The 57,671-nt window shown below is 56.0% G+C and carries 39 protein-coding genes and 3 tRNA genes (2 of these 42 cut by a window edge); 23 read left to right on the forward strand and 19 right to left on the reverse strand.

The window, feature by feature from the left end; translation table 11 throughout:
- Positions 1–1,963 carry the 5' portion of a carboxy terminal-processing peptidase gene (locus O3C79_RS08115; protein ID WP_494385525.1) on the reverse strand. The gene continues 125 nt to the left of window position 1, outside the view, so 1,963 of the gene's 2,088 nt are visible here — the first part of the coding sequence; it begins with the start codon at positions 1,961–1,963; its stop codon lies off the left edge, out of view.
- Between the two features lie 184 nt (positions 1,964–2,147).
- Between O3C79_RS08115 and O3C79_RS08120 the strand changes: the two genes are divergently transcribed.
- Together O3C79_RS08120 and O3C79_RS08125 are read left to right on the forward strand one after the other, a co-directional pair.
- Positions 2,148–2,672, forward strand: coding sequence for an FKBP-type peptidyl-prolyl cis-trans isomerase (locus tag O3C79_RS08120; RefSeq protein WP_417533218.1), 525 nt, complete (start codon positions 2,148–2,150; stop codon positions 2,670–2,672).
- Positions 2,672–3,976: a M18 family aminopeptidase gene (locus tag O3C79_RS08125; protein WP_010323386.1), complete on the forward strand. Its 1,305-nt coding sequence runs from the start codon at positions 2,672–2,674 to the stop codon at positions 3,974–3,976. The genes O3C79_RS08120 and O3C79_RS08125 overlap by 1 nt, the downstream gene beginning before the upstream one ends.
- Here the strand turns inward: O3C79_RS08125 and O3C79_RS08130 are convergent.
- From O3C79_RS08130 to O3C79_RS08155, 6 genes are all read right to left on the reverse strand, one after another.
- Positions 3,967–4,362, reverse strand: a complete 396-nt coding sequence (locus O3C79_RS08130; RefSeq protein WP_494385526.1) for a DUF3429 domain-containing protein — start codon at positions 4,360–4,362, stop codon at positions 3,967–3,969. The two genes, O3C79_RS08125 and O3C79_RS08130, sit on opposite strands and share 10 nt — an antisense overlap.
- Positions 4,359–4,523, reverse strand: coding sequence for a DUF2256 domain-containing protein (locus O3C79_RS08135; protein ID WP_494385527.1), 165 nt, complete (start codon positions 4,521–4,523; stop codon positions 4,359–4,361). Before O3C79_RS08135 ends, O3C79_RS08130 begins: the two co-directional genes overlap by 4 nt.
- Before the next feature lie 20 nt (positions 4,524–4,543).
- Complete coding sequence (locus O3C79_RS08140) at positions 4,544–6,052, reverse strand: FAD-binding domain-containing protein (protein WP_494385528.1); 1,509 nt, start codon at positions 6,050–6,052, stop codon at positions 4,544–4,546.
- Between the two features lie 70 nt (positions 6,053–6,122).
- On the reverse strand, positions 6,123–8,747 hold the full coding sequence (locus O3C79_RS08145) for an ATP-binding protein (protein ID WP_494385529.1): 2,625 nt from the start codon (positions 8,745–8,747) through the stop codon (positions 6,123–6,125).
- Complete coding sequence (locus tag O3C79_RS08150) at positions 8,747–9,799, reverse strand: response regulator (RefSeq protein WP_010323391.1); 1,053 nt, start codon at positions 9,797–9,799, stop codon at positions 8,747–8,749. Before O3C79_RS08150 ends, O3C79_RS08145 begins: the two co-directional genes overlap by 1 nt.
- A 115-nt stretch (positions 9,800–9,914) precedes the next feature.
- Positions 9,915–10,856, reverse strand: coding sequence for a sodium-dependent bicarbonate transport family permease (locus O3C79_RS08155; protein ID WP_010323392.1), 942 nt, complete (start codon positions 10,854–10,856; stop codon positions 9,915–9,917).
- Between the two features lie 112 nt (positions 10,857–10,968).
- Here O3C79_RS08155 and O3C79_RS08160 point away from each other — a divergent pair, with 112 nt between their 5' ends.
- Entirely contained in the window at positions 10,969–11,931 is a 963-nt protein-coding gene (locus O3C79_RS08160; RefSeq protein ID WP_010323393.1) for a LysR family transcriptional regulator, read from the forward strand.
- On the opposite strand, the gene O3C79_RS08165 is transcribed toward O3C79_RS08160, so the two are convergent.
- The 3 genes from O3C79_RS08165 to O3C79_RS08175 form a co-directional block, all read right to left on the reverse strand.
- Positions 11,903–12,283, reverse strand: a complete 381-nt coding sequence (locus O3C79_RS08165; RefSeq protein WP_494385530.1) for a rhodanese-like domain-containing protein — start codon at positions 12,281–12,283, stop codon at positions 11,903–11,905. The two genes, O3C79_RS08160 and O3C79_RS08165, sit on opposite strands and share 29 nt — an antisense overlap.
- 89 nt (positions 12,284–12,372) lie before the next feature.
- The gene (locus O3C79_RS08170; protein ID WP_494385531.1) at positions 12,373–13,146 is read right to left on the reverse strand and encodes an ABC transporter ATP-binding protein; all 774 of its coding nucleotides are present in this window, start codon (positions 13,144–13,146) and stop codon (positions 12,373–12,375) included.
- Positions 13,139–14,398 carry a glycosyltransferase gene (locus O3C79_RS08175; protein ID WP_010323396.1) on the reverse strand — a complete coding sequence of 420 codons (1,260 nt, stop codon included), beginning with the start codon at positions 14,396–14,398 and terminating at the stop codon, positions 13,139–13,141. Before O3C79_RS08175 ends, O3C79_RS08170 begins: the two co-directional genes overlap by 8 nt.
- 273 nt (positions 14,399–14,671) lie before the next feature.
- On the opposite strand from O3C79_RS08175, the gene O3C79_RS08180 reads away from it, so the two are divergent.
- A complete protein-coding gene (locus O3C79_RS08180; protein ID WP_494385532.1) occupies positions 14,672–14,881 on the forward strand; it encodes a hypothetical protein in 210 nt (69 codons plus the stop codon).
- A 121-nt stretch (positions 14,882–15,002) separates the two neighbouring features.
- On the opposite strand, the gene O3C79_RS08185 is transcribed toward O3C79_RS08180, so the two are convergent.
- Together O3C79_RS08185 and O3C79_RS08190 are read right to left on the reverse strand one after the other, a co-directional pair.
- A complete protein-coding gene (locus tag O3C79_RS08185; RefSeq protein WP_010323398.1) occupies positions 15,003–15,497 on the reverse strand; it encodes a hypothetical protein in 495 nt (164 codons plus the stop codon).
- A 207-nt stretch (positions 15,498–15,704) separates the two neighbouring features.
- Complete coding sequence (locus tag O3C79_RS08190; RefSeq protein WP_010323865.1) at positions 15,705–16,622, reverse strand: LysR family transcriptional regulator; 918 nt, start codon at positions 16,620–16,622, stop codon at positions 15,705–15,707.
- A 148-nt stretch (positions 16,623–16,770) separates the two neighbouring features.
- Between O3C79_RS08190 and O3C79_RS08195 the strand changes: the two genes are divergently transcribed.
- Positions 16,771–16,992 (forward strand): DUF1127 domain-containing protein, encoded by a 222-nt coding sequence (locus O3C79_RS08195; protein WP_158217773.1) that lies wholly within the window; start codon positions 16,771–16,773, stop codon positions 16,990–16,992.
- A gap of 85 nt (positions 16,993–17,077) precedes the next feature.
- Here O3C79_RS08195 and O3C79_RS08200 read toward each other — a convergent pair.
- The 3 genes from O3C79_RS08200 to O3C79_RS08210 all read right to left on the reverse strand — a co-directional run bounded on the left by O3C79_RS08200 (position 17,078) and on the right by O3C79_RS08210 (position 17,344).
- Positions 17,078–17,154 (reverse strand) — tRNA-Pro (locus O3C79_RS08200).
- Between the two features lie 9 nt (positions 17,155–17,163).
- A tRNA-Asn gene (locus O3C79_RS08205) sits at positions 17,164–17,239 on the reverse strand.
- 29 nt (positions 17,240–17,268) lie between these two features.
- A tRNA-Asn gene (locus O3C79_RS08210) sits at positions 17,269–17,344 on the reverse strand.
- A gap of 368 nt (positions 17,345–17,712) precedes the next feature.
- Between O3C79_RS08210 and O3C79_RS08215 the strand changes: the two genes are divergently transcribed.
- Genes O3C79_RS08215 through O3C79_RS08225 form a run of 3 tightly spaced genes read left to right on the forward strand, consistent with a single transcriptional unit; the run spans position 17,713 to position 23,401 of the window.
- The gene (locus O3C79_RS08215; RefSeq protein ID WP_237708655.1) at positions 17,713–19,032 is read left to right on the forward strand and encodes a Wadjet anti-phage system protein JetA family protein; all 1,320 of its coding nucleotides are present in this window, start codon (positions 17,713–17,715) and stop codon (positions 19,030–19,032) included.
- Positions 19,032–19,988, forward strand: a complete 957-nt coding sequence (locus O3C79_RS08220) for a DUF4194 domain-containing protein (protein ID WP_494385533.1) — start codon at positions 19,032–19,034, stop codon at positions 19,986–19,988. The genes O3C79_RS08215 and O3C79_RS08220 overlap by 1 nt, the downstream gene beginning before the upstream one ends.
- Positions 19,985–23,401 (forward strand): SbcC/MukB-like Walker B domain-containing protein, encoded by a 3,417-nt coding sequence (locus tag O3C79_RS08225; protein WP_494385534.1) that lies wholly within the window; start codon positions 19,985–19,987, stop codon positions 23,399–23,401. Before O3C79_RS08220 ends, O3C79_RS08225 begins: the two co-directional genes overlap by 4 nt.
- Before the next feature lie 2 nt (positions 23,402–23,403).
- Here the strand turns inward: O3C79_RS08225 and O3C79_RS08230 are convergent, their stop codons facing one another.
- The gene (locus O3C79_RS08230) at positions 23,404–24,063 is read right to left on the reverse strand and encodes a hypothetical protein (protein ID WP_494385535.1); all 660 of its coding nucleotides are present in this window, start codon (positions 24,061–24,063) and stop codon (positions 23,404–23,406) included.
- 118 nt (positions 24,064–24,181) lie between these two features.
- Between O3C79_RS08230 and O3C79_RS08235 the strand changes: the two genes are divergently transcribed.
- Entirely contained in the window at positions 24,182–25,492 is a 1,311-nt protein-coding gene (locus O3C79_RS08235; RefSeq protein ID WP_494385536.1) for a DUF3422 family protein, read from the forward strand.
- Between the two features lie 13 nt (positions 25,493–25,505).
- Entirely contained in the window at positions 25,506–25,826 is a 321-nt protein-coding gene (locus O3C79_RS08240) for a BolA family protein (protein ID WP_010323872.1), read from the forward strand.
- Positions 25,827–26,033: 207 nt separating this feature from the next.
- On the opposite strand, the gene aroA is transcribed toward O3C79_RS08240, so the two are convergent.
- Complete coding sequence (gene aroA, locus O3C79_RS08245; RefSeq protein ID WP_494385537.1) at positions 26,034–27,314, reverse strand: 3-phosphoshikimate 1-carboxyvinyltransferase; 1,281 nt, start codon at positions 27,312–27,314, stop codon at positions 26,034–26,036.
- Between the two features lie 83 nt (positions 27,315–27,397).
- Positions 27,398–27,919 (reverse strand): methylated-DNA--[protein]-cysteine S-methyltransferase, encoded by a 522-nt coding sequence (locus O3C79_RS08250; RefSeq protein WP_494385538.1) that lies wholly within the window; start codon positions 27,917–27,919, stop codon positions 27,398–27,400.
- A 105-nt stretch (positions 27,920–28,024) separates the two neighbouring features.
- Here O3C79_RS08250 and O3C79_RS08255 point away from each other — a divergent pair, with 105 nt between their 5' ends.
- The 4 genes from O3C79_RS08255 (at position 28,025) to O3C79_RS08270 (ending at position 31,878) form a co-directional block, all read left to right on the forward strand.
- Entirely contained in the window at positions 28,025–28,264 is a 240-nt protein-coding gene (locus tag O3C79_RS08255; protein WP_010323875.1) for an HP1242/YdcH family protein, read from the forward strand.
- A 203-nt stretch (positions 28,265–28,467) separates the two neighbouring features.
- Positions 28,468–30,261 carry an ABC transporter ATP-binding protein gene (locus tag O3C79_RS08260; protein ID WP_083703028.1) on the forward strand — a complete coding sequence of 598 codons (1,794 nt, stop codon included), beginning with the start codon at positions 28,468–28,470 and terminating at the stop codon, positions 30,259–30,261.
- A gap of 17 nt (positions 30,262–30,278) precedes the next feature.
- The gene (locus tag O3C79_RS08265) at positions 30,279–31,394 is read left to right on the forward strand and encodes a phospholipase D-like domain-containing protein (protein ID WP_494385539.1); all 1,116 of its coding nucleotides are present in this window, start codon (positions 30,279–30,281) and stop codon (positions 31,392–31,394) included.
- Between the two features lie 10 nt (positions 31,395–31,404).
- Complete coding sequence (locus O3C79_RS08270; RefSeq protein ID WP_494385540.1) at positions 31,405–31,878, forward strand: outer membrane lipoprotein; 474 nt, start codon at positions 31,405–31,407, stop codon at positions 31,876–31,878.
- 47 nt (positions 31,879–31,925) lie between these two features.
- On the opposite strand, the gene O3C79_RS08275 is transcribed toward O3C79_RS08270, so the two are convergent.
- On the reverse strand, positions 31,926–32,504 hold the full coding sequence (locus tag O3C79_RS08275) for a YecA/YgfB family protein (protein WP_494385541.1): 579 nt from the start codon (positions 32,502–32,504) through the stop codon (positions 31,926–31,928).
- Between the two features lie 109 nt (positions 32,505–32,613).
- Here O3C79_RS08275 and recQ point away from each other — a divergent pair, with 109 nt between their 5' ends.
- From recQ to O3C79_RS08320, 9 genes are all read left to right on the forward strand, one after another.
- Positions 32,614–34,749, forward strand: a complete 2,136-nt coding sequence (gene recQ, locus O3C79_RS08280) for a DNA helicase RecQ (RefSeq protein ID WP_494385542.1) — start codon at positions 32,614–32,616, stop codon at positions 34,747–34,749.
- Entirely contained in the window at positions 34,746–35,171 is a 426-nt protein-coding gene (locus tag O3C79_RS08285; RefSeq protein WP_494385543.1) for a YqaA family protein, read from the forward strand. Before recQ ends, O3C79_RS08285 begins: the two co-directional genes overlap by 4 nt.
- 22 nt (positions 35,172–35,193) lie before the next feature.
- Entirely contained in the window at positions 35,194–35,988 is a 795-nt protein-coding gene (locus tag O3C79_RS08290; RefSeq protein ID WP_494385544.1) for a hypothetical protein, read from the forward strand.
- A 307-nt stretch (positions 35,989–36,295) separates the two neighbouring features.
- Positions 36,296–37,627, forward strand: a complete 1,332-nt coding sequence (locus O3C79_RS08295; protein WP_494385545.1) for a KamA family radical SAM protein — start codon at positions 36,296–36,298, stop codon at positions 37,625–37,627.
- Between the two features lie 116 nt (positions 37,628–37,743).
- Positions 37,744–38,325, forward strand: a complete 582-nt coding sequence (locus tag O3C79_RS08300; RefSeq protein ID WP_494385546.1) for a PhnA domain-containing protein — start codon at positions 37,744–37,746, stop codon at positions 38,323–38,325.
- A gap of 727 nt (positions 38,326–39,052) precedes the next feature.
- On the forward strand, positions 39,053–53,368 hold the full coding sequence (locus O3C79_RS08305) for an LEPR-XLL domain-containing protein (RefSeq protein ID WP_494385547.1): 14,316 nt from the start codon (positions 39,053–39,055) through the stop codon (positions 53,366–53,368).
- A 246-nt stretch (positions 53,369–53,614) separates the two neighbouring features.
- Positions 53,615–53,965 carry a DUF3467 domain-containing protein gene (locus tag O3C79_RS08310; protein WP_076462711.1) on the forward strand — a complete coding sequence of 117 codons (351 nt, stop codon included), beginning with the start codon at positions 53,615–53,617 and terminating at the stop codon, positions 53,963–53,965.
- A gap of 13 nt (positions 53,966–53,978) precedes the next feature.
- Entirely contained in the window at positions 53,979–55,820 is a 1,842-nt protein-coding gene (locus O3C79_RS08315; protein WP_494385548.1) for a GAF domain-containing protein, read from the forward strand.
- Between the two features lie 17 nt (positions 55,821–55,837).
- Positions 55,838–57,671 carry the 5' portion of a site-2 protease family protein gene (locus O3C79_RS08320; protein WP_494385549.1) on the forward strand. Its footprint extends 314 nt past the window's final position, so 1,834 of the gene's 2,148 nt are visible here — the first part of the coding sequence; it begins with the start codon at positions 55,838–55,840; its stop codon lies off the right edge, out of view.

The raw sequence follows: 57,671 nt of genomic DNA on the forward strand, positions 1-57,671 counted from the left end.
GTCGACCCTGTTCATCCTTGGGCAGGTCATCGTCGGCCTGATTCAGGTCGCTGACAACCGGCAGGCCAAGGCCTTTGCGGCGTTCGTTCTCGACACTGAGCATCCAGGCTTCATTTTCTTCCTTCTCGCTGCGCAGCATTTGCTCGCTCAGGGTGACCAGATCGTCAGCCTTACGGTCACGGAAGTGCTCTACCTGCTTGCGCATGAAAACAAAGTCGGGCGCATCGGCGGTGCGGGCTTCATGGCGTTGCAGCAGGGCTTTCATGAACGGACTCAGGCTTGGGAAGCGGCCATGACGTACCGGGCGCACCTTGTCCCAGGGCAGGGCCTTGTCCAGCGAGCTTTCGCCAATATCTTCCACGGAAAACAGCGACGGGAAGGTGATGTCCGGCTCTACGCCGCGATGCTGGGTGCTGTCGCCCGAGATACGATAGAACTTGGCATGGGTCAGCTTGACCTGGCCGTGGTCAATCGGCTGCAGGGTCTGCACCGTACCCTTGCCGAAGGTACGGTTGCCGACAATGATGCCGCGGTTGTAATCCTGGATGGCACCGGCAAAGATTTCCGACGCCGATGCGCTCAAGCGGTTCACCATTACCGCCATGGGGCCGTTCCAGACCACTTTGGGATCAAAGTCGCCCAGAATGTCGACGCGACCGGAGGCGTCGCGGATCTGGACTGTGGGGCCGCGCTGGATAAACAGGCCGATCAACTCGTTGGCTTCACGCAGGGAGCCGCCACCGTTATTACGCAGGTCGACGATCAGGCCATCAATGTCTTCTTCACGCAGTTCGTGGATCAGCTTTTCCACATCACGGGTGGTGCTTTTGTAGTTCGGATCACCGTTCTGCAAGGCGGCAAAGTCGATGTAGAAGGTCGGCACCTCAATCACGCCCAACTTGTAGGGCTTGCCGTCACGCTCCACTTCAAGAATACGCTTGCGGGCTGCCTGTTCTTCCAGCTTGACCTTGTTGCGGGTGATCTCAATCACCTTGCGGGTCTGACGGTCAACGGCATCGGCGGGGATGATTTCCAGTCTTACTATGCTGTCTTTGGGGCCGCGTATTTTGCTGACCACGTCATCCAGACGCATGCCGACCACGTCTTCAATCTCGCCTTCTTTGCCCTGGCCAACCCCGACAATCACGTCGGCCGGTTGCAGCTGACCTGCCTTGTCGGCAGGGCCGGCCGGAACCAGACGCACGACCTTGGTCTGGTCATTTTCCGCCTGTAGGACAGCGCCAATGCCTTCCAGTGACAGGCTCATATTGATCTGGAAGTTTTCGGAGCCGCGCGGCGAGTAGTACTGGGTATGGGGGTCGAATTCATGGGTCAGTGCATTGACGAAGCTTTCAAAGACATCGTCGTTCTTGGCCTGCTCCATACGCTTGAGCTGATTGGTGTAGCGCTTGCGCAGAATCTCTCGGGCCTCATCGACCGTTTTGTCAGCGAGCTTCAGGCTGAGTACGGCGCTTTTGAGGCGTTTGCGCCAGAGCTCATCCAGGTCTTCCGTGCTGGTTGCCCAAGGCGCTTCTTCGCGATTGGTGTTGAGGTGTTCTTCGCGGCTGAAGTCCCACTCACGCGTGTCCAGCTGACTCAGGATGTAGTCCAGTCGCTCGCTGCGGCGCTGCTGGTAGCGATTGAAAATGGTGAAGGCAGCCTGGGTCTGACCGTCCAGAATCTGGTCATCCAGTTCACTGCGATACTGTTCAAACTCTTCGATATCACTGGCCAGGAAAAAGCTTCGTTCCGGGTCCAGCGAGGCCAGATACTGATCAAGAACGGCACTGGACAGCTGGTCGTTGAAGTCGACCTCACTGTAGTGACCTTCCTGCAGTGCACTGACAACATCCATCAGGGTTTGACTGTGCACCGGTTCCGGCGACAGCGTGGCAAGGGCCGCATTCGCCTGTAATGAAACAACCAGTGACAGGGCGGCGGCTGAATGAAAAAGCTTGGACATGGGGCGCAGATCTCCGATCGTGTGGCTGGAGCAAACCGATACGTCAGGCTCCCTGTGTCGTCATCGGTAAGTATTGGGACAGAGCTCCACGCGTTGAGTTCCGTCAGCTACAGCCATCTGAGTGTAGTCATCGCACAAGGTAATGTAAAATCACCCACTTACAGCGATTACGGAGTTATCACGGATGCAGATCTGCAAAACAATCCTGGTTGTTCTGACCAGTGTCAGTGTGCTGGCCGGATGTGGCCCGGACCCGGAACAGGAAAAGCGTCAGCGTGAACTGCTGGAGCAGGCGTTGAACGATGATACCCGCAAGGCCGGTGACGCCTATCTGGCGGAAAATGCCAAGCGTGCCGAAGTGAGCGTACTGGATAGCGGTTTGCAGATTGAACATCTGGTGAAAGGGGAGGGCGAGAGCCCCACAGCAGCGGATACGGTGCTGGTGCACTATGAAGGGCGCCTTGTCGATGGGCATGTTTTCGACAGTTCCTATGAGCGTGACAAGCCAGCGCGTTTCCCGCTTAAGCAGGTCGTACGCGGATTTCGTCAAGGGCTGATCAAAATGCATGAGGGCGGCACTGCCATGCTGTATATGCCACCCGAGCTGGCTTACGGTGCAACCAGTCCGTCACCGGATATTCCGGCCAACTCATCGTTGATTTTCAAGGTTGAACTGATTGAAGTCCTGGCCAATGAGGAGACTGAATAATGAATACGCTGATCTCAATGGATGCCTTCAATGCCGGGCTGAAATCCTTTCTGGATAGCGCGCCTACGCCGTTTCATGCGGTTGAAGCCATGTCCGAGCGGCTGCGAATGGCCGGTTTTACCGAGCTGAATGAAGCCGATGACTGGGCGCTGGAAGCGGGCAAGGGCTACTACACCTGCCGCAATGGCTCCTCTATCATTGCCTGGCGTCAACCCGCTGCCGAAGCCGCTCTGGAACAGGGCTGGCGTCTGGTCGGTGCACATACCGACTCACCCTGCCTGAAGGTCAAGCCCAGCCCGGAACTGCACCGCCAGGGCTATTTTCAGTTGGGCGTTGAAGTCTACGGCGGGGTGCTGCTGAACCCCTGGTTTGACCGTGATTTGTCTCTGGCCGGCCGGATCAGTTACCGCGATAACACTGGCCGTATCTGCAGTGAGTTGATCGACTTTGCCCAGCCCGTGGCTGTATTGCCCAGCCTGGCGATACATCTGGACCGTGAAGCGAACTCCAGCCGCAGTATCAATGCCCAGACCTACCTGCCGGTGGTGATGGGGCAAACGGATGAAAAACCGGATTTTCGTCTCCTGCTCAAGGAGCGACTGGCCGCACAGGGCGTCGTGGATGTGGATACAGTGCTGGATTACGAGCTCTGCTTCTACGATACCCAGGGGGCTGCAACGGTCGGCTTGAACGAGGAGTTTTTGGCGTCTGCGCGTCTGGATAATTTGCTCAGTTGTTACATCGGCCTGCAGGCGCTGATCGATACCGAAGAAGTCTCTGCAGGGCAGGTGCTGGTATGTAACGACCATGAAGAAGTGGGCAGCATGAGTGCCTGCGGTGCTCAGGGCCCCATGCTGAGTCAGTGGCTAGAGCGAGTGATGCCGGATTCAGACCAGCGCAACCGTTCACTGGCGCGCTCCATGCTGATCTCGGCAGATAACGCCCATGGTGTGCACCCCAACTTCAGTGATAAACACGATGGCAATCATGGCCCCTTGCTCAACGCCGGCCCGGTCATCAAGATTAACGCCAACCAGCGTTATGCCAGCAACAGCGAGACCAGTGCCCTGTTCCGTCATCTCGCGGAGGCGGCTGAGGTGCCGGTGCAGAGCTTTGTTGTGCGCACTGATATGGCTTGCGGCAGCACCATCGGACCGATCACCGCCGCCGAGCTGGGGGTAAAGACCCTGGATATTGGTGTGCCCCAGTTTGGCATGCACTCTATCCGGGAGCTGGCCGGCAGTCAGGATGCCCACGGTCTATACAAGGTACTCCAGGGCTTCATGCTGACTGATCAGGTCTGAATCAGCCAAATCAGATGACAGATCACCACTACCGCCGTCAATTGCAATCGCAGGCGGCGGTAGTCCGGTTGATCCAGCTGGGTACGGTCCCACAGCCACCAGATCAGATAGCTCCCGATCAGCAGGATCAGTGCCCCACTCATTGGCAGCAGCAGCGCCATCCAGCCCAGCAAGCTGGGTAGCATGCACAGGCACAAACGCGTGGGGTTGCTCCATTGCGGTTTGCTGAGTGCTACGCCCCAGTGTATCCCGCCCAGAAACGACAAAATAATGGCACTGTAGGTGCTGAAGGCAACGGCTGTCAGGGGGGATAGCTCCTTGCCAAGTGTCAGGCCAATAAAGGGGATCAAACCGGCATATCCCAGCCAGTATGCGGTACGAATCATGATGCCGAATCTCCTTTGGGCTGCCGCATACTGCGACAGCGCTGCGAACAATAGCGAACTTCCTCCCAGCATCGAGCCCATTTGCGCCGCCAGCTGAACGGGCGCTGGCACGCCGGGCATATTTTTTCGGGGAGATCGCCTTTGCGTTTCATACGGGGCATTGCTGGTTCCAGATGTGTGTTCAATCCCAGAGATTCATTTGCGGGCCTTGAGCCTTTGCGGGGGCCATTTGCCTGCGTTTGGCGGTGCGCCCTTTGGTGCCTTTGCTGCGCTTGCGGCTTCCCAATTGCACATAAACATCCCGGCTGAGTTCCTTGAATCGAGGGTGGTGGTGAATACTGGCGATTTTCTGTTTGGCGCTGCGTGCTGAAAGGCTCAGGTCCACCAGTGGGGTGGGGTATTGGCTGTGCTTGAGCAGACGGGGCTCGTGCAGCGCCGATAAGGGGGCATCGGCCAGTTCTGGTACCCAGCGGCGAATAAACTGTCCTTCGGGGTCAAGGTCCAGCCCCTGCTTGAGCGGGTTGTAGACCCGAAGCGCGTTGATGCCGGTGGTACCGGATTGCATCTGAATCTGTGACCAGTGAATACCGGGCTCATAATCGATAAAGGTACGTGCCAGTATCTGGCCGCTTTCCTGCCAGGGTAGCCAAAGCTGGTAGCTGGCCACCGAGGTGAGCATGGCGCGCATGCGGAAATTGATCCAGCCACGGCTGTTGAGGGCTCGCATACAGGCATCTACAAAGGGCCAGCCGGTCATGCCGCTCGCCCAGCGCTCAAGCCTCTCCGTATCATGCTGCCTATCCAGCTCGGCAAATAGCGGATGGATCGGCGCCCACTCCAGATCGGGGCGGTCTTCCAGCTTTTGCATGAAATGGCAGTGCCAGTACAGCCGGCTGATAAAACTGCGCAATGATCGCTTCCAGGCCGCTGTCTGTGCATGCTCCAGAGCCTGCAGGGCGGTCTGGTAAACTTCCCGCACTGATAGACTGCCCCAGCACAGGTGGGGCGACAGGCGGGAGCAGGCTGCATAAGCAGTGTTGGGGCTGGACATGGCAAAGCGGTAATCACGTCCGCGGCTGCTCAAAAAACTGTTCAGGCAACGAAGCCCTGCTTCACGACCGCCCGGTTGCTGCTTACAGGGTTGAAAACCGGTTCCGGGCGGTATTGAGGGCAAGTGTTCATTGGCCGGTAAAGGTTCAACGGCCCGTAGGGCTGGCACCGGCAAGGCAGGTGCTTGCATGCGCTGATCCCACTGGTCTGCCCAGTGGTCACGGTTGCGCAAACGCCTGACGACACCGTTCTGGGGGCGTTCGGTCCAGGCAATGCCGTTTTCACGGCACCAGCGCGCCACATTTCGGTCACGCTGATAGGTCCAGTCATTGCCGGTTTCTTCATGAGACCAGAGGTGGAAGTGGCCGAAGATGTTTTTCAGCTCGGCCAGCGCCTGGTCGATATCGACGACACGGATCAGCAGTGCCAGCCCCTGTTGGGCCAGTGCCTGCTGCAGGTCGAGAAGACTGTCGTGACAGAATTGCCAGTGGCGAACGGAATGGTCGGGTTGTTGCCAGTAGCCGGGTTCAACAATGAACAGCGGCAACACCGGGCCATGCTGAGCAGCCTCCGTCAGTGCCGGATGGTCATGCAGGCGAAGGTCGCGCTTGAACCAGACAATATTTACCTGAGATTTCATGCATCAGAATACGCATGGAGTGCTAAAGGCAGTTCACTTCGAAATGCCTTATCAGGCACTTGGTGGGCACCTAATCACGATAATTGCGGTGCAGGTTCTGGGAGCAGAAGTGCAGCAGTTTCAATTCCAGTGCTGGCAGTTCAGTTACCAGCTCCGCAAACTGGTCCTGAGCCTTGTTCAGTTGGCGTGAGCGGGTGTGGTGTTCAATATTCTCCAGCTGGTGGGCCAGTTGCTGGCATTGCAGGGAGCGCGCGCTGCCTTTGAGACGATGGGCCGCAGCCGCAGCCTTGTCGAAGTTCTCCTGCTGTAGCGCCTGTTCAACCAGATCAAGTTCCTTGTGCAGGCTTTGGGCAAACTCGTGAATCAGCAGAATGGCATTGTCGACGCTACCAAGGTCCGAAATCAGGGTGTCAGGGTCAAAATCCAGGTTTTCGTCTGCCCCATCATCGGGCGTAAAGTGATTCTCGGTCGGGAGAAAAGCAGCGGCCAGTGTACGGCCAATCACCTGTTGCAGCTTGCTCAGTCGCACAGGTTTCGTCAGGTAGTTATCCATACCGGCGGCCAGGCATTTTTCGCGGTCACCGGCCAGGGCATCGGCCGTAACGGCGATAATGGGAATCTCTGCCTGGGGGCCTGACAGCTGGCGAATGGCCCGTGTCGTGTCCAGACCATCCAGGTTGGGCATGTGGACATCCATCAACACCAGATCAAATGATTGGCCTGAATTCAGTGCTTCAAGTACCTCAAGGCCATCCTCGCAAAGGTGATACTCGGCGCCCGCGCGTTCCATTAGCACTTCCATCATTTTGCGGTTAACCGGATTATCTTCTGCAATCAGAATGTTGAGGCCCTCTGTAATCGATGTGGCGTCATCATCTGTTGGCTCGTACGCGTCAGGTGAGGGGGCAGGAAGCAGGTCAGGTCGATAGATGGCCGTCAGGGTGTTGATCAGTGCCAGTGGTGAAAGAGGGTGGGGCAGTTGTGCGCTGACAGGGATAAACAGCTCGGCCAGGTCGCGATTACTGAATACGATAATTTCTCCCTGTTCCGATTGCTGCTGAATCCAGCTGCGCAGGCTGTCATTATCGATCGGGAAGCGTTCATCATCGACCAGCAGCAGGTTGTATTCACCCGCCGTTTCATCCTCCAGTAGCGGCTTGAAGTGGCAGTCGATACTGGACACATGGGATGACAAGAGTGTGGCCAGATAGTGAAAGAGTTGATGTGAGTTGGTGACGCAGAGTACCCGGCAATTGTGCAGTGGCAGAATCTCTAGTTGGCTACCCAGCGTTGCGCTTCCGTGTCGTTGCAGGGGAAGGGACAGGGTGAATCTGGAACCTTCGCGATGACGACTGACGACATCGATGGAGCCGAGCATCGCCTTCGCCAGATGCTGACTGATGGCCAGGCCCAATCCTGTACCCTGATATTCACGGGTAGATGAATGGTCGACCTGTCTGAACGCGTTAAAAATGATGGGCAGGTTGCTTTCGGCGATACCGATACCCGTATCTTCCACAACGAGCTGTAGGCCCTGATAGTGTTCAGCATCATCCAACCAGGGGTGAATGCTGACGGTGACATGACCCTCGTGGGTGAACTTGACCGCATTGCTGACCAGGTTGTGCATGATCTGGCGCAAGCGGTTTGGATCTCCCAGCACCTCCAGGGGCGTTTCGGGAGCGGGCGTAAAATACAGGTGTATGCCCTTGGCGCCCGGCGTGGCGTGTGCCAGGTGAACAACGCTGTGCAGCTGCTGGCAAAGGTTGACCGGTTTGCTCTCCAGGTGCAGTTTGCCTGCTTCTATCTTGGAAAAATCGAGTACGTCATTGATCAGGCTAAGCAGGGTGTCAGCGGCATTTTCTGCGGTCAGCAGGTAGTCACGCTGGACGGCCGACAGTGACTCGGTGCTGCCCAATGAGTCGAGCATGCCAACCACGGCGTTCAAAGGGGTGCGAATTTCATGGCTCATGGTGGCCAGGAAGTCGCTTTTGATCTGATTGGCTTCTTCAGCGTCTTGCAGCGCTGCCAGCATGCGATGACTGGCACTTTGTTGGGCGCGTTCGATGCGAAAGGCATGCATGATGGCCGTTATCGTGTTCGTCAGTGGTTCCAGCCAGTCCACAAATTCATCGGTATAGGGTGTCGGACCGTTGGCAAGCCCGAACATGCCCAGTGTTTCTCCATGGAAGGTTAGCGGGATGCCGATGAAACTGAGAATTTCCGGGTGCCCCTTCGGTGTGATCCGTGGGCGTAACTCACAATGGTTATTAATCACCACTTCACCGGAGGTGAGGGTCTGGCCAAACAGGTTGTCGAGCTGATGAAAGTCGATGCCCTGCTCGATATTGTTGTCGTAGAGGGCTTTTGAGTCCCTGTCCCAGCTCAGGTTGCTGATGGCGTAGCAGCGCATGAATGGTTTGCCTTCGGCATCTTCCATTCGCTCGCCAATGAGGCCAATAGGTGACCCGGTAAGGGTCTTCAGTGTTTCCAGCAGCTCGCCAAAGCGTCGCTTGGGGTCCTTGTGCAGAAGGAAGTTACTGTTCACCCGAGAGACCGCAGACAGGACCTGCTGTTGGCGTTGGGTTTGTTTCAGGTGCTGGCGTGTTCTCAACAGGGCAAACCCGGTCGATGCGGCGGCGACAACGCTGGTTGCAAGCACGACCAGAGTTTCCCAGGGTTGCCAGTCAAACATCAGCTGACCCCTATCTGGTTTTGCAGGTAATCGACATACTGGCGGTCCTTACCATTGATGTGGCGGTGCCAGGCCTCCAGTAATTGCTGGTGCGCCTTCTGCAGATGCTCGACTCGGTTAGGCAGCTGGCTGAACACCTTGCCTGTCAGCATCTGTGTGCGTTGCAAAATTAAACCGTGTTCTGCCTGATGAGCGGAAAGGGGTTGATAGCCATGTTCGCGCTGGTGCAGGTACTCCTGCTGGAAAAGGTCCGAGCTGAGCTGTTCCAGTTGCTTGATCTGTGTCTGCAGCGCCTCTGGCTCTTCCGTGCCGAGCACATCACCAATCTTGTACAGCATCTGCAGAATCTCGTGGATGCTGTCATGTTTGTAGTGCAGGAAGCTGTCTTTCATGCCGGCAGGCAGAAGCTTATCGGCCGCTGCCTCCAGCACGGCTTGCTGGCTCAGATCCGGGGGGGCGTCATTCTTACACGGGGTTAACGGTTTAGTCTCTGTAGACTGCCTGGTTTGAGGCTTGGCGTCAGTCTCTGTATCGGTTGGCGCCATGCCAGCAGCAGACTCTTGCAAAGGCTGATTTTGACTGGCTTTAGATGTGGCAGTATTGACTCGTATCTCGGTGGAAATACCGCGATAGGTATCAGGGTCTGCCAACTGGATAGCGCGGTGCAGTGCGGCCTGGATCTTTTCCGCAAGTACGGCGGCATTGAGAGGCTTGCTGAGAAAGCCCTGACAGTCCAGCCCGACTGCCTTCATTACATTGTGTCGATAGTTATAGTCGCTGACGACCAGCACGCAGAGGTCTCGTGGGGTGTTGTCGATATCACCGCAGCGAATGGCCTGTAGCAGTTCCAGCCCGTTACCCGGCTGCATATCGATATCGGTCAGCACCAGGTTAATATCGCCCCGTTCAGCCAGGCGCTTCATCGCATCCTGGCCGGACAGGGCAGAGAAAATCCACTTGCAGCCAAGCTGCTCCAGGATCTTGCGGTAAAACTCGTTAATGATGGGCTGGTCGTCGACGACCAGTACAGCCAACTCGGAGATGTGTTCCATCGTCACCTTCCGGGAGTCCAAGCGGGGATTCCTCAAGCATTGCATAAGGAATCCCGCTTGTATATTGATCCTGGTGGTGTGTGTCGATGGTGGTTTAACTCCGTCTCATCAGTGCTCAGGAAAGAGCCTGGATCAACTGGTGATACAGCGGGATACCGACAATGACATTGAACGGGAAGGTGAACCCGAGTGATGCCAGCATGGCCAGTCCGATATTGGCCTGCGGGATGGCGGCCCTGATGGCGGCTGGTGCAGCAATATAGGATGCACTCGCAGTAAGGCTGGCCAGTACCAGAGTTGTTCCGACCGGCAGCTCAAGCAGCAGGCCGGCAGCAATGCCGAAACAGGCCAGCAGGCTTGGCGCGACCGTGGCAAAAGCCAGCAGACGCCAGTGCTGCCAGGGAATGGGACGCAGGGTTTCGGCGGCCACCAGGCCCATCTCCAGCAGGAAGAGTGCCAGAACCGCTTTGAAGGCACCGGTAAACAGGTCTGTGACCGGGGCACCGTTCATGGGGCCATACAGGTAACCGATGAGTACGCCCCCAGCCAGTAGAATAACGCCACGGTTGGTTAGCGTTTCATGCAGCAGGCTCAGGCGTGAGTGAGCGATTTCCTTATCCGGATTGAAATGGCGAAACAGGGCGAGGCCGACCATGATGGCGGGCAGCTCCAGCAGGACTAGGTAGAGGGTGACTTCGGGGCCGGTGATCAGTTGGTGGCTTTCTGCGTAGGCCAGAGCAACAGCGAAGGTGCCGGCACTGACCGAGCCATAGTGGGCACTGATACTGGCGCTGTCGGCAAGTGACAGGTTAACCAGCTTGCGCAGGAGCGGAAACAGCAACAGGGGAATTATGGCACCCAGTGACATCACCAGCAGCAGTTCAGGAACCAGCGCCGGAGTCAGGTTGCCGTGGAGCCCCATACCTCCCTTGAGGCCGATGGTCAGCATCAGCAACAGGCTGAGCGTGTCGTAAGCGGCTTTGGGAATATTAAGGTCTGACTTGACCAGGCCTGCGACCACGCCCAGCAAGAAAAACATCACCACGATATCCGGCATGAAATGTCCTCTCTGATTGATTTAAGCGGCACGGATTGTGCTTGTGATGAGGCATTGTTGCTAATTAATTATTGATGCATTATTCATAGATAATTATCTATGGAGAGTGCCTGTGAACCTGCGACATCTCACGTTTCGTCTTCTGGAGGTCTATGTCACGGTGGTCAGAACAGGCTCCGTGACCGCTGCGGCACGGCAGCTGCACTTGACGCAGCCAACAGTGTCACAGCAGCTGAAACGCCTGGCTGAGACCGTCGGCGAGCCGCTGTTTTCATCAGTATCAGGCACGACCGAGCTGACGGATGCCGGTCGGGAGCTGTACCGCACCGCCCTGGACGTGACCGGGCGTTTTGAGGACTTTCAGGATTATCTGGCCGAGCTTCAAGGCGGTCATCGCGGGCGTTTCAGCATTGCGCTGGTGAACACTGCGCAATATGTGCTGCCCAGATTGCTGGGGCCGTACAGTCAGGCATTTCCAGACGTGGACATGACGGTGCATATTGGCAACCGTCAGCAGCTGCTGGAACGGTTTGAGCGCCAGATGGATGATATCTATGTCTTCAGTCATCCCCCGTCTTCAGCGCAGGTGATGGCAGCGCGGTTTTTGCGCAACCCGCTGGTCATGATTGCGCCCGAGACTCACCCGCTTGCACAGGGAAGCAGTATTCCCATTGATGCCTTGCTGAATGAGCGTCTGTTACAGCGTGAGCCAGGGTCTGCAACACGTATGCTGTTTGAAAGCTGGTTGCAGGGGCGTGGATTGCAATGGTCAAAAGGGCTGCAGATGGCGAGTAACGAGGCGATTCGAGTGGGCGTAGCGTCTGGGATGGGGGTGGCCGTGGTGTCGGCTCATGTGTTGCCGACAGCTCACCCGGGTATTTGTGTGCTGCCCGTTTCCGGTTTTCCGATCGAAAGTCATTGGCATTTCATCATTCGCCGTGACAGGCGGCTGCCGCATGCCGGGGAGGGCTTTCTGGGGTTTGCGGCCGAGGCACTGGAGCAGTGCCTGCCGGCCGAATATATCTGCAATGAAGTGGCCGGGCTACTTAGTCAAAATCAGGCAGTGAAGGCTTAACCAGGGGCTTGTTCGCTTCCTGCCAGGCTTCAATACCGCCGGTGATCGAGACCACGTGCAGGTAGCCCATCTCGGCCAGGCTCTTGGCGCTTAGAGCAGCACGCCCGCTGTTCTTGCAGTACAGAACAATATTGAGATCGCGAGATGTCAGTGCTTCGTCGTTGCTGAATTTGAACTCCAGAAGGCCGCGAGGAATATTGATAGCGCCGGTAATATGGCCGTTATGGTATTCCTCCGGTTCCCGTACATCGACCACCAGGTCGGCGTTTTGAATGGCGGAATCGGCATTATCAACACTGACTTCGGTGATGTCTTGTTTGGCGGCGGCAACCAGATCGTGGGCGGTTTTCATTCTGAGTGTCCTGCTTGAAGAATAAAAACACCATCGTAAAAGGTTTTATATTAGAAATTCAACATATAAAGCCAAAGAGGTTGATCTCTTTACTCATGCCATACGCGGTACCAGCCATTGCGCTCGGTAACGGCAAGCTCTGTACTGTAAAGCGAGGAGAGATTGGCGCCGGTTAATACCTCAGCCTTGGGGCCGTCAGCCAGGATTTTTCCATTCTTCAGCAGGACGACACGTTCGATCTCAGGAATGATTTCGTCAATGTGGTGGGTCGCGATCAGCATGGAACCGCCGGCCTGGCAAAAAGAGCGCATCAATTGCAGCATCTGAACACTGGCGCCCATATCCAGACCACTGGCCGGTTCGTCCAGAATCAGAGCATCGGGCTCATGTACCAGTGCGCGGGCCAGCAACAGGCGTCGCTTTTGGCCGGTGGAGAGGCGTTGGTACATCTGTTCTGCCTGCTCAGCCATGCCGACGGTTTCCAGCAGGCGTTGAGCGGTCTCGATCTGCTGAGGCTCCGGTTGAAGGTGGTCATGGCGACCAATGCTGCCGAAGAACCCGGACACCACGACATCCAAGGCCCGTGTATAGGGTGTGTAGTCGTCCTGCAGGTCGGCTGATACCAGCCCGAGCTGGCTCCGCAGCTCCCAAATGGGCGCGCGTTCGCTGCCGTACAGGCGCACGAAGCTATCGGGTTTAACAACCGGGTAAAGTTCGCGGCAGATCAGTTTGAGCAGAGTACTTTTACCGGCGCCATTGGGGCCGAGCAAGGCAACTTTTTCACCGGCTTTGATCTGCAGAGAAAAGTTTTCCAGCACTCTGGTTTGCTGGCGAAAAACGGTTACATCCTGGATCTCAATCATTCGGGGGCTCTCGTCGGTTTTTGGCTTCTATCCACTGGGCCATGTATTGGGTGCTCTTCATGCTGTGGTGACGCAGCATGGCACCAGTGAAGTTGCTGAGCCGATGGGCGTTCAGGTTGGCTTTAATGGCGGTTAACCGCTGAATCAGGGCAGCTGCATGCTGTTCAAAACTGAAACGCTGTCGGTAGAGGTCGAAGCCCTGCTGTTGGCAGTCTGCCCAGGTTGAGGCGTCCTGGTACAACTGAACGGCTTGCTCAACAAAGTGTTCGGGGCTGTCTGCAACCAGCTGTGGCCAGGAGCTTTCGCCGGCCATGCCCTCAGCGCCCACGCTTGTTGTGACTGAAGGCGTGCCTGCGGCCAGGGCGTCGACCAGTTTGCCTTTCAGCCCTGCACCAAACCTCAGGGGGGCCAGGTTAACCCTCGCGCTTCGTATCACCTCTTGGGCATCTTCCGCCCAGCCTTTTACCAGAAACCCCTGTGCCGGGTTGTGTAGCTGTGTTGCCTTGGGGGGCGGGTAGGCCCCATAGACATGCAGTTCGGCTTCGGGCAGTCGCTTGCGCAGCATGGGCCACAGCTGTTGCTTCAGCCAGAGTACGGCATCCCAGTTGGGAGCATGGCGGAAGTTGCCAATGACCACAAAGTGATGGCGCTGCTCCCGCTGGGGCAAGAGCGATATCTGAGCATCTGTAAGCGCTGGCAACATGAACGGACAGTCGTGCAGCAACTGAGGCGCGACGTTGAACCGCCGTTGCAATAGTTCTATCTCGGCTGGCGATATCATCAAACTGAGGTCGCTGCGCAGGATGGCGGCAACTTCACGTTTGGCATGTTCACTGAATAGCAGCTTGTCGCTTGCCTCCAGGGCGACAAGGCCGGTCTGCTTGAACTGCTGATGACGGGCATGGCGCAGGCAGGAGAGGTCTTCGGTATCCAGAACACGGAGAGCTTCAGGGCAATGCTTTTCCACGCGCCAGGCAAACTGCTCTTCCATCATGAAACGGTCAAACATGACGATATCTGGCTGAAGCTGACGAATATAGTCATCAAAACTGGCGCAGTTCAGTCTGATCGTAACCTCTTCGATGCCGCGTGCTGGCAAATCCGTACGGTGAATACTTTTCTCTGCTGGGCTGGCATAGATAACGCGCCAGTCCTGCTGGCGAAAGGTGTCCAGCAGAGACAGCATGCGGTATCCGGCTGCGCTGGAGGCCGGTTCTGGCCACACATAACCGATAACAAGGACGGTCAACATCGAGAGGCGGTGTTCCTGAGCAGTGTGTTAGGGGCCTGAATGGTAACCCGATCCGCTTTTGCGCGACAGCGAGTCAGTACGCCTTGAGGTGGCTTGAGAGGGGTGAGGGTGGGGTGAGTCTGTTGAATTAGAGTTTAGTTTTTCTCATCTATCAGTTAAAGATTGATCGTTTGATGCACAGGCAATAGGACTTTAATCTAACACCTTTCCTGACGAAGACCCGATTGGGCTGCAGGAAACAAATCGATAAAGTGGACGAAATGAGGTGTTGAAATGAGTAATTCTAACGAAAGCCTGAGCACTGTTGAACTGGCGCGTCTGAGCGGTGTAGATGATGTTGTCGCCCTCGCCAAAATCGAACGTGCCGAGCATATTGCTGAGATGCTGAATGCCGCAGGTAGCTGGATCAAGCAGGTTGTTGTTTCTGCTGCAGGCAGTGTAAGCCACGCTGTACACAACGTCTTTACCCGTCACGCACACTGACGGGTAAAGGCTGTTGTCGAACGGGTAAAGAACGATCCTTCAAGCAAACGCGTCTTACCATCCCGCCTGGTATTATTCTCGCCGCCTTTTCTGGCTTTATATCTGTACTTAAACGTCAGGATCAATCGATACGTGACAGGTACAAACTGCGTTCAGCGCAGGTTTCCTTTTGATTCAATACCTGCCCCACCTGTGGGTACAAACCGTCCGGTAACTCTTCGACTCGCGTGGCCGATACCGCCTGATGTTCTGTCTGATGCAGATACACCGGTGGCAATGTCAGCAGAGTGATATAGGTGTCGCCCTGAAAGTCCTGGCTGACAAAACGCGCACCGTTGAGGCTGGTCAGGTTGCTATCGTCTATTTCCAGTTCACCGCTAAAACAGGCTGGAGCAACGGGCCTGCCGGCTGCGGTGGGTTCAAACAGGTCTGTGGGGTCTGCACCCGCCAGAAGCTGTTTAAGCAGCTCTTCTTCTGACTCTGAGCTCTCTGAGGCGAACTCGGCCTGTGGTTCCACTGAAGAGGAGTCACTGATGAGGTCGATAAGTGTACTTGTGCCCATCACCAACAGGTACATGGAGGCAATGGCTGCGATCAGATATTTGACAGGGGCCATGCGAATCACGCTCAAACTGAGAGTTGAAAAAAAGCGCGAGTGTGTGATCGGTCATCCGAGATCAGGCGCACCTGCGCAGCCACTAACAAAGTTAATCTAGCACAATCAGGCTAACGTTTGTTTGAAAGTTGTTTGTTTTGTGTACGGTGGGAAGCTGGTGGGGTGCCGGCTAAAGTCTCAATAAAGCGTGATTCAATAGTGGTGTGTTTATGTGATGAGAGCATCTCCCGCCGCTTCAGTAACCTGCTCCTGCTGCCAGAGTTTCCGAGTGGTTTCGATAAGGGCGGCCAGGGCCGGTTCGTACTGACGTTGTTTATGCAGCACAAGATTCATCGAAATTTCGGGCACCTGGCCTTCCCAGATCACTCCATAACCTTCATTGCTGGCGCGCTCGGCATCGGCAGCCTTAACCAGTGACAGGCCTGCGTTGGCGCGAATCAATGCTCTGATTGCATCTTCATTATCACACCATACGATTTCTGACGGTGGCTGTTCGCCGGTATCGAAAAGCTGTTCAAACAGCAGGAAGAATGGACAGTTTGGGGTGGTGTAGACCCAGGGTAATCGCGCCAGCTCTGACAGGCTTTTGCCATGTATGCGATCTGCCCAGTCACTGGGGCCGATGACACGCATTTCCACGTTGGCCAGTGGGTAATGCACCATGTCATCCGCACGGCAGGGGCCAAACATGAAGCCAGCATCCAGTTGGTCGTTACGCAATTCACGAATAACCGTCGCGCTGCTGCTCTGCAGAAAATGAGATACCAAAGCCGGATACTGCCGTGATATTGAGTGATACAGCTCGCCGAGACGCAGAAAGTCATAATCGGTATGCATACCAATGCGCAACTCCCCAACCAGCTCGTTTTGCAGAGATTGAGCCTGGCGTTTCATCTGTTCGGCGGCATCCAGCGTCACCCGTGCCTGTTGGTAGAGCTTGCGACCCGCGGGTGTCAGCAGCATGCCTTTGGAGCTGCGAATAAACAGTTGGATGCCGAGCCCCTCTTCGAGCGCTTTGATTTGGCCACTAATGGCCGGTTGGCTGGTGAAGAGTGCCTCGGATGCTCGGGTCAGGTTTCCCTCATCCGCGACTTTGACAAAGGTCTTCAGCTGATAGAGTTCCATCGTTTCTCCAGGTTCGCAGGCTGGGTTTATTAAACCACAGCTTCTCCTTATGGGGTCATCGGAATCTCTGAAGACTGCCTTTCGAAAATACGATTGGATGCAACGGGGGCGCCGCCTTAGCCTGATATCACATCTTTTGGAGGGTAACATGATGAAATCAGTGGTGATGGCGCAGGCGCCGAAACAGCAAAGGGTATTTTCAGGTTTTAAAGTGCAGTGGGCACGGCTATGCAGGCTTGTAAGGCTTTGGTATCAGCGGGATCGTCAGCGTCATGCGCTGGCAAGTCTGTCAGACTCGGTGCTGAAAGATATCGGGCTTAGTAGAAGTGAAGCCTTGCGGGAGTACGACAAACCGTTTTGGCGTGAATAGGCACAACGCCAAGGATGGCAAGATTCAACAGCTAAAAACTTGGAGTTTGAATCAGGGAAGTACAAGAACAGGGAGGGTGAGAAAATGGTCGGAGCAGAGGGATTCGAACCCCCGACCCTCTGGTCCCAAACCAGATGCGCTACCAGGCTGCGCTATGCTCCGACTTTCGGTTGGCTCCTCGAGCTGGACTCGAACCAGCGACCAATAGATTAACAGTCTACTGCTCTACCAACTGAGCTATCGAGGAAAACCGAATTTTCTCACAGTTCAAGCAGTTGGCTCCTCGAGCTGGACTCGAACCAGCGACCAATAGATTAACAGTCTACTGCTCTACCAACTGAGCTATCGAGGAACACCTGAACTGTGGGGGCGTATATTAGTGATGAGGTCGCAGGTCGTCAAGCGAAAAGTGAAAAAAGTTTTCCTGTTGTATCAAAGATCTAGCTTCACAGCTTCGGGCAGGTTGTTTTATGTACAAACGACCGGGCAGACGGGTAATTTTGCCGGTTTTTTAACCTGACGCGGCGGCTTTCGGTCATTCTGATCTCCATCATGTCCGCAGCGGTCTGTTCCCCTTATCTCCCCAGCCGTTTTTCGCTAACATAGCCCGCTTATGCCAAGCGACTACAACCGGATGACTCAGTGCTGTTTAACAAGCTTCCTGACGACATTTTTCTACCTTTATCGGGTCAGAACCGACAAGTTTACCAATCAGTACTGTTGGAGCTTGCGGACCTTTTCTTTGATGAAGACCTGATCGACCCTTTTATCCCGCGTGACCTGGTTCGTTCCACCATCGAAAGTGCCGTGGTGAAGCTGGGGGTCCGCCGCTGGGAAGCGGAGGAGGGGGACGACGGCCAGGAGCTGCCACGTTCCACCGCCGAGTACACTAACCGCATCTATCGCCGTTTGGTGCAGACCGGATGGCTGGAAGAAGAGCAGAAGGTCTACCGTACCTATATATTGCTGTCGCCTTCAGTCAGTCACCTGTTGCGTTCACTGGTCAGCATTGCACGGCTGGAGAAACGCAGTTACGGCGGTGCTGTCCTTAACGTGCTCAGCTCTCTGGAGTCTGCAGTTAATGATCCTGTCGGACGTGGTATTACGCTGGCAGAGGCTGCCCAGACGGCAGCAGACTTCAGTGCACACCTGACCGACATGATGCTTGGCCTGCGTGAGCTTAAGATCAATTTGACGGCCAGTAATAACCCTCAGGAGATCGTACGGGGGTTCTTCGATCGCTTTGTAGAACAGATACTTGTTTCTGATTACAAAACACTGAAGACGCGTAACAACCCCTTCCGTTTCCGGCGTCAGATCCTGGCCATGCTGCGTGATTTGCAGTTTGACCCCCTGCGTCTGCAGCAGTTGGCTGAGCATTATCAGCAGCAGCTCGACCTGTCCTACGATGTGGCGGAAGCCCAGGTACATCAGCACATCAATCGAATTATCCGCATCTTTGATTCGGTGGATCAGCGTCTGGCATCGATTGATGACTTCCGCTACCAGCTGGAGAAGCGTGTAGCGGATACCGTGCGCTACATGGATAAGACGACACCGGGTATGGCTGCACGCCTGTCACGTGTTATTTCCGGGCTGGCCAAGGTTGAAGAGCATTGTATACCGGCGCTGGATACCCTGGATGAAGTGGGCTTTATCTCTGCGTCCAGCGTGCGCTCGCCCATTCGTCGCCGCGTTGAAGCCAAGCCGCGTGTCATTGTGCAGCAGGAGATTGATCCCAAGGCGCTGGAGCTGCGCCAGCTGTTCAAGGAGTGGAAAGAGCGCCGTGAAGTCAATGTCGACCGCATTGAAACCTACCTGGAAAGCCAGCTGGCCGGGCGTGAGCACATGCGAGCAACCGATTTCCGTATCGGATGCATCGAAGACTATATCTGCTTCAGTTATGTGCGCCATATGAACTCGCTGGGTAAAAAGGCGCGAGGCATGCGCAATCGTTACCGAATTCAATTTGAAGACAACTACGTCAACGTCTCCGATATGGTGGAGTGTCGTGGTTTTACCATCCACAGGAACAACTAATGTTAGGTGATCTGCAGAAAACCGTTTCCCGCAATGATCAGCACGATGCCGATGATTTCGTGCGTGCGGCCAGCCAGCTGCTGAGCTGCCAGTTTCTCTATGCGGACCGCTCGGGCCATCGCGACAGTTACTTTCTTGTGGCCGGTAACCTGGACTACTTCCGTAACCTGTTTGAAGCCATTGGCTGGAGCCTGATCTATCAGCCTGATGAGGCGTTTCTGGGTATTTTGCCCCAGGGTGAAGAGCGTGTGCTGCGACTGAAGCTGGACGAATCCTTGCTGATGCTGTGCCTGCGTCAGCAGTATGAACAGAAGCTGGAAAACTTCGAGGTCGAGAGTGGCAAGGCTTACACCAGTACGGATGAGTTGTTGCGCCTGTATAGCAACTTGACCGGCAAGGACATTCCCAACGAAACACGCCTCAAGGAGATCCTCTCCCTGTTTAGCCGCCATGGTCTGATTGAGCGAGGCAAACTGGATGAAACGGATCCGAAGAATGTGCCGCTGCGCATCAATCCGACCATCCGCCAGGTGGTAGTTGAAGACTACATCGGTCAGTTGGAAGCACTTTGTGATGTCGATATCCGCGATCAGCTGGATGAAGACTCGGAAGACGCCGAAGCCGGGGCTGATGCCACTGTAGATGCTGATGCTGATGTTGCGGGTGACTCTGTGGGAGCGCGCTCCGCGCGCGAACAAGATGATACCGAGAGTAGTGCCGAACCCATCGTCCGCGGAGCGGACTCCCACAGTCTGAGCGCAGATGATGATTCTGAAACAGCTATGGCTGCTGTGGGAGCGCACTCCGTGCGCGAACAAGATGATAGAGAGGATAGTGTCGACCCCGTCGTTCGTGGAGCGGACTCCCACCATCTGAACGCAGATGAGGGTTCTGAAGCAAATATGTCTGATGTGGGAGCGCGCTCTGCGCGCGAAGAAGAGGAGAGCCAGTCATGAAACAGCTGAACCGTATCGTACTGGTTAACTGGTATGTCCTGGGTGCTGTCGAAATCCCCATTAAGGGGAATGTAGCAATTGTCGGCCCGAACGGCTCCGGTAAGTCCTCTCTATTGGATGCAATCCAGACCGTCCTCATGGGAGGCCACAAGCGACACCTGAGTTTCAACGCCTCGGCGGGTGAAAAGAGTGAACGCTCCCTGCGTACCTACTGCCTCGGTTTTATGGATGACCAGGGCAAGAAAGCAACGGCGCGTGAAGACTCCCTGACCTACATGGCGCTCAGTTTCTTTGACACCGAAACCGCCAAGGAAACCTGTGTCGGCATCGCCATCAGTGCATCCACGGCCAGTGCCGAAGAAGATGTGCTGGGGCGTTTTATCCTGCCGGACTTTTCCGTCACGCTGGACGACTTCTCCGTGAAAGAAGGCAAGGGGCGTATGCCGCGTGCCTGGAATGATGTGCGCGAGAGCCTGCTCAAGCAGTGCCCGGACATGATTCTGGAGAAGCGGGCCAACCGCTTTATTCGCGACATGGTGACGCACCTGAGTCTGGATGCGCAGATGCCGAACGATGACGACAAGTTCATCAAGAACTTCAAGAACGCGCTCAAGTTTGTCCCCATCGACAGTCCAACCCGTTTTGTGCGTGAGTTTGTGCTGGATGAGAATATTGTCCACGTTGGTGCCTTCCGCAAGTCGCTGGATGAATACCGCGCCATGGAGCAGAAGACCCAGGAGGTCTCCAAGCGTATTGACGAACTGGTCAAGGTGCAGGAGCTCTGTGGCGGTATCAGCCGCAACGTGAAGAATGCGGTGGAATACGAGTGGGTGGTGCATGAGTCCCGTTTCGAGAATGCCGATCTGCGCAAGGAAGATGCTGCCGAGCGACTGGAAGACTATGCCGAGCAGGAAGAAACCCTGCAGGCGCAGCTGGAAGAAAACAGCGCCAAGCTGAACCAGGCGATGCAGGATCTGGCCGATGCCCGTGCCGAACTGAACAGTAGCGATTCTGCGCACAAGATCAATGCGCTGGAATCCACCGTTAAGGCTCGCCAGCACGAACAGAACGTCGTCAAAGACAAAATTCAGCAGGTCTATGGCCTGCTGCGCACGACGGTCGGGTTTGCTGACCAGCTGGACCTGTTGCCGGATGATTTCCGCCCGCTGGTGCAGGACTCCGTAGAGCTTTGGCGCTCCGGTGAAGACCTGCAGGGCGATGCCTGGCCTGCCGAGCCTGTCCGTGTGGACAAGGTAATCGATGGTCTCAAGGCGCAGGTGGATGAGGTGCGTAAGGCGATCGGTCGACGTTATGAAGAGTCGGTCATCCGCATCAACGATATCCGCAGCCTGATCCAGAATCAGAAAAGTGCGGTGGAACAGTTGCAGCAGGGGCGTGCGCCGATTCGCCACAACACCCGCGAACTGATCGAGCTGCTCAGCGAGTACGGCATCGATTCCACGCCGATCTGTGAGCTGGCAGATATCAACGATGACAAGTGGCGAATCGCTATCGAATCCTTCCTGGGGGCACGCCGTGAGGCCCTGGTCGTAGCGCCGGATCGGGTGAAGGAAGCGATCACGCTTTACCGTCGCAAAGGTCGTCACCTGAAAGGCTGCCGTATCATCAACACCACCAAGAGCCAGGACTGGCTGCATCGCAGCAAGCGTGGCTCTCTGGCTGAGTTTGTCGATACCGACAACGAACACGCTCGTGCCTACATGAACCGAGCGCTTGGCGGTGTCATGGCGGTGGAAACGGAGCAGGAGCTGCTGCGCCAGGAGCGCGCGCTGACCTATGACTGCATGCTGCAGACCGAAGGCTCCACGACTTCCATTAACGAACTCAGCCCGATCATGGGTATTCGCCGCCGTCAGGATCAGCTGGAAGTGCAGGGGCGCCAGGTGGATGAGCTGGTCGCTGAATTTACCAGTCTGGGCAAACGCCATGCAGCACTGGAAAAACTGCGCGACTCCCTGATCAGCATGACCACTGGCCTGTCACAGATCACCGAAAGCGTGTTCGACCTGGTGAACCAGCGCGAACAGCTGGCGTCTGAAATCAGTGGTTACGAGCAGGCGGTTGTCGACCTGCGCAACCATGATGACAGCGGCATCCAGAAGCGTATTGCCGACTGTGCCGAAGCCCAGAAGCAGATTGAAGAGCAGCAGAAAAAGCTGATGGACAAGCTGCAGAAGGTGCGTACCGGCATGATCAAGGACAATGCCGCGCTGGAAGTGCTGGAGCAGGAGCTGGTCGAACATGCTCAGGCACGTACCCGCTGCGAAGAAAAACAGCACTTTGATGCTCAGTCCGCGCAGGAAAAGCGCGATTATCTCGACGAGAGCTGTGCCGGCGAACTGGAGCGTATCATCTTCGAGGCAGCCAAAAAGGCGCAGTCTGAGCTGCAGCTGCATGAGAAGAAGAAAAACGCCGTGCGTGACTCCGTTGCCCAGTACAAGGCCCGTTACCACGGTGGTGGCATGAGCCATCAGGAGCTGGATAACATCAGCCCGGATTCAAGCCACGAAGATCTGGAGTTTTACGTCAACAAGACCGTGCAGGCGCTGCGTGACTCCGAGCTGGCCGAATACGCCAAGAAGGCCGAGCGTGCACGTCTGGAGGCGGAAACAGCCTTCCGTTCCGACTTTGTGGCGCACCTGAACGACCAGATCAACAGGATCAAGGATCTGATCCGCGAGCTGAACAGCCACCTGAAGAACCGCCCGTTCCATCAGGAGATGTACAGCTTCGAGATGATGCCCAACCCCGAGTTGAAGGACATTCTTGAGCTGGTTGAAGCCTATACCCGTCTGGACCAGGCCAATGTGGGCACGCTGTTCGATATCCAGCACCAGGGTGAAAACGCCCACCGCGAAGCACTGAACAAGATTCATGACGTGCTCAGTGATGAAGGCGAAAGCAGCCTGTTGCAGGATTACCGTAACTTCTACAACTTCGAACTGGTGGTGAAAGACCTGGAAGGGAATCGCAAAACCACCCTGACCCAGCGTATCAAGACCGGTTCCGGTGGTGAGCACCAGGTGCCGTTCTATGTTGCGATGGCGGCAGCACTGGGTGCTACCTACCGCCTGAAAGAAGGTGGTGATGGCCAGCCGGTAGGCGGTTTCAGCCTGTCCGTGTTCGATGAGGCGTTCAACAAGCTGGACTCCGAAAACACCGTCACCTCACTGGGCTTCATGTCTGATCTGGGTCTGCAGACCATCATTGCAGCACCGGATGAGAAGTACTCGTTGCTGTCGTCCTGCATGGATACCATCATCAACGTCTGCCGTGATGGCCGCGTAGTGGATCTGGATGTGGAATTCCCGACGGAGCTGGGCAAGGAGCTGCTTGCCTCTGACCATCCCTACAAGGTGATGGCAGAGCAGGAAGACCTCGAAACCGTCTAGGACTAGAGCAGGCGGGGGAGTCTCTTTGGTGGCTCCTCGCTGCTCATGCTCAGATCGGGAATACAGCTGGCGATCAGGGCGCGGTGTTTGTAGAGGACCTGCAAGCGTGGCCCGGTCAGCTGTGCCGACCAGATTCTGGGGTGCTCCACCAGTTCAACCAGCAGTGAGCGCGGACTCAGCTCGATGGTGTCCTGCTCCAGTCGCCAGTCGCGAAACTGCCCGCTGATCAGCAAGCGCTGTAGGGTATGCTCGTCCCAATGGGCAGGGAAGTGGGGCAGAGGTGTCAGCAGGTGACTGCAGTCCGGCGCATTCAGATGCGGATCGCGCGGGAAAGAGCGACGCGCACTCAGGTCCGTATGCACGCCCAGCAGCTCGTTATCACGCACATTGCTGCCGAAATCCAGAGTCTCCAGCCCTTCCAGCATGGCCTTCAGGCTCCAGTTACAGCGCTTGATCAGCTGCCAGGCCGGGTCGATGGAGCGGCGTGAACCCAGTGTATAACGTACCGGGTCCTTATCAGTGAACAGCGTCAGCTGCAGAAAATGGGTCTGAAAATCGACCAGACAGGGGGGAGCATCCACCATACAGTAGGGGCTTTCGCGGCGGCAAAACGCCAGCCACTCGGCACGGGTTTCCAGCTGTGGCAGTACTCGGATAATCATAAAGGCTCACTCTCCCGGGGCCGCAAGTATAAAGCAAACCGGCCCGTATTGACGATGTGTCAGGTCTGTTCATCCCCCGGTGGATTCTTTATGGTTAGCATTTTGCACAGAGTCCGCGATGAACATCCACCCGTTACGATCCCAGCTGTACGACGAGTTGCACTCGCGCCCCTTTCAGGTCATTCCCAGCCCGGCACGGGTCACCCAGATAGCACTGCAGTGCACCGAAGCAGAAAAGCGGGCTCAGCTTGAACACCTGAAAGAGCTGCAAAACCTGCTGGGATGCCCGGTGGGGCATACGGATCGCAGCTGTTTCGAGTATGACTGTGGTGACTTTCGCCTGCGCCGCGAAAAGCATACCGAGTTTACTACCTATACCTTTATCAACCTGGATGTGCCGGAAGACTCTGATCCCTTTGAGGTCACGGGCCTGACACCTTTGCCGGATGGCTGGGTGGATACCCTGCCGGGTGAGGTGGTGGCTGCCTTTCATGTCAGCATCGAAGATGCACGCCAGTCACCGGAGCCGGCCTTGCCGGAGGTGAAGGAGGCATTCGAAGATATGCGTCTGGTGGGCAGCAGCCCGCAGGACGGGGATGCCCGCGTCTGGACCAGCTTTCAGCTGCACTCCGATGGTTTTGGCCGCCTGATGGTGGTGAACAAGCAGATGAGTGACAGCCAGCTGGGTCGACTTACCCAGCGCCTGATGGAGATTGAGGTCTATCGGCTCATGGCGCTGTTGTCGCTGCCGTTGGCGCACTCCCTGTCGCCAGAGCTGGTGCGTATGGATGCGCGCCTGGCGGACCTGACCCAGCAGCTGTCGGAGGAAGATAGCGTCAATGAGAAGGCATTGCTGTCCGATCTGGTGGACATGGCGTCCAGCATCGAGTCCTGGCGCGCCCGTTCCACCTTCCGTTTTGGTGCTACCCAGGCCTACCACGCACTGGTGCTGACCCGTCTGGAGGAGTTGCGTGAAGACGAGGTATCAGGCCACCTGACCATCACCGAGTTCATGACTCGTCGCCTGACGCCGGCCGTACGTACCTGCGATGCCAGTAACAAGCGGCTGGAAGACCTGTCGCGGCGTGTCGACCGTGTCTCTGATATGATGCGTACCCGGGTGGAGCTGGGCATCCATCAGCAAAACCAGCAGTTATTGAGCTCCATGGACCGGCGTTCGCGTATTCAGTTGATGATGCAGCACACCGTGGAAGGCCTGTCGGTGGTCGCGATCAGTTACTACCTGGTCGGCCTGCTCAAGTTCCTGTTTATTGCGATGTATGATGCAGGGCTGCCTATCGACAAGACACTGGCAACCGGTATATCGGTGCCCGTGGTCCTGCTGATTGTATGGCTGATGACCCGGCGGATTCACCACCACTTTATAAAACTCGCCCGCAAGGACCGTATCGGCGCGGACGAGACCTGATTCGGAGTTGAGAATGAGCGTAGCCCAACAGATCGAAGACCTGCTGCGTGCAGGCCTTCAGGTTGAAGAGTTTCAGCTGGAAAACGAAAGCCACATGCATTCAGGGCCGGCCACTGAAAGCCATTACAAACTGGTATTGGTAAGCCCTGACTTCGCTGGCAAACGCCCGGTGCAGCGCCATCAGCAGGTTTATGGACTGGTAGCCGAGCTGATGCAGAACCCCATCCATGCACTGGCTTTGCATCTGCATACCCCTGAAGAGTGGGTGGCTAGAAATGGGGAAGTGCCGTTGTCTCCAACCTGCAAGGGTGGCTCCAAGGCAGATCAGGGTTGATTGACCTTGTTTGGAGTGGCTTTCATTCGCTCACAGAGTGAGCTCCTACAAACTCACTTCCAGCCCTCAGGAAGCAGGCTGTGGGAGCGCGCTCCGCGCGCGAAAGCAAAGTGGCATGATCCTACGCTCACAGCGTGCGCTCCCACAGTCACATCCCTGAATTTCCGGAGGCTACCTGTGGGAGTTCGCTCCGCGAACGAATGGCTCTCAGCGCGTTACCTGCGCAAACAGATCGAAGTACTCGGGGAAGGTCTTGCGGGTGCAGCCCGGGTCATTGATGGTGATGGGAGCGTCACCAAAGGCAGCCAGCGAGAAGCACATGGCCATGCGGTGGTCATCATAGGTATCGATGGCGGCGCTTTGCAGCTGTTCCGGCGGCGTGATCTCAATGAAATCCTCACCCTCAACCACATCAGCACCGACCTTGCGCAGTTCGGTTGCCATGGCGCTCAGGCGGTCGGTTTCCTTCACACGCCAGTTGTACACGTTGCGAATCGCGGTGGGGCCGTCTGCAAACAGGGCAGTAGTGGCAATGGTCATGGCGGCATCGGGGATCGCATTCAAATCCAGGTCCACCCCTTTGAGCGTACCCTTGCTGACTTCAATCCAGGTCGGGCCGTAGCTGACCTCGGCGCCCATTTTGCCCAGTACTTCGGCAAAGGCCTTGTCGCCCTGAACGCTGTCGGCACCCACGCCGTATACACGCACGGTACCGCCGGCAATGGCCGCTGCAGCCAGGAAGTAGGATGCGGAGGAGGCATCGCCTTCCACCATCACCTCACCCGGTGAGCGGTAGGTTTGACCCGCCTCGATGACAAAACGCTGGTAGTTCTGGTTGTCCACCTCAACACCAAACAGCTTCATGGTGTGCAGGGTGATGTCTATGTAAGGCTTGGAAACCAGTTCACCATCGACATTGATCACCAGGTCTCCCTCTGCCAGAGGCGCAGCCATCAACAGGGCTGTGAGGAACTGGCTGGAAATATTGCCACGAATACTGACTTCACCGCCTTTGAGGCCTGCGGCCTGAATCTTCAGCGGCGGGTAGCCTTCTTCACCCAGGTATTCCACCTGAGCGCCCAGGGGACGCAGGGCGTCAATCAGATCGCCAATGGGGCGTTCGTACATGCGCGGTTCACCGGTCAGAGTGAATTCGCCTTTGCTGGCACAGAGTGCGGCACAGAGTGGGCGCATGGCCGTGCCGGCATTACCCAGAAACAGCTCCAGAGCAGCGCTGGCATCAAAGGCCCGACCCAGCCCGGACAGCGTGCAGCTGCGGCGGTTTTCTGCCAGCTCGTAGTCTACGCCCAGCGCGCTCAGTGCGTTGAGCATATGCCGAACATCATCACTGTCGAGCAGGTTGGTGATGCGGGTTGTGCCTTGGGCCAGGGCCGCAAGCAGCAGAATACGGTTGGACAGGCTCTTGGAGCCCGGGATCTGGACTTCACCGCTGGCGTGGCTCAACGGCTGCAGGGTCAGGGTTTCCATCTGTGGCAGCTTCACTTGTATACGCAGGTCGTGGGCTGCATAAGCTACCGTTATTCGGCGCCAAGGTCGAGACTACTTGGTGCTTAACCGACCGCTTCTTGCGTCTGAACGCGGTACAGCTCCGGTTTGGCTCCGGGTTGCAGCTGGATATTCTCCAGTTCCAACAGACGAATCTTTATATCGAGGCCACCGCCATAACCGGTCAGTTCACCGCTGCTGCCAATAACGCGATGGCAGGGAATGATGATGGAGATGGGATTGCGGTTGTTGGCCAGGCCCACAGCACGAAATGCCTGGGGACGGCCTACGGCACGGGCAATGTCGCCATAGCTGCGTACTTCACCGTGAGGGATTTGCTGTAGCGCAGTCCAGACTTCGCCCTGAAAGGGAGTGCCGACCGGGTTCAGTGGCAGATCGAAGTCGACCAGTTGACCGTCAAAGTAGGCATTCAGCTGGTCAACACAATCGCGCAGTACGGATGTAGAGGGCGCACTGTCGCCGGGCGTTGCGCGCACACCAAAATCCAACCGGCACAGCCCGTGTTTATCGGCTTGCAGGGTGAGGGGGCCGACAGGTGTGTCGGTCATGATATGGGTATGAATCATGGCAGCTCCACGGCTCTAAAGCTTGGTTGATGGGGGTCAATGCCAGTGACCCTTAACTGAAGCATAGTGAACTCAAGAAGCGACAACAACCAAGGAACAGCCTCTATGAGCATTGAACATCACGATCTCGTCCATGAACTGCCGGAATTCCGTGACCAGATCCACCAGCTGAAAATGGAAAATGATCACTTCGCCAAGCTGTTTGACGAATATCACCAGCTGACCAAGGACGTCGAACGTATGGAAGCGGAAGTTGAGCCTGTGTGCACCAAGACAGAAGAGATGTACAAGCGCAAGCGCCTGCAGCTGAAGGACGAACTCTACAGCATGCTGCGCGACAACTAAGGTCAACAGCATTCCTTTGCTTATAACACCCGCTTTTGCGGGTGTTTTTATATGTGGCAGTGGCGTACATTGAAAGCATCAGTGGGGCTGGTTTGATGGCCGGTTTCAGTTATCGCTTAAGGGCGCCCCGAACCGCGAAGCAGACAAGACATTCATTGCATTGCCGGGTCGGATATCGAGGCGCTTTGTACAAGGAGTACCCGGTGTCTGTGACTGCACCCTCCCGTTATACCTGGCGTTATATTTTCCATATTGCACTGGAACACCGCCGCGAGCTTGTTCTGGCCAATCTGATTGCCATTATGGCGGCGCTGATGAGTGTGCCCCTGCCGCTGTTAATGCCGCTGCTGGTGGATGAGGTGCTGCTGGGGCAGCCGGGTGTTGTCGTGGCAACCGTGAATGGCTGGTTCCCCGAATCCTGGCACGGGCCACCGTTATACATAGGCGCTGTACTGCTGCTCACGGTAGTGTTGCGACTCTGTGCACTGGCGCTCAACGTCTTCCAGGCGCGCCAGTTCACCATTATCTCCAAGGATGTAATCTACCGCATCCGTGCCGGGTTGCTGGAACGGCTGCAGCGGATCTCCATGGCCGAGTATGAAACGCTGGGCAGTGGCAGCGTGGCATCCCATTTTGTCACCGACCTGGATACTGTGGACCGCTTTGTCGGCTCGTCGGTCAGCCGCTTTTTGGTGGCGGTACTGTCCATATTCGGCACTGCCATCATCCTGCTGTGGATGCACTGGCAGCTGGCCTTGCTGATTCTGTTCCTCAACCCCTTTGTAATCTGGTTGACCATGTCGGTGGGCAAGCGGGTCAAGCACCTCAAGGCGCGCGAGAATTCCGCCTATGAGCTGTTCCAGGCGGCGCTGACGGAAACATTGGATGCCATACAGCAGATACGTGCCAGCAACCGGGAAAAGCACTATCTGCAACGCCTTGTCGACCATGCGCTAAAGGTGCGTGATCACTCCACCAACTTCGAGTGGCGCTCGGATGCTGCCAGCCGGCTCAGTTTCATGCTGTTTATGGTCGGGGTCGATCTGTTCAGAGCCGTAGCCATGCTGATGGTGGTGTTTTCTGATCTCTCTGTTGGTCAGATGATGGCGGTGTTTGGCTACCTCTGGTTCATGATGGGGCCGGTGCAGGAAGTGTTGGGCATGCAGTACGCCTGGTTTGGCGCCCGGGCCGCGCTTGAGCGTGTAAACCGTTTGCTGGAACTGCACCCGGAGCCACGCTATCCCTCTCTCCAGAACCCTTTCAAACAGGGTGAAACCGTGGGCATCAGCCTCAGGGATATTCACTTCAGCTATTACCCCGGCCAGGAGGTGCTGCGCGGCATTTCACTGGATATTCCGGCAGGCGAGAAAGTGGCACTTGTGGGCGCCAGTGGGGGCGGTAAATCAACGCTGGTGCAGGTGTTGCTGGGCCTGTATCCGCCGCAGCAGGGCGATGTCTGCTTTGACGGCATTCCGGTTCAGCGGATCGGTCTTGAGTGTGTGCGTGAGCACGTTGCCACGGTGCTGCAGCAACCGGCCCTGTTTAATGGCACCGTGCGGGACAACCTGACCATGGGACGCACAGACGATGACGAGCGGCTTTGGCGTGCCCTGGAGGTCGCGCAGCTGAAAAGCTTCGTCATGGAGCTGGAACACAAGCTGGATACGCTGGTGGGGCGTCAAGGCGTGCGGCTCTCCGGCGGTCAACGCCAGCGCCTGGCGATTGCACGAATGGTGCTGTCTGACCCGGCGGTGGTAATTCTGGATGAAGCGACTTCGGCACTGGATACCCAGACCGAGCATGCGCTGCACAAGGCGATGACCGAATTCCTGCAGGGGCGCACCACGGTTATTGTGGCGCACCGCCTCAGCGCGGTTAAGCAGGCCGATCGGGTCTATGTATTTGAAGATGGACAGGTGATTGAGCAGGGCAGCCACAGCGAGCTGCTGGATCAAAAAGGGCTGTATGCCCGCCTGTACGGACAACGGCAGATGTAAACAAGACGGACGACAGAATGCGGCAGCACTTTAACTGGCAAGGCGGTAACCATGTAGAACTGATGGTGGATGGCGAAGCCTTTTACCCGGTCATGCTGGAGGCCATCGCCGAGGCGCGTTCGTCTCTGCTGTTGGAGTTCTATTTTGTGATCTCCGGCAAAATTGTGGATCGCTTCATCGAAGCGCTGAGTGATGCCTGTCGTCGTGGCGTGAAAACCCGGCTGATCGTGGATGGTTTTGGTGCCCGTTTATTGTCCCGCGTGGACCGACAGCGGCTTCAGGCCGTGGGGGCTGAGCTGGTGGTCTACAATCCGCTGCAGCTGAACAAACTGACGCGCAACTTTGCCCGTGACCACCGCAAGCTGATGCTGGTAGACGAGCGTATCGCGTTTATCGGGGGCACCGGTCTGGCCGATGAATACTGGCTGTCGGAACGGCCGGGATGCCCCTGGCACGAAGTGATGTGCAAGGTGCAGGGACCAGTCGTGGCGGATCTGGTCAGTGTATTCAATCAGCTCTGGTTTCGCTGCACCTCGCAGCGTCTTTCGCCGCCGTCGCCCCAGTCTGAAGTGGGGCAGGCGATGGCCAAGGTCACCACTGTTCAGGGCCTCTACCAGCAGGATATCAAGGTGGCCTTCCTCAACCATGTGAACCAGGCCAATGACCGGGTTTGGCTGGTAACCGCCTATTTCTTGCCCTCTTTTTCCATTCGTTCGGCTCTGCGCAAGGCGGCTCGGCGCGGCGTGGATGTGCGCATGCTGGTGGCCGGTCCCTACACCGACCAGTTTTGGGTCTATCATGCATCCAAGCGCTATTATCGCCGTCTCCTCAATGCCGGCGTGCGCATCTATGAGTATCAGCCCCGCTTTCTGCATGCCAAGGTCGGGCTGGTGGATGACTGGGTGTCCCTCGGCTCCTGTAACCTGGATCACTGGAATTTGCGCTGGAACCTTGAGGCCAACCTGGAGGTAATGGAACCTGAGTTGACCGCTCAGGTTGAGCAGCTGATTACCCGTGACTTTGACCAGTGCAGTGAAGTCACCGCCGAAAGTTGGGCCCGCCGGCCCTGGCATCGCAAATTGAAGGAACTGGTGTGGGCTCTGATCAGTCAGATAGTGTTGAAAATTAAGTGAGGGCGATGCCATGAAAATAAATGCCATGCACAAATGGGCTGTGGCCCTGATGTTGGCGGTCGCCATGACGGGCTGTGCACAGCAGGGGCTTTACGGCACCAGTTACAGCCGTGACCAGGTGGGCCGCGCGCAAAGCGTTGAATACGGTAATGTTGTGTCGGTCACCCCCGTAACTATTGAAGGGCGAACCGATGGTGTTGTTGGCAGTGGTACGGGGGCTGTTGTCGGTGGTATTGCTGGTAGCCAGATTGGTGGCGGCAGTGGTCGTTCGCTGGCAACAGTGGTGGGTGCTGTTGCTGGCGGTTTGGCCGGGCAGCGCATTGAGCAGGCGGCGACCAAGCGTCAGGGGCAGGAGATTACCATTCGTCTGGATTCAGGACGGCTGGTGTCGGTGGTGCAGGAAGTTGAAGAGGGACGCTTCTTTTACGCCGGGGACCGGGTACGTGTGTTGGGTCAGGGACGGGGCCTGAAGGTTACTTACTGAACCGGGCCAGCCCCACAGGCTGGCCCGAACAGATGCCCGGCCTGTGGTTACTTGCTGGGCGCGTGGAACAGCAGATACAGGTCGATCAGAACTTCCGGGATCTGAGCGGCCATTTCTTCGCGCAGGGCGCGGTCACGGCTGATCTCTTCCACATCTTCATCTTCAAACAGATCGGATGCGACCATTACCGGCAGCAGAAGGCCAGCGACGGTTTCTTCGTCATCGCCAAACCATTTGTCTTCGTGCTGGAAAACCCCTTCCATGAAGGCCTGAGCCCAGGTGGTCAGCTCGGTGACTTCTTCATCGTCTTCCGGCTCCAGGGTCAGATCGCAGGGCAGCAGGATTTCCTGGTCGTTGTAGAGGTCGTTACCGATGGTACGGTACAGCTTGCGCAGCAGCTCCTGGATTTCCTGCTTTTCGCTGTCGGATGACCACTGGGGTTCACCGTCAAACAGCTGCTCCATCCACTCGGCTTCCGGTGTGGCTTCAGGGCTGATGTTCAGGGCGCAGAGAAAACCGTGTGCGCCGATCAAATCCAGCGCTTCATCGGAAACGGCCGGTGAAAACAGGAACTCTTCCAGTCGATCCAGTTCATCTTCGGTGATCAGGGCAATATTGGCAGTCATGGCTAGGCTATCCGCTAAGAGAAGAAACAACGATGATTCTACCCCGAACCGTCGGTCAGGGATATGGTGCAGGATGACTTCATGGCAGTGATTGCGGATAATGCCGCCCATGATTGAGCGTGCCCAACACATACTGGCCGATGTCTTCGGCTTCGAATCCTTCCGCCCGCCTCAGGATGAGGTGGTCAAAACGCTCATCGAGGGGCGTGACGCTTTGGTGGTGATGCCCACCGGTGGCGGTAAATCCCTGTGCTATCAACTGCCGGCGCTGGTGCGCGAGGGCTGTGGCGTGGTTATATCTCCGCTGATCGCCCTGATGCAGGACCAGGTCAGTGCCCTGTCTCAGCTGGGCATCCGTGCCGGTTGCCTGAACTCCTCCATGACACTGGAGGATTTGCAGGAGACCGAACATCAGTTGCGCACGGGCGAGCTGGATCTGCTCTATGTGGCCCCTGAACGGCTGCAGGCACCGCGTACACAGAACCTGCTCAGCCAGTGTCGTCTGTCCCTCTTTGCCATCGACGAAGCGCATTGTGTGTCCCAATGGGGGCATGACTTCCGTCCGGAGTACATGCAGCTGAACCAACTCAAGCAGCTGTTTCCGGGTGTGCCACGAATCGCACTGACCGCGACTGCCGATGCGCGTACCCGCCAGGAAATTATCGACCGCCTGGAATTGACTGATGCCCAGCGTTTTATCTGCGGTTTTGACCGTCCCAACATTCGCTACCGCATTGGCCAGAAAGACCGGGCTCGGGAGCAGCTGCTGCGCTTTATCCGCGAAGAGCACCCGCAGGATGTGGGGGTGGTGTACTGTCTTTCGCGCAAGCGGGTGGAAGAGACGGCTGAGTGGTTGTGTGAGCGGGGCTTCAACGCCTTGCCTTACCATGCAGGCCTGGATGCCGGGCTGCGTCAGCACCATCAGCACCGCTTTCTTACCGAAGAGTCGGTGATCATGGTGGCGACCATTGCCTTTGGCATGGGTATAGACAAGCCCAATGTGCGCTTTGTGGCACATTTGGATCTGCCGCGCTCTATCGAAGCCTATTATCAGGAAACCGGCCGTGCCGGTCGTGATGGTCAACCCGCCAATGCCTGGATGGTATATGGCCTGCAGGATGTAATCTTTCTGCGCCAGATGCTGGAAGGCTCGGGGGCAGAGGATGCACAGAAACAGATCGAACGGCAGAAGCTGGAGGCGATGTTGGGCCTGTGTGAAATCACCAGCTGCCGTCGGCAGGCCCTGCTGGAATATTTCGGTGAGAACGATCACGAGCCCTGTGGCAACTGCGATACCTGTCTCGAACCCGTGCCGGTCTGGGAAGGAACCGAAGCTGCGCGTAAGGCATTGTCCGCGGTCTATCGCAGCGGTCAGCAGTATGGGGTGAATTACATCATCGATATTCTGCGTGGCCAGTCCAATGACAAGACGCGGCAGCGCGGCCATGAGCAGCTGTCGACCTGGGGCATTGGTCAGGATCTGGATGCGCGTGAGTGGCGTTCGGTGTTTCGCCAGCTGGTGGCGCGGGGCTATCTCAATGTGGACCCACAGGGCTTTGGCGTACTGCACCTGAGTGAGCGTTGCCGTCCGCTGCTGAGAGGTGAGGAAACGCTGGAACTGCGCCGTGATATCCGCACCCGCTCGGGGGGCGGTGCGGGCAACAAGCCACGCAATTCTGCGGCACAGCAAAGGCTGGATGCAGACGAGAAACAACTGTGGGAAGCCCTGCGTGCGTTGCGCAAGGAGCTGGCCAGTGAGCAGGATGTGCCGCCCTATGTCATCTTCCACGATGCCACCTTGATGGAGATGGTACTTTACCGGCCGTTGACGTCGGAGCAGATGCGCCGTCTCAGCGGGGTAGGGGAGCGCAAACTGGCCCTTTACGGTGATCCTTTCCTGGAACTGATTGCCGAGCATAACCAGCAAGCGGATGCGGGCCACAATGACCAGGCCGAACAGTCGTTGATGCTTTACCGCACCGGCATGACAGTGGAGCAGGTGGCGCGGCAGCAGAAATTGTCTCCAAACGTCATCTACGGGCACCTGGCTCAGGCCATTCGGGATGGGCTCATCGCGGTGGATGACGTGGTTGAGCTGCCTGCCAAGGAGCGCAGCGAGATCGAAAACACTATCCGTTTCTGCCAGCAGCAGTTCGGTGATTCGCTCAAATCCGTTCACGAGGCACTGGAAGGCCGTTACGACTATGGTGTGCTGCGCTGCATTCGTCAGGGAATGGAGATGTGATTGAGGCGTTACCGGCACCGCTGACGCTGTTCTTCAGTGCCCTTGTCTCGTCCACCCTGCTGCCGGGGGGCTCTGAGGCGCTGCTGGCCTGGTTACTGAACCAGAACCAGCATTCAGCCTGGACACTGTGGCTCGCCGCTACCTCGGGAAACGTGCTGGGCAGCCTGCTGACCTGGGGAATGGGTTACTGGATTGCCAGGCGCTACCCGCTGAAGATACTGGATAAGCCTGGCCATCAGCGAGCCAGAGACTGGCTGCAGAAGTATGGACCTGCGAGTCTGTTGTTAGCCTGGCTGCCGTTGGTGGGTGACCCGCTCTGTCTGGTGGCCGGCTGGCTAAGATTCAACTTTTTGCTCAGCTTCGTCATGATTACGCTGGGCAAGGCTCTGCGCTATGCTTTGATTATCGGTTTTTTTTCGTGAGGCGCCTGCCGGGTTAAAAGGGATGAACCGGACTTTTCTGCTGCGTGCTATCCAGTTTCTGTTGCTGCTGATTCTGTTGCTGTTGCTGGCCAATATCTGGTTCAGCCGCATCAATGAGTTCTGGTGGCAGCGGCCGGTTCAGGTGGCGATCTACCCGATCAACGCTGACGGGGCTGCCTTGACCGAGGCCTTTATCGGCCAGCTGCGTTCCGAACATTTTTCCGATATCGAACAGTTTTTCAGCCGGGAGGCCAAGCGCTACCGCCTGCCGTTGCAGGAACCAGTGCAAGTGGCGCTGGCGCCTCAGGTCAGGGCAAGCCCGCCTCAGGTTCCGGATGATGCCAGCATTCTGGATGCGATCTGGTGGTCATTGAGAATGCGGCTTTGGGTCTGGCGCCATGATACCTATTCCGGCGAGGTCGACGCGCGCATATTCATGAACTTTCATTTGCCAGGAAGCCCTGAAGCGCTGCCGCGCCACTCTCTCGGACTTCAGCGTGGCAAGATCGGCCTGGTAAATGGGTTGGCGGGTATCGACCATCTGGGGCGCAATAACCTGGTGGCTGCGCATGAGTTCCTGCATACCCTGGGCGCCAGCGACAAATATGATCCCGCTACCAATCAACCCCTCTGGCCAGACGGCTTTGCCGACCCCACGAAGACGCCGTTATACCCGCAGACCCGAGCTGAAATCATGGGCGGAAGGGTGCTGGTCAGCCCGGGATGGGCAATGTTGCCCCCCGGCTTGAGCCATGTGGTCATTGGGTCGGCCACGGCTATTGAAATCAATTGGTTAGCGGTTCCGCCCGAGGGCTGAAACTGAGGCTTTCTTGACCCGGGCGGTGCCCTGTAGGACAATGCGCGCCATTGTCACTCAGGCTGATTGGAGGCTTTTAGCGGGTAATCGCGGTTTTTGCAGGTTTTATCCTGCCAGTTTGCTGCTTTTTTGCTGTGCAGATCCATTGTGCAACCACCCGTTACACTTGGACCTTTCTCACTGGCTTGACACCTTCCGTCAAGGCCCCTCCTGAGTGTCCCCGTTTCATCTGTTTTCAACACAGGCATGTCAGTCTGGCTTGTCTGCTGTTTTGGTTTCAGATTAACCGTAATTTTCAAGGGAGCTCATGAACTCACATACGCCCATCGATGCCGTCCAAATTGCTGAAGCTGAACTGGCTCCAGCCTTCAAGGTTTATACCGCCCGTCACCTGCAGCAGATCGAACAGCTGCAGCAACTGCCCGAACAGCTGAAGCATGAAATGGAAGTGGTCGCTTCCGTACTGCCGTTTCGGGTCAACAACTACGTGATAGAACAGCTGATCAACTGGGATGATGCCATCAATGACCCCATGTTCCAGCTGACCTTCCCGCAGCGTGGCATGCTTAAGCCGGAACACTTCGATGCGGTAGAAGCTGCCCTTGCTACTGAAGACAAGGCCGAGATCAAGCGTGTGGTGAACGAGGTGCGTCAGGCACTGAACCCGCATCCGGCCGGTCAGTTGGAGCACAATATCCCGCGCGTAAACGGCGAGCCCGTTAACGGCATCCAGCACAAGTACAACGAAACCGTGCTGTTCTTCCCCAGCTCCGGTCAGGTGTGTCACAGCTACTGTACTTTCTGCTTCCGCTGGGCTCAGTTTGTCGGTGACCAGTCCCTGAAAATTGCCGCCAAGGAATCCGGCCAGTTGTGTGACTACCTGCGTGAACACCCGGAAGTTACCGATGTGCTGATCACCGGTGGCGACCCCATGGTGATGAAAACCAAGAACCTGCGTGCCTACCTGGAACCGCTGCTGGAACCGGAGTTCGATCATATCCGCACCATCCGTATTGGCTCCAAGGCCCTGACCTTCTGGCCGTACCGCTTCGTCACCGATGAAGACAGCGATGATCTGATGGATCTGTTCCGCGATATCATCGCTGCCGGCAAGCACCTCGCATTCATGGCGCACTATAATCACTGGCGCGAGATGGGAACCGATATCCACCGTCAGGCGGTGGCCCGTATTCGTGAAACCGGCGCGCATATCCGCAGCCAGGGCCCGCTGTTGAACCATATCAACACCGAAGCCGATGACTGGGCCAAAATGTGGCAGACTCAGGTGGAGCTGGGTATCCAGCCGTACTACATGTTCGTCGAGCGTGACACCGGTGCCCAGCACTACTTTGAAGTGCCGCTGGCACAGGCCTGGAACACCTACCGTGAAGCCATGAAGCAGGTGAGCGGTATTGCCCGTACTGCCCGTGGTCCGTCCATGTCAGCGACACCTGGCAAGGTCGAGATTCAGGGTGTTACCGAGATCAACGGCGAGAAAGTGTTTGTGCTGCGCTTTATCCAGGGGCGTAACCCGGATTGGGTCCAGCGTCCGTTCTTTGCCGCCTATGATGAAAAGGCGACCTGGCTGAACCACCTCAAGCCGGCCTTTGGCGAAGAGAAGTTCTTCTTCGAAGACTGATTTTTGTGTAAAGCGCGTAATCAAAGGCTGCCAGTTGGCAGCCTTTTGCGTTTATGGCCCCAAAAAGTGCGTGGTTTCTGGCATAATGCGCGGCTTCATTAACAGGAGGCTTGACCATGTCCATCGAACAGGCACTGCATACCCGCAGCGAATCAAAATGTGAACTCTGTGGCGCGACCGACGCGCTGGCTGTATTTCCGGTCCCGCCTGCTTCCGATGACAGCGTGGATCAGTCTGTCCTGCTGTGTGACACCTGCCGTACCCAGATTGAAAATCCGGATCAGGTTGATGCCAACCACTGGCGCTGCCTGAATGACAGCATGTGGAGCCAGGTGCCGGCAGTACAGGTTCTGGCCTGGCGTATGCTCAACCGTCTGCGTGCCGAAGGCTGGCCGCAGGACCTGCTGGATATGATGTATCTGGACGAAGAAACCCAGAGCTGGGCAGAAGCGACGGGTGATCACCTCTATGATGACGAACAGGTTCGTCACCTGGACAGCAACGGTGCCGTGTTGGAAGCCGGTGATACCGTTACGCTGACCAAAGACCTGAACGTAAAGGGCTCAAGCCTGACGGCCAAGCGCGGCACCGCTGTGCGCAATATCTCGCTGGTACCGGATAACCCGGAACAGATTGAAGGCCGTGTTGACGGTCAACATATTGTTATCCTGACCAAGTTTGTCAAGAAGCAGAAATAAGTTGTCGCTTGCTGCATGCAGATTTCAGGCATTCTGAATGTGTATGAATGAACTTCCGTTATGCAGCAATTTGATTGAATTATTGACAACATGGAAAAGGGGAGCTAAACGCCTGTTTAACTCCCTGATTTCCAAAAACTTTACAGATATCGCGCTTTAACTGTCTACAAATCCTTACGTAAATATTCCGCTCTAATTCTGTTATTTCCGAACTTTTTCACTAGGCTTTACCCCGAATCTTATTATTCGCGTGAATGAACTCATTTACTCCGGTTCATATAAGATTTTGTTTCAAAAGGGTTCGCAAGCGTGTTGGCACCTTTTGTATATGGATGAATACAGTTTTTAATTAATGTTTCGCAGGATGCACATCAGGGAAGCCCTGGTTACAGAGTTGATCCATTGACAATTACGGCTAAAAGCCCGACTCCAGATCACCAGTGTTATACCCGGTTAAAAGGTGTTATTGACCCGGTTTGTGAAAAGAAGTTGTTTCGCTATCCGTAGTTGAATCCCTAGGGATTCAGGGGCGAGCTAAGTAAACCGAGCATCGGTTAATCTCATCTGGAGGCACCCAATGAGAGTTAGCGCCCGTAATCAAGGTCGACACCGCATTCGTCCACGTGAAAAACGTGCATATCACCCACCTGCTGTTTCTCCTCTGCAAAACCTGTGGCAGCGATCGACTGAGCGGCGAGCCGCCGCCCAAATCCCGCGACATCGATACATGCTTGAGGCCCTTGAACCTCGCCTGTTATTGAATGCGGATTTGGGTGCCATCGCTATTCAGGATTTTCTGGATAATCCGGACCTCACCAGTGATTTTGCAACGGCATTTGAAGCCGGTTTCGATCGCTTGTTTGATACGCTCGAAGAAGTTGAGGGAACGCTGGATCTGGAAACCAACCTCGATATTGACCTGCCGGCTTTGCTGGATCGCGAGTACGATGGTGCAGGAGAGGATGGCAATAACGATGGCAACTTCTTAAATGATCACCGAGCTGTAGATCTTGCGTCACTGATGGACTTTACCGGTCAGCTGATAGACGCCGGCTTTGACCCTGAGAATGATTTTGTTGGTGATGTCGCCGACATCGATATGTCCGCCTTCGCTTTCTATGATTTCAACGGGAATGACACCCTTGAAATATCGGATGTGATTCGTAGCGGTATTGAGGCACTGTTCGACGACCTGGGCTTAGTGGGCTCGCATGTTTCTGACTTGATAGACCACTTGAATGGCGAAAGTGTGTCTTTTGGTGACTTCGATCTGACGGTCAGCGCTGGAAGTCTTGCCATGGACCCGGCGGCAGAAGTCGGTGAAGGGGCCTATGAGCTGACCTTTGACGTCGGCGTTGAGCTGAGCAGAAGCGATACTTTCCATTTTGACCTTGGCAGGGGTGCCGACCTGCTGGGACTGATCTACCCCAGCGATGCCAATGGCGTTGCCGGAATGCCGGAAGTGACAATCGACAGCCATTTCGGCTTTGAAACCCTGACTGGCCTCAGTGTAGCGGTTGACTTGCAAGATGTTGAAGTCGGAGTAGATGAAAATAATGATCCGATCTATGAAGAGCACTTATTTGTCGACGCAGCAACTTCCGACTTCTACCTGGGCAGTGATACACAAGTCCGGGCCGGGGTGGACACATCAACTACAGTCGGTGCTTTCGATTTTCAGATAGGCTTTCTGGAAATAAGTAACGGTGCAGGTTCAACCTTCGAGCTGACAGCCGAAGCAGTGGCTGAATTCGCTGATCCTGGTGGTGGTGACGGTATCACCTTCACCGAACTCGGTGATGTCGATTATGTTACCGATAATGTGTCCGTCAGTACTGATGGGGCACTGAATGTGCTGCTGAATATCGATGTAGAAACAATAGGTGTTGCCAGCTTTGATGACGCCTTCGACCTGCTCGACCCGGTTATTCAGCTTAGTGGCGACCCCTTCGATGCAGCGCTTCAGCCTCCCGGGAGCGACGATCCTCGAACAGCTCCTATAATTTCTTTGCTGGACTTTGATGCGCTTACGCCTTTCCGGAATATGACCGACGAAGGGTTCCTCAATATTCTCCGCCAGTTGGAAACCTACTTTTCTTCTCTTGAGAATAACCTCGACCTCTTCGGCTTTGATCTTCCATTTGTAAGTGCTACTTCTCTGTTGGATGCGTTGGGCTTTACCAGTGATATCCATGCACTAATCGATGATCTGTATGATGAAGTGCCGACGTCTTCCGGTGGTATCTCCGGTACTGCCGATGTGCCGACGTTCATTTCCGTACAGGAGTTGGCGTCTGACCTCAATAGCCTCCTGCCCGGAAGCCTTGCCGACCTCGTGCCCAGTTATAATGCCGATACTCTGGTGCTGTCGTTCGACTTTGCGTTGGCACAAACAGTCTCCATCGATGAAGGGTTCGACTTCAGCTTCGACCTGGGGCAGGTGGGTGATGTCAATGCCACTGGTGGTTTCACCGGTGACTCAAACCTCGGTATGGACTTTACCCTGGGCATGGATTTGTCTGACCCGGCTGAAGTTGCAATTACATCCACTCAGGCACTGTTTGCGCTTTACAGTAATTTCAATAGTGGCGGTAATGCAGCCTCTCCCAGTATTTCATCAGATATCAAATTCCGCCTTAAAGTAGCAGGCCGCGAAGCCGTTGATGTTGACCTTGCTGCCGGCAACTACACCGATCTGGATGGTCTGGCAACGGCCATTCAGGATGCTATCGATGCAGTTTATGCCGAAGGTGATATTAATGTGGTCGTGGATCCGGATACCGGTCGCCTGGTGATCAGCGTTGATAGTTATACAGCGGAAATCGTGACTGATAACAACGGCACTGAAGATCCAGGTGACGATACGACCGAGTTTGTTCAGGTATTGCCTTCACCGGTCACGATTGAGCTGCTGGAAGGGGATGCGCTGGAGTTCGCCAAGCTGGGTTTCAACGATGGCCAGTCAGCGACAACCTCACCCTTGCCCTCAAACGGCATTCTCAGTGGTGATGCCATCTTTGATGTGATCATCGATGGCACCAGCCACCAGATCACAGTCGCTGATGACGGCAGCAACACGAGTGTGTCGGATCTTTTGGACGACATGGAAGTAGCAATTAACACCGCTTTTGGCGCTTCGGTCGTTAGTGTCGAGCCGTTGAACGTTGTTGACAATGTCTCGACGCCTGATGATCAGGGTTTCAAGGTTCTTGCCAGTGATGGTTCTTCCATTCGTGTTGAAGGGATTAACGCAGTTGCTCAGAAAGAGTTGGGGCTGGTCAATGGCAGCAGCGCGGCTGAGGTATCGGTTGGTGCTGACTCTGATGTACTTGAGGATAGCGGTGTTGCTGAAACCGGGCAGCTCACGGGTGATGCCGAATTTACCATTGAAGCCACGGACTCCGGTGGTGTTACCACTGCAACAGCAGTCACCATTTTGTCTGCTGATACCGGTGATAATGCCTCCCTGTATGACCTGGTTGAAGATATCAATGCTGAACTGCCTGCCGGAGTCGTTGCAGGTATAGAAAGTGGTCGTCTCGTCTTCTCTGCTGTGGATGCCGATACTATTCGTTCGATCCGTATTACCAATGTATCGGGTACTGCCCAGACCGAGTTGGGTCTGGAAAATGATATGGCGGCCAGCAAGCGTGAGGAGAGCCTGGCCTTTGTCAGTGATGCCAGCTTTGGTGCCACTATAGAGTTGGATGCCAGCGGCACGGGCTCACTGAACGCCGGCTTCCTGGGTCTGGATTTTGGCAGTGTTGATGGCGGCTTGTCAGCTTCGATTAGCGGCAGCTTCGAGACTCGGACATTGGCAGGGGTAGGTGACATAACGGATATAGAGTCCTTGCTGGGGTCTTTGGGTGATATGGATGCCGTCGCCAATGTGGATGTGAGCGGTGATGTGGATCTGGCCCTTGAAGGCTTGTCCATAAGCGGTACGGGTGGTGTGCTGGATGACCTCCAGACCTATCTCGGAGGGCTGGCGCCTCCTGCCATCGAAATTCTGGTGGGCGATATTACCGGCTTTAGTGATGGCATTACCCTTGAGGCTCAAGCTGACAGCATTCCAATAGGCACTGACTATGCCGATCCAGATCTTATCGTGAACCTTAAAGGCCTGGAGGAGCTGAAACACTTCGGTGACTTTGCCTTTGCCGATGTGCTGGATGTTTTCCAGCAGGCGCGCAGCTTCCTTGAGCAACTGGTGGATATCGACTTCCTGGGTGAACAGTTACCCCTGGTTGGGCTTAACCTGGCAGATGCACTGGACTTTGTTGGCGGCATGGTCGATATCATCGACGATATGATCGACAGTGACGCGGCTACAGTGCAGGAACTGGTCGGTACACTTAACGCAGCACTGGAGCAGGTGACCGATGGCCTGATCAGCATGACCTATGAGGTCAATAGCCCGGGAATACTGGGCTTCGATATCGATTTCAGTCGTGCGGCTAATGTATTCCTGCCGGTCAATATTGCGCTCTCGGATCTGCTCGGTGCAGGGTTTGAAGACTTTGCCAATTTGGCGGGGTCGGCCAATATCGGTGCCGACTTTGCGGCCGGTTTGGGGCTCTCCTTCGGTGTTGATGTAAGCAGCATTACCAGTGGTGATCCCCTCATATACATTTTTCCGGATGAGACCGGAATCAATGTCAGTGGCGGAGGCTCCGCATCCGAAGTCAGTTTCCTGGCCAGCATAGGGCCTTTGGGGGCTTCCATCGAGGGTGGTTCGCTGGACTTGGGAGTGGATGTTGGGATCCAGCTACCGGACTGGAACCTGGACGGGTATGACGGAAAACTCGACCTGAGCAGCCTGGATATCGGCAGCATGCTGTCTGATATCACATCGGGCGCGGAAGGTGTGTTTGATCTGGATTTCGATTTTGACGCCGTATTGCCGGTGTTCGGCCAATTGGGCGGCTCATCCATTTTCCTGGGTAATCTCGACTTCCTTGCAGAGCTCGACGACCTGATTACAGGTCTGCAGTTTGACGTTGATAACCTGCCCAACTTTGACCTGATCGATTTTGATGACCTTGGCTTACTGGACACCATCCAGGTATTTGTCGAAGGGTTCGATATGGTGCTGGGCACCATTGGTGACCTCTTCTCCGGTGAACTCTTTGGCCTGAGTGGTATAGATGATATTCCCTTCCTGGGCGATGTGCTTGATGCCGCGGATGACTTTATCGAAGACATTCGCAGTGCTGTTGTCCAGCCGCTGTTGGATTTGATTGATGGCTCTCCCGAGTTTCTGGCAAATGTGTTTGAGCAGCTGCAGGATCTGATTTACGACGCTTTTGATGCCATCGGGGCGCTGCCCGATACCATTGCCGATGCCAGCGATATTCTGGTTCAGTTTGTTGATGGCGCCGGAGATCTTTTAGGCAGTTTGGATGACCTGGGTGAATTTGCCTCGATTGAGGAGCTGATCACTGCGGCCGACGGCTTTGAGTTCGCCCTCGACCTTGGTGGTGAGTACGAACTGGGCTTCGGTGATGTGGACCTGGGCTTACCAGTGCTGGGCCTGGAGATCGATGATGAACTAACAGCCGCCTTTGCCTGGTCACTGTTCCTGGGAATGGGCGTTAACCTCAATGAAGGTTTCTACTTCAAGCTGGCACCGGATGACGGTGAAGAGATCGCGCTGGATTTGAGTGTATCCCTCCCGGATGAGGTGCAAGCCAACCTGGGCTTCCTGACGGCTACCGCAACCAATTACAACGTCGGTGACTACCAGGACTTCTTTGCCCGCTTCGCTGCAGATCTGGATGACGGTAATGGCGATGGCAAGCTCACCTTCAGTGAAATTCCCAACGCCGATCTGGATGTGGGCTTTGGTGCCCGCGTCGATCTGGACTTGGGCCTGTCCCTTGGCTTCAGTGACGAAATCGATATCGGCCTGGATACGCTTGGCTCACTCTTCCCGAGTATTGGTACAGACCTGAGCCTGCAGTGGGGCTTTGGTTCCCAGGATATATTCAGCGACATTGTCGACTTTGCTACGGCGTTGCCTGAAAACGCGGCGGTTGTGATCGACAATATCACCTTGAATGTGGGCTCATTCCTGTCGGATGTCCTCTCGCCGGTGGTGGATATTATCCAGACCATCGTTGGGCCTTTCGACCCGTTGCTGGATATTCTGACCTCACCGATTCCTGTGATTTCCGATTTGGCCGGTCAGGATATTTCCCTGCTGGATATAGCGGCCCAGTTCGGTTACCTCAACCAGGGGCTGGTGGATGCGCTGACCTTCATAACCGACCTCTATGACACCGTCAGTGGACTTGATCTGAACAATGGGGACCTCATTGTTGATATTGGCGATATTCTGGGCATAGGTCCGATTGAATTCGGCGGTGATGTCGCCGATGCGGTAGACCTTTCCGATGCCAACACAGCCAATACCTTCCAGGATCAGGGTGAAGGCTTTGGCAGTATTCTTGCGGGCTTGGGCGATGGTGGCCTGAGCGGCTTGGGTACCACCCTGCTTGGCTCCGGCAGTATAACTGGCAGTGTCATGAGCCAGGCCGGGACCAGCGGCGGTGCCTTTGGAGGCATGAGCGATAACGGCCTGATCTTCCCCTTCCTGGAAGATCCTACTCAAGTCATCGGGCTGCTGTTTGGTCGTGACATGACCCTGATTTCCTTCGATTTGGCACCCTTGGAATTCGGTTTTGAATACAGCCAGTTCTTCAGTATCTGGGGGCCGATCGGGGTCACCATTGGCGGGGGTATCAATGCTCTGATCGACTTCGCCTTTGGTTACGATACCTATGGTATCCGTACCTTTGCTGACAACGGCTTCAGCAACCCGCTGGACCTGATGGCCGGTTTCTATATCTACGATGATACCCCGGCACTGCCAGGCGTGGATGTGCCTGAAATTGTACTGTCCGGTCAGCTGACAGCTGCTCTGGCGATCAATATCGGCGTCGCAGAGGCGGGTGTCGGGGGCGGTATCTTCGCTACTGCAGCAGCCAATCTGAATGACCCCAATGATGATATGAAGGTGAGGCCTGCTGAAATCTGGTCCTACCTCTATGACGAAGCGGCGGGTGAGTTCACCTGGGAAAATGTGATCTGCATCTTCGACTACTCGGTGCTGATCGAGGCCAAACTGTTCGTCTACGTTGAGGCGCTTTGGGGACTGTGGGAGAAAAGTTGGGAGTTTGGCCCGTCCCTGCCACTGCTGGATCTTGAATACAGCTGTGAGCCCGATCCGTTGCTGGCAACCGATATGGGTGACGGTACCCTGCGACTCAATATGGGTGAGTACGCCTCTGAGCGTATTCATGGGCCAACTGATGACGTGGCAGAAGACTTCAGCGTCTATCTATCTGGCGATAATGTCATGGTGGAAGCCACTATCGGTGGCGAATCCTGGACCAAAAACTACGGCAGCCAGAGCAAGTATACCCACATCATGGGCCATGCCGGCTTGGGCGATGACACCATCGATCTATCCGGCATGACAGGAAGCTCATACCTGACCTCGGATCTGACCGGTGGAACCGGCAATGACACCTTGATCGGTGGCGGTGGTGAAGACGTAATCTACGGTGAAACCGGCATTGATACCCTGTTGGGCGGAGGTAATAACGACTTTATTGATGGTGGTTCCGGTGATGACAAAATCAGCGGTGGTATGGGTAACGATATCCTGCATGGTCGCCTGGATGACGACATCATTCTGGGTGATGGTGGTAATGACATCATCACGGGTGAACAGGGTGAGGATATTATCAGCGCCGGCAGCGGCGATGATCGCGTCTGGGGTGGCCAGGATATCGACTGGATCGCGGGCGGAGAGGACAACGATACCCTGCAAGGTGATCAGGGCGATGACCTGATTTGGGGGGACTTTGACTTCGATATTGATGGTGACTTCAACGTTGCCATGAACGGCCAGGTGCCGGCCTTGATCAATGCCTCCAATACCGGTGATGACTGGATCAGTGGTGGCGGTGGCTCCGACTGGATCTCCGGTGACAAGGGCAATGATCTGATCTGGGGGGATTCCTTCTTTGCCACAGAAGCAGACGGTCAAACCATTGTCACTGAAACCGCCAGTTTTGGTACACGGCCCACGCTGGACCTTACGGCCTACAATACCGCCGGGCATGATGTGATCTCGGGTGGTGCGGGCAACGACCGCATCTGGGGTGAAGACGGTAACGATGTGATTCGAGGTGACCTGGATGATGACATTACCGACCCGGATGATCGCTTTGATATGGGTACTGGCAGCGCTACCGGCGATGACTGGCTGTACGGTGGACGCGGCTCGGACGCCATGTTCGGTAACGACGGCAACGACCACCTCTACGGCGGTTCAGCCGGGGACTACCTGTTCGGTAATGACGGGGACGATGTAATTGAAGGGGCGGCAGGCCGTGATGCCATCTTTGGTGATGATGGTGAAGTGGAAATCTTCGAAGCGGGCGATCCGATTCTGCCAGCTGGTACTTATTCCGCCACCACCTTTGACCCCAAAACGTTGCGAACTATCAATGCAGCCAGCTCCAGCGGCAATGACGAGATCGACGGTGGTGTCGATGATGACTTCATCTTTGGTGGCAGCGGGCTGGATGACATTACCGGTGCCGGCGGTGAAGACCTGATATTCGGGGATAACGGTGAAGCCCTGTTCGAATATCACGAAGATATAGGCATCTCGCTGTTCACCGAGCTGCATTCGCTGGACCATGACCACGGTGGCCGAGACGAGATTGAAGGCTTTCTGGGCGCTGACATCATCATCGGTGGCAGTGGTGGCGATGTGATCAATGGTGATGCCGATGGCGAGCTGCAGAGCGATGACATCATTGCTGGTGACCATGCGGATGTATATCGACAGTTGGATGTCGATAACCTGCGCGCGGTGCTTGCAACCATGAATACCGTTGATATCGACGGTCCCGGAGTCAATGGCAATGACTTGATCGCCGGTGGTGGCGGTGACGACATTGTCTTTGCCGGTCCCGGCGATGACCAGGTTACCGGTAGCGAAGGTAAGGACGTCATTGTCGGTGACAACGGTGAACTCTCCTTCGTTGATGATGCCGATATCGATACCCTCGACTTCGTACGCACACTTAACTTTGATCTGACCGGTGATGACTGGATTTCAGGTGGTGCTGCTGCTGATATCGTGATCGGCGGTGGTGGCGAAGACCATCTCTACGGTGACGATATATTCACCCTGAATGAGGGTGGAGATCCGACCGGCTTCGCATCCATTGATGACGCCGATGCCGGCGCCGATATTTTGATTGGTGACCAGGGTGAGGTGTTGTTGACCCTGGGGCTGATTCGCGAGGTGCGCTCAACCGATACAGCTAACACGGATGGTGATAACGATGTCATCCGCGGTAACCAGCACGATGATGTGATCATCGGTGGTGTGAACGGTAACCCCGAGCCGGACCAGCTGTTCGGCGACGAGGGCGATGACATCCTCATCGGTGACGAAGGTGAAGTCATCTACAGCGCCGATTATGACGACCCGGAAAACCCGGTGCGGGTGCTGGTACGCTCCACCGATTTCAGTCTGGGGCACGATGATGAAATCCATGGCAACGATGGCGAGGATCTTGTACTCGGTGGCGCCGGGGATGACTGGATTCAGGGGGATAACGAAAACAACACCGTTGCTGCTGCTCCGGCCAGCGATATCCTCTTCGGTGACCAGGGACGTGTCGATTATGTGTTGGGACTTGTCGATAGCATAACCGCGACGGATACCCTGGACGGCGATGGCGGAGATGACACCATCGAAGGTAACGATGGCCGTGACTTCATCGTCGGCGGTGTCGGAGATGACCATCTCTCGGGTGAGGGTGAAACTCAGGGCAGTGTGTTCGGGCTGGGTCACTATGATGACATTATCCTGGGCGACCTGGGCGTGATCCACTACAACGGCCCAAGCGAAGATGATGGTGACCCGCTCACTATTGATGAGGTGCGTACGACCAGCCCAAGCCTGGGCGGCGAGGATACCATCTTCGGTAACAGCGGTTCCGATATCGTCTTTGGCGGCGCCGATAATGATGAAATTCATGGCGATGTGTTCGCCAACAGCGGCAATTGGCAGTCTGCCATCGCCGGTAGCCAGGACTGGCTGCTGGGGGATAATGGCCAGCTGCTGATGGAAAATGAAATGCCGTTGGTACTGGAGTCTACGGATACCGATACAGGCGGTAACGATGTTATCCATGGCGATGACGGTGATGATCTGGCCATGGGGGGCATCGGTGACGATACCCTCTACGGCGAAACCCAGCTGGATGAGCTGGGCCTGATGACCGGTGCCGCAGGCAACGATAGCCTGCTGGGCGACAACGGCCGAGTTGACTGGGTCCTCGACAGCGACTCCGTAGCAGGACGCAGTGAGCTGGGTACCTTTGACCTGGATGGCGAGACACCCAACAAGGGCACCCTCGACCGTATAATGACCATTGCTCCCACTGACGGCGGCAGTGATGTGATCTTCGGTAACGGAGGCCAGGATACCATCATGGGCGGCACTGGAGGCGATCGCCTCTGGGGTGACAGCGGTGATGGTGGCGACTTCGGTGGTGGTACGGGAGCAGATGGTGCCGATGGCAAGGATCTAATTTTTGGTGACCATGCCAAAGTGTATCCGAGTCTGGCAGCCAGTAACGATGACTTCCTGAAGAATGACTTCTTTGCCATCGATTTTGCAGAAGAGCATGCCGGTGGTGACGATGTAATGTTCGGTAACGGCAATGACGACATCATGCTCGGTCAGCAGGGCGATGACATTCTCTTCGGTGGTCTGGGCAACGATGACCTCATCGGTGGCCATAACGTCGAAGGTGGCATTGATGAGCAGGAAACCCTGATTTCATCCGACTATGACTTTGCCGCTGATCAGGCTCTCAAGGATTGGGATCCGACCGACCTGGATAATATCAACGACATCCTCGACGCCGGTGCTGGCAACGATTCCGTAGCCGGTGATAATGCCGTGATTATTCGCCAGGACGGTGGCAGCACCAGTCCGCGCTTCCAGATGGTGGGTGAGGGTGGATTGCTCTATGAGCTGAATCAGGTTGATGTGGCTGGAACTTTGGTGGACGAGTCCTTCTCGGCCAACATTGCTGAAATTGATCAGGCCAACCCGGATCATGGTGCAGGCCGCGATATCCGCTTGCTGGATCACAGTGATACCATTGAAGCCGCAGCCGTGAGCGATCCGGGTGCGTCCCACACCTTTGGTAACGATGTAATGACCGGTGGTGCCGACGATGACGAAATGTTCGGTCAGCTGGGCGATGACATCATGCAAGGTGATGGCTACGTCGAGCTGGGTACCGCATTGGGGCCTTATGTCGCAGGACTGGGTATCGATCCTTCATTTGCATTGGGCGTCAGTGCCTGGACAACCGGCCTTGTCAGTACCGGCCAGTTGGGACTGCGTCTGGTCGAAAACGCCACTACGGATGGCGATGACTACATGGAAGGTAACGGTGGTAACGACCGCATGTACGGTGGTCTGGGTCAGGATGACATGATCGGTGGCAGCTCAAGCCTCTTTGGCCTTGATGATGACTCAAGCCTGCGCCCCGATGGGGCTGACCTGATGTACGGTGCCTCCGGTGATCCTGACCGTTTGGATCGTAATGACGAAAGCGGTGGCCATCGTCAGGATGCCGATGTGATGCTGGGCGATAACGGCAATATCTACCGGATGGTGGATGGTGACGGAAATTATCTCCAGTTCAACTACGACAACTACGACGAAACCGACCCTGAAATCCGCGTTCGTTCTATCGACTTGCTCGATTACGGCTATGACGTGGGCTACGACGCAGGCACCAATACCTTCACCCTGAGCTTCGATCAGGGTATCGGCAAAGGCGACCTGATGTTCGGTGAGGCCGGTGATGACATCCTGCGCGGTATGCATGGCGACGATGTCCTCTTCGGCAACGCCGGTAACGATGATCTCTACGGCGAGCACGGCAATGACTGGGTCTCCGGTGGTACCGGCAACGACGGTATTCTGGGTGATGACGGTCTGCTCTATACCAGCCGTAACAGCACCGACTATGGTGAATCCCTCTACGGCGTAGCTGCTCTGGATGAAACCAATCTGGAAATTTCCACTCCGGGGAACCTGCAGCGTGCGGTGATCAATGTGGATGGCGAGCTGAAACGCACCGCAGATCTGATCGCTTTCCGCACCACCTCTGATGCCAGCGCCCAGCAGTTCAATGACATCATCTTCGGTGGCTGGGGTACGGACTGGATCCACTCCGGTGACGGTGACGACGCCGTGTCCGGTGCTGAGGCCCTGCCGTTCTACTACGCCGCCGATGGCACCACCTTCACGGCGGTGAACGATCTGCTGAAAGAACAGCAACAGGCGCCTAGTGTCGGTGGCAGCAGTACTCAAGCCAACCCGTTCTGGTACGCGATTGCACCTTACAACCCGGGCGATATCCTGCGCTTCGAGGGCAACGCCAAACCGGATGAATTTGCGCTCTACGATGAGTACTTCCCGCGTGAACGAATCTGGATAGATCTGGATACCGGAGAACGCGTAGCCCTTGCTGACCTCCCTGATCATGATGTTGCAGATTTCCTGCTCAACTTCGATGCTTCCGAAGGTGCCGATGAAACTGCCTTCCCGGATAACCAGGTTGATCTTAAAAACGACGGTAACGACCGCATCTTCGGTGACCTGGGTAACGACTGGATCGTCGGTGGTACCGGACGTGACCACATGTACGGTGGCCGCGGTTCGGATCTGATCAACATGGATGATGATCATTCCACAAACGGTGGCGTCAATGACGACCCGGATGCTTTCCAGGCCTATTCGGACATCGTCTATGCCGGTTCTGGCCGCGACGTGATGATCCTCAACACCGGTGCTGACCGTTCCATCGACTGGGTAGGCGAGTACAACAGTTACATCGTGCCCTTCAGCCCCTTCGGTGCCTTCCATATCAGCCGCAGCTTGCAGCCACACCTGCAGGATTACCTGTACGACCTGTCGGAAAGCGATGGTGCCGACCAGACCCTGCCGGATGGCGGTCTGTTCGTAGAACAGAAAAACGACGATGTACGTACCGATGATCCGGATCCGGCCCGTAATTACGAGCCCTTCGGTGAGCTGGGCATGGTGCTGCAAAGTGACTACGACTGGAATGATCAGACTGGCGCGCCATCTGATCCTCAGCCGGGTAACCTGCAGGGACCGCGTGAAATCATGCGTCGTGAGCTGTTCACCGATGAATCCGGCAACGGTAATGGCGGCGGCAACGGTGGCGGACAGGGCAATAACAATATCCTGGCCTTTGCCGAACTGTCCGGAAGCTGGGCAACAGGTTCAGGCGCTTATAGCGTAACCCCGGAGACTCAGGGTGCAGAAGCCATCTCCCTGTATTACCTCGATGCGGATCAGCCGGAATATATGGAAATTCTGGCTAGCGTTAATATGGAAAAAGATCGTGCCGGCTGGAAGTCCAACGCCTACATCATCTTCGACTATCAGGATGAGCAGAACTTCAAGTTTGCCGGTCTGGAAGCCGGTACCGACAAGGTGCAGATCGGTCATCGTACCGAGTGGGGCTGGGCAGTGGATACCCAATCCAACCTGCGTCTGCGCGATGGTCAGTCTTACGATCTTACGCTAGTGATGCACGGCACAGTCGCCACACTCTATGTGGATGGTGCGGATCCGCTCAGCCACAACTTCGCTGAAGCGCTTAATGATGGCTACCTCGGTGTAGCTACTGATGGCGGTCGAGCCAGCTTCGATGACTGGCAGATCCAGAAGCTGCCGCCGGTGATCACACTGGAGAAAGTGGACAGCTTCGATGATGCCAGCAACCCGCTTGGCTTGAGCAGTGGTGACTTCAATGTCAGTGACGGTCTGTTGAACGGCAGCAGCGGTGATCTGGCAACCACCGAGTTCGAGATCCAGTCCTTTGCCAAACTGGTTATGGAAACGGTGCTCTCTGGCAGCGGTGAGGGTGGTCTGGTATACGACTACTACAGTTATACCCAGTACAAGTTCGTCACCCTGGATATGGATAGCGGCGAATTGCAAATGGGCCATGTCACCGACAAGGGGGCGCAGATTGACACCAGTATTGATGTCAAACTCACAGGCAACGGCGATCATACACTGGGCCTGAGTGCACTTGGCGGCGGTGTAAGCGTGAGTGTAGATGGCACTGCCGTCACCGGCCATGTGTATAACAGCCTGGTTAACGATGGCGATATGGGTGTACTGGTCAGCAGCGGTAGCCTTGGCTTCGATAGCCTGACTCTGGCGACCGATGACCCGGCCTACCTGAATGGTGAAAATCAGGTGGCTGACAAGCCGGCGGCTGATCCTGTCGGTGCGGACCAGATACTCACTGAAGAGCAGCTGGCCCTGATGGTCGATGCCGGCAAACTGCGTTGGGCTGAAATACTGGGCGATCGTCCGTCCATTGAAGCCTTGAGTGTTGATGACTTTGTTATCACTGACCTTCCGGGACAGACACTTGGCATGACTCTGCCGGATGGCCGTATCCTGATCGATGGCACAGCCGCAGGCTACGGTTGGTTTGTGGATGATACCCCGTTGGACGATGTCGAGTTTGATAGCACCTCTGAAGTAGACGGTATGGATCTGCTGAGCACCGTCATGCATGAGATGGGCCATGCCATTGGTGTTGAAGGTCACGCCGGTGATGGCGAAGACCTCATGTCGGCCAGCTTGTCTGAGGGTGAGCGCGAGGTTGAAACCAGCCTGGTTGACGATGACCCTGCAACTGGACCAAGCGATGGTCAGGTATTCGAGTATGTGCTGGATGTGGCTGGCGAGTATTCAGAGGGCAGTCCAAATGCCCATGCTGATGGGCTGGTGGATTGGTCATCGACTGAGGCTTCTGGCAGTAGCCATGTGCCAGCCAAGGCCGCAAGTGGTTCCAGAGTGTCTGCCTTCCCTGAGTTCCTGTTTGAGCTGGATCAGTTGGCAGACAAGAGCGCAAACCATCCACTGAAACGATAAAAGGAGGGTGATCTGAACACTGTGTCCACTGGCCACCCTTCGGGGTGGCCAGATTTGTGTATGCAGCCTGAAATAAGCGTCCTTAAGTGACCTCAAACGGGGTCACAATTCAGCCTTAAAACCCACGTATCTCGGCGGTTACACAGGTCTCAGTGGTCTATAGTGAATAAGCAGTCTGAGTGATCACGCAAGACAGTGATGCTCAAGTGGTGGAAGCAGCATAAACCAGATGAAGGATACGAGATCATGGCAACTTCAGACGCTCAATCGTTCGATCAGGCTAAAAGCGAAAAACGCCCCACAACCCCCAAGGTCAGCTGGGATGACTCTCAAATGGCCAGCAGTTATGCCAACGTCGTTAATGCCGTCAGCAGCCGGGAAGAGTTCACACTGTTTTTCGGTACCAACCAAACCTGGAACGCCAGCGACAAGGAGCTGGTTGTTCATCTCACCAATCGCATCATGCTCAACCCTCATGCAGCCAAGCGCCTGCTCACCTTGCTGGCGGCGGTAATGAAGGAACATGAGCGTCGCTACGGCGAAATCAATATCGAGCCTACCGCAGCCAAACCGGCCGCGACTGCAATGAACGGCTGAAGGAGCTGAGGCCATGACCGCTCAGCGGGCAGGCTTGCTTGATAGTGTCAGCTGGCGCCAACTGACCCACTCAGTGGAAGACAGCGAGTTTTTCTCGGGCTGGCTGACACTGCAGATTGAAATGGTGGGCGGTGTTGTCAGCGGTATTATCGTTTTTGCCCCGCCGGGTGAGGAGCGCTTTCGCCCGGTGGCGGTTTGGCCCGCGGGCCGCACACCCTTGCCAACACTCATGCAGGCGACTGAACAGGCACTGGCCAGGCGTCAGGGGTTGGTTCGGCGCCTGGAAGCTGACCAAAGTACGGATGCCACTCATAGCCTGGCCTTCCCGGTCATGGGAGAAAATCGTGTGTGTGGTGTGGTGGCCTTGCTGGTCCGGCGGGTAGACGACGCGGATCTACAGGCTGCACTAAGGCAGCTGCAGTGGGGGTCTGCATGGCTGGAAAAACACCTGCTTCAAGATGAAGTGGGAGAGCTGCGGCAAGTCGTTGATCGAGCCGGCCATGTGCTGGAGTTGGCAGCCTTGGCGACAGACCACGAACAGTTCGGCGTTGCGGGCAATCTTGTCCTGGTAGAGCTTTGCAGCCGCTTTCAATGTGACCGTGTTTCCCTGGGACGGCTGCATGGCCAGCATATCCGTATGCTGGGAATATCCCATACCGCCAATTTCACCCGGCGCATGAACCTGGTACGTGCGCTGGAATACGCCATGGAAGAGGCGGTCGATCAGTCGCGTGAAATCATCTATCCCCAAAACGAAGATACCGAGCCGGCGGTATGTCGCGCCCATGCTGAATTGGCACGCCTGCATGGAACCGGTGGCAGAATTCTCAGTATCCCACTGGTCTCAGGTGACCGGATTTTCGGTGCCATGACCTTTGAATTCCCGGAAGGGCGTGAACTGAGTGAATATGACCTGGATACCTGCAGCGCCGCATCCGGGCTGGTGGGGGCCATACTGGATGCCAAGTGGCAGAATGATCGGCCTTTACCGGCCAAGGTGCTGGGTGCATCCAGACAAGGGCTGGGGCGTATTTTCGGGCCGGGGTATCTGGGGCGTAAGTTATTTCTGCTGGGCCTGCTTCTGCTTGTGGTGTTTTTCCAGTTCGCCGTGGTGCCGTTTCGGGTCACCAGTGATGCCGTGCTGGAAGGGGAAGTACAACGAATTTCGGCAGCGCCTTTTGATGGCTTTATCGCCCAGGCCAATGTGCGGGCAGGGGATGAGGTACAGCAGGGCGACCTGCTGGCACAGCTGGATGATCGGGACCTGCAGCTGGAGTTACATGCCTGGCAAAGCCGACGTATCCAGTACAGAACCGAGATGCAGCAGGCCCGCGCTGAAGGTGATCGCGCTGCAATCGGTGTTCTGGGTGCTCAGATTGAAGAAGCTGACGCGCAAATTGGCCTGCTTGAGCAGCGTATTGAGCGCACCCGCGTGGTGGCGCCCTTTGATGCTTTGGTCGTTGCCGGTGATCTCAGCCAGTCCCTTGGCAGTGCCGTGCGCCAGGGCGACACCCTGTTTCAGTTAGCGCCGCAGGAAGGGTACCGCATCGTTGTGAAAGTGGATGAACGCGATATCAGTGAAATGCAAAGCGGGCAAACGGGCGAGTTGATTCTGTCGGCACTTCCGGATGATCGTTTTCCCCTTCGAGTGGAGCGCGTAACACCGGTGACTCAGGCGGAAGAAGGAGGCAACTTTTTCCGAGTTGAAGCCCGACTGGAGAATCAGGGTGAAGGGCTCAGGCCCGGCATGGAAGGGGTAGCCAAAATCGAAGTCGGTGAGCGCAAGCTGATCTGGATCTGGACCCGGCGTTTGGTCGGCTGGATACAGCTGCAGCTCTGGAAATGGATGCCTTAGGCAAGCGGGGGTGAACCATGGCCGAGCAACAGAACCCCTACTGGTATCGTGTTGCCAGCCTTAGGCCACGGATTAGACCTCATGCTCATCTGCATCGCCAGGAGCAGCGCGGGCTTATCTGGTATGTGCTGCAGGACACCGCTTCCGGACGCAATTTCCGTTTTACCCCGCAAGCCTATCAATTTCTGGGGCTGCTGGATGGCAGGCGCAGTGTTGAAGACGCCTGGTTGCACTCCCGTCGTGTGCTGAGAGAGGAGGCGCCAGAGCAGGAGGATATCATCCGTCTGCTGTCACAGTTGCACTCTTCGGATCTGCTGGATGGCTATCAGCTGCCTGATCCGGAAGAGGTGTTCTCCCGTGCCAACAAGACCCGCAAGCGAAAACGCTTGCAGCAATACCTTTCCCCGTTGGCGCTGCGTATTCCCCTGCTTGACCCTGAGCGGTTCCTGCAGAAAACACGTCCGCTGGGGCGTTTGCTGTTTTCCCTTCCCGGTGCGTTGATCTGGCTGGCAGTGTTGCTGGGGGGCGGCTGGGTGGTGGTGGCCGAGTTTGATGCACTTACCGACAACCTCACTGATCGGGTGCTGGCCGCAGACAACATCCTGATCATCCTGATTGCCTTTCCCTTACTGAAGTTGGTGCATGAGTTTGGGCATGCTTATGCGGTATCACGCTGGGGCGGGGAGGTGCACGAAATGGGGGTGATGTTTCTGGTATTCATGCCCATTCCCTATGTGGATGCATCCGCCGCTTCGGTTTTCAGAAGCCGTTGGCAACGTGCCTGGGTGTCGGCGGCGGGGATGTATGTGGAAATGTTTATGGCGGCACTGGCCGTGATCGGCTGGTCATGGATGGAGCCGGGGATGCTGCGCAGTATCCTGTTCAATATCGCCCTGATCGGCAGTGTAACCACCTTGCTGTTTAACCTTAATCCACTGTTGCGATTCGATGGCTACTACATCCTTGCCGACGTCATCGACATTCCGAACCTGGGCACCCGAGCCAACAAGCATTTTCAGTATCTGTGCCAGCGGTATTTGCTGGGGCTGGAAGATGCTGTTTCACCCGCGGTTGCGAAAGGGGAAGCGGCCTGGTTCTGTTTTTTTTCCGTGGCGTCTTTTTGCTACCGCGCCGTGGTCGTGAGCCTGATCGCGCTCTTTGTGGCCGGCAAGTTTTTTATCATCGGTGTCCTGTTGGCATTGCTGGCGGTGACCATGATGGTTGTTGTCCCGCTTACCAAACTGTTCTGGTTCCTGCTGACCAGCTCCAGAATGCATCGACGGGGGGCGCGTGCTTACCTTGGAGCCGGCCTGGCATTTACTGTCATTGCAGCCGGCATTTTCATGCTGCCCTTCCCGCTAACAACATACGCGGACGGGGTGGTATGGGTATCGGAAGATGCCGAGGTTACCACTGCCGAAAGCGGTTTTGTTCAGGCCGTACCTCATCCCTCGGGCAGCTTCGTCACTCAAGGTCAGCTGGTGTTGCAACTCTCAAATCAGCAGCTTGAAATGGAGCTGATGGCGGCACTGGCCCGGCAAAAGGCATTGCTGGCTCGCTATGCTGCAGACCGAGCCCATGACCGTGTTCGCTCAAAGTTAACAGCCATTGAACTGCGTCATAACCAGACCCGAATTGATGATCTGAGACGCAGGTGGGAAGCCCTGTCCCTCTATGGCCAGAAAAGCGGAACCTTGCTGGTGGGCAATACCCGGGATATGCCCGGCAGCTTTATCCACAAGGGGGAGGTGCTGGGATTCGTCGTTGCCGAGGAGAGTGTGCGTATCCGTACGCTGGTCGAGCAGGGAGATGCCGGGTTATTGCGGGACCGACTGCAGGGCGTACGCGTTT

The sequence above is a fragment of the Marinobacterium sp. NO-S09 genome (genome assembly GCF_059179545.1).

Bases quoted from the DNA above. Each gene is read 5' to 3' on its own strand.
- O3C79_RS08120 (WP_417533218.1), top strand. From the start codon at position 2,148: ATGCAGATCTGCAAAACAATCCTGGTTGTTCTGACCAGTGTCAGTGTG.
- O3C79_RS08125 (WP_010323386.1), top strand. From the start codon at position 2,672: ATGAATACGCTGATCTCAATGGATGCCTTCAATGCCGGGCTGAAATCC.
- O3C79_RS08130 (WP_494385526.1), bottom strand. From the start codon at position 4,362: ATGATTCGTACCGCATACTGGCTGGGATATGCCGGTTTGATCCCCTTT.
- O3C79_RS08135 (WP_494385527.1), bottom strand. From the start codon at position 4,523: ATGCCCCGTATGAAACGCAAAGGCGATCTCCCCGAAAAAATATGCCCG.
- O3C79_RS08140 (WP_494385528.1), bottom strand. From the start codon at position 6,052: ATGAAATCTCAGGTAAATATTGTCTGGTTCAAGCGCGACCTTCGCCTG.
- O3C79_RS08145 (WP_494385529.1), bottom strand. From the start codon at position 8,747: ATGTTTGACTGGCAACCCTGGGAAACTCTGGTCGTGCTTGCAACCAGC.
- O3C79_RS08150 (WP_010323391.1), bottom strand. From the start codon at position 9,799: ATGGAACACATCTCCGAGTTGGCTGTACTGGTCGTCGACGACCAGCCC.
- O3C79_RS08155 (WP_010323392.1), bottom strand. From the start codon at position 10,856: ATGCCGGATATCGTGGTGATGTTTTTCTTGCTGGGCGTGGTCGCAGGC.
- O3C79_RS08165 (WP_494385530.1), bottom strand. From the start codon at position 12,283: ATGAAAACCGCCCACGATCTGGTTGCCGCCGCCAAACAAGACATCACC.
- O3C79_RS08170 (WP_494385531.1), bottom strand. From the start codon at position 13,146: ATGATTGAGATCCAGGATGTAACCGTTTTTCGCCAGCAAACCAGAGTG.
- O3C79_RS08175 (WP_010323396.1), bottom strand. From the start codon at position 14,398: ATGTTGACCGTCCTTGTTATCGGTTATGTGTGGCCAGAACCGGCCTCC.
- O3C79_RS08180 (WP_494385532.1), top strand. From the start codon at position 14,672: ATGAGTAATTCTAACGAAAGCCTGAGCACTGTTGAACTGGCGCGTCTG.
- O3C79_RS08185 (WP_010323398.1), bottom strand. From the start codon at position 15,497: ATGGCCCCTGTCAAATATCTGATCGCAGCCATTGCCTCCATGTACCTG.
- O3C79_RS08190 (WP_010323865.1), bottom strand. From the start codon at position 16,622: ATGGAACTCTATCAGCTGAAGACCTTTGTCAAAGTCGCGGATGAGGGA.
- O3C79_RS08195 (WP_158217773.1), top strand. From the start codon at position 16,771: ATGATGAAATCAGTGGTGATGGCGCAGGCGCCGAAACAGCAAAGGGTA.
- O3C79_RS08220 (WP_494385533.1), top strand. From the start codon at position 19,032: ATGTTAGGTGATCTGCAGAAAACCGTTTCCCGCAATGATCAGCACGAT.
- O3C79_RS08225 (WP_494385534.1), top strand. From the start codon at position 19,985: ATGAAACAGCTGAACCGTATCGTACTGGTTAACTGGTATGTCCTGGGT.
- O3C79_RS08230 (WP_494385535.1), bottom strand. From the start codon at position 24,063: ATGATTATCCGAGTACTGCCACAGCTGGAAACCCGTGCCGAGTGGCTG.
- O3C79_RS08235 (WP_494385536.1), top strand. From the start codon at position 24,182: ATGAACATCCACCCGTTACGATCCCAGCTGTACGACGAGTTGCACTCG.
- O3C79_RS08240 (WP_010323872.1), top strand. From the start codon at position 25,506: ATGAGCGTAGCCCAACAGATCGAAGACCTGCTGCGTGCAGGCCTTCAG.
- aroA (WP_494385537.1), bottom strand. From the start codon at position 27,314: ATGGAAACCCTGACCCTGCAGCCGTTGAGCCACGCCAGCGGTGAAGTC.
- O3C79_RS08250 (WP_494385538.1), bottom strand. From the start codon at position 27,919: ATGATTCATACCCATATCATGACCGACACACCTGTCGGCCCCCTCACC.
- O3C79_RS08255 (WP_010323875.1), top strand. From the start codon at position 28,025: ATGAGCATTGAACATCACGATCTCGTCCATGAACTGCCGGAATTCCGT.
- O3C79_RS08265 (WP_494385539.1), top strand. From the start codon at position 30,279: ATGCGGCAGCACTTTAACTGGCAAGGCGGTAACCATGTAGAACTGATG.
- O3C79_RS08270 (WP_494385540.1), top strand. From the start codon at position 31,405: ATGAAAATAAATGCCATGCACAAATGGGCTGTGGCCCTGATGTTGGCG.
- O3C79_RS08275 (WP_494385541.1), bottom strand. From the start codon at position 32,504: ATGACTGCCAATATTGCCCTGATCACCGAAGATGAACTGGATCGACTG.
- recQ (WP_494385542.1), top strand. From the start codon at position 32,614: ATGATTGAGCGTGCCCAACACATACTGGCCGATGTCTTCGGCTTCGAA.
- O3C79_RS08290 (WP_494385544.1), top strand. From the start codon at position 35,194: ATGAACCGGACTTTTCTGCTGCGTGCTATCCAGTTTCTGTTGCTGCTG.
- O3C79_RS08295 (WP_494385545.1), top strand. From the start codon at position 36,296: ATGAACTCACATACGCCCATCGATGCCGTCCAAATTGCTGAAGCTGAA.
- O3C79_RS08300 (WP_494385546.1), top strand. From the start codon at position 37,744: ATGTCCATCGAACAGGCACTGCATACCCGCAGCGAATCAAAATGTGAA.
- O3C79_RS08305 (WP_494385547.1), top strand. From the start codon at position 39,053: ATGCTTGAGGCCCTTGAACCTCGCCTGTTATTGAATGCGGATTTGGGT.
- O3C79_RS08310 (WP_076462711.1), top strand. From the start codon at position 53,615: ATGGCAACTTCAGACGCTCAATCGTTCGATCAGGCTAAAAGCGAAAAA.
- O3C79_RS08315 (WP_494385548.1), top strand. From the start codon at position 53,979: ATGACCGCTCAGCGGGCAGGCTTGCTTGATAGTGTCAGCTGGCGCCAA.